Genomic DNA, 54,263 nt, shown 5'->3' on the forward strand with positions numbered 1-54,263 from the left:
CCCCCCCCCCCCCCCCCCCCCGACCGGGTTCGCCCTTCCAGTCCGCCAGGGACTGCACCGCGAACCTGCCCTTCCCCGGGTCACTCCGGACCGGCACTGCCGGCCCACTCGCTCCCGGCCGCTGTGCGGTCAGGACGCGTGTCGCTCGCGTCCGCGAGCGACCGGGGAGGGGTGGTGGTCACATCCGCGAGCGCGCTCTGTCGCGCTCGCCGCTGCTGTCCCTGGCGGACTGAAAGGGCGAGGCGGGTCGCGGGCGCTGTGGCGGCACTACCGAGCGAAGCGAGGTATCCGTCACAGCGCCCGCGAGCAGCCGAGGGCTTTCGGGCTGTGGAAAGACAGAGCGGTTTCATCTACTGCTAGCGAGCAGCCGAGGGCTTTCGGGCTGTGGAAAGACAGGGCAGTCTCATCTACTGCTAGCGAGCAGGTATCGTTCGAGACGGAGCGGTCCACAGACGGGCAGTCCGCTCCGCCCAGTCCTAGACACTCAAGCGCGTCCCACCACACGGTTCGAGCATGGAGGTCCACAACGTCACGGCCGACGCAGAGACGTTCACGTGTAACGCCTACCTCGCGACCGGCGAGCGGCCCACGCTGGTCGACGCGGGCGGGTGGGAGGGCGTCGTCGACGCCGTCCGCGAACACACCGACACCGTCGACGCCGTCGTCCTGACCCACCAGCACGGCGACCACGTCCAGCAACTCGATGCAGTGCTCGACGCGTTCGACGCCGAGCTGTACGCGTACGCCGAGCATCCGCGCCGCGACCACGCGCTCGCGGACGGCGACGAGGTGCTCGTGGGCGACGAGACCTGCGAGGTCGTCTACACGCCGGGCCACGCCGACGACCACGTCTCGCTGGTCTCCGAGCGGTCGCTCTTCTCGGGCGACGTGGTCGTCCACGACGACGGGGCCTTCGAGGGCGGCTCCTTCGGCCGCACCGACCGGCCGGGCCAGTCCCGCGAGCGCGAAATCCAGAGCATCCGCGAGTTGCTCGACCGGCTGCCCGAGGGCGTCGAGGGGATGTACTCGGGCCACGGCGGCGTCTTCCACGGCGACGTTCGCAGTATCGTCGAGCGGGCGCTGGAGCGGGCCGAGCGCCGCGAGCCGAAGTATCCGAACGAATAGTCCCGGTATCGCCGGTCCCGACCGGGCGGCCGGCGAGCGTCGTCACTGTGGGACCGGGAGCCGAAAACGCGACGGGGTCGCAGAATCAGGCGCTGCGGGTCTCTTTGGCCTTCGGGCGGAGGTTACCGTAGCCGCATTTCCGGCACTGCTGGGCGCGCTGTGGGTTGCGGGCGTTACATCGCATGCAGATCTGCTTGTTCAGAATCCGGTCTGACGCTTTCTCGAAGCTGGCCATGGGTGCCGGTTGCCTGTGCGGGCGTTTAAAGTTTGAGTTTCCGACCCGTACCGTCTCCGACCGCTGTCACGGTCGCCCGGCACACCGGCGCTTGGCCGCGCTTTTTTAGGCTGGCGCCCCTCTGTCGGGTATGTACGACCGCGTCGCCGACCTGCCACTGACCGTCGAAGACACCGCTTTCGAAATGCGCGAGCGGGCGACGTCGTCCGGGTTCGACCGGGCGACGACCACGATTTCCCTCTCGGGCGGCGGCGAAACCGGCCGCGGCGAGGACGTGACCTACACGAACGCGGCCCACCACGCCGTCGTCGACCACGCGGTCGACCTCGCGGGCGAGTACACGTTCGATTCCTTCTCGGCCGCCCTCGACGACGCAGACCTCTGGCCCGAGCCGCCCGACGAGGAGCGCTTTCGCCACTACCGGCGCTGGGGCTTCGAGAGCGCGGCGCTGGACCTCGCGCTGAAGCAGGCCGACACCAGTCTGGGCGCGGCGCTCGACCGCGCGTACGACCCCGTCGACTTCGTCGTCTCGACGCGGCTATCGAGCCCCGACAGCGACCAGCCCCCGACGACCGACCGGCTCGACTCCCTGCTGGCGGTGCACGACGACCTCGCGTTCAAGCTCGACCCGACGCCGGACTGGGGCGAGGACCTGCTGTCGTCGCTGTCCGACTACGACGTGCGCGTCCTCGACCTCAAGGGCCTCTACGAGGACGAGAGTCTCAGCCACGACCCCGACGCCGACTTCTACCGTCGGGTCGCCGACGCACTGCCCGAGGCGCTGCTGGAGGACCCGAAGCTGACCGAAGCGACACGGCCCGTCTTCGACGGGCGGGAGGACCGGGTCACGTGGGACGTGCCTATCACCGGCGTCGAGAGTATCGAGGCGCTGCCGTTCGAGCCGGCCGTCCTCAACATGAAACCGTCCCGGTGTAGCACCGTCGAGTCGGTGCTCTCGACTATCGACTACTGCGAGCGCGAGGGTATCGAGCTCTACGGCGGCGGCCAGTTCGAGCTCGGCGTCGGCCGCGACCACGTTCAGGCGCTGGCCTCGCTGTGGTATGCCGATGCGCCCAACGACGTGGCGCCGGGCGGGTACAACGACCCCGAGGCCGCCACGGGGCTGCCGAGCAGCCCGCTCGCGGCCCCCGCCGACCCGCGCGGTATCGGTGTCGGCTTCGGCCCGACCTGAGAGATGAAGGCGAATTTACAATACCGCCGTCGTGCTACTGTCTCGCATGTACTGTCCAGCCTGTGGCACGAGGATAGAAGACGAACTCGAAGCCCACGCCCGGCACGCGTGTCCGTACTGTGACGCGGGGCTGCTCGAACCGACGGCGCGATAGCGTCACTCCTCGACGAGATAGTCGTCCTGTACGTCGACCACGGCCGTCGAGTCCTCGCAGTCCGCGTACCGTTCGAGGGGTTCCTCGTTGAGTTCGAGGAACGTGTGGCCCCACGAGAACTTCGAGAGGATCTCTTCGGCGTGTGCGCGCTCGCCGAGGATACAGAGCGCGCCGGCGAAGGCCTCGACGGTGTTCAGCTGGAAGGGGGTACCGTAGTTGACCGGGTTGCCCGCGACGAGGAAGGGGAGCGACCGGTGGACGCCCTCGAGGTCGAACGCCTCCCGTTTTGCGGTCTCCCACGAGCAGTCGAGCGCGACCAGCCGGTCGTGTCGGGCGCCGTCGCCCGCCGTCGGGGCGTCGGCCGGTGAGAGCGCCTGCTCGGCGAAGGGGTTGAGGACGATGCCCGGCGGGGTCGAGCGGGTCGCTCGGTGGAGCTCGGTCAGGTCGAACCGGGCGAGCTTCCGGGCGCTACACTTCTTCGGGTCGTCGTCGCCCTCGTAGCGAACGTGCAGTTCCACAGCGGCCCTACCGCGGCGGCGGGCAAAAGGCGCTCGGTACACCGTCACGGACCGCCCAGCGGCGGTGAAACCGCCCTCTCGACTCGATTTCGCACCCACTCTTAAGTACTGACAGTTCGATTACCGGCTGTGCTTTCAGAGGGGGCGACCGCACCGGGGTTCGAGCTGCCGGCGCTAGTCGACGGTGAGAAGCGCCGCGTCGCGCTGGCGGAGTATCTGGGCGACGACGTGGTCATCCTCGCGTTCTACCCCGCGGATTTCAACCCGGCCTGTGACGAGGAGTCGTGTGACCTGGACGAACTGGACCTCTTTACGATGCAGAAGGACGTGACCATCCTCGGCATCAGCCCGGACTCGGTGTACAGCCACCGCGCCTTCGCCGAGCGCTACGACCTCAAAGTGCCGTTGCTGGCCGATACGGACGGTGAGGTCGCCGAGCGGTACGATATCGACTTCGTCGACGACATCGGCCAGCAGCTGCTGGAGCGCGCCGTCGCCGTCGTCGACCACGACGGCACCGTCCAGTACAGCTGGAGCACCGACGACATGACCGAGCTGCCACGCGTCGAGGAGCTCAAGGACGCGCTGGCGGAGACCGGCGGCGACGACACCGCCTTCGCCCGCTATCGGGTCGGCCACGCCCACTACACCGAGGGCCGCCGGGCGTTCACGTCGGCGATGGACCGCTTCCGGGAGACGGAGTGGATGATGGCCCAGCACGACTTCCAGCAGGCCCGCGAGGAGTTCGAGGAGGCCGCAGACCAGTTCGACACCGCGGTCCGGTTCGTCGACGACGAGTCGCTGGCTCCCGTCTACGAGGACTCGAACGAGAAGGCCACGGCGCTGTGGCAGGCCGCCGACTGGCTCGTCCGGTCGGCCAGCGCCTACTCCAGTGGCAGCGGGACCGAGGGCCAGCAGCTCCGGGACGACGCCGAGATGCCGCTGGCGACGGTACGGGAGTATATCGAGCCCCCGGACCCGGACGACGAGTGGCCCCCGGACGTGACGGATCTGGAGAAAGACGACGCCGACGACCACAGCGTTCTCCCGACCGAGACCGAGGTCGAGGACGCCGCGCTGGCGGTCGATATCGACGAGGAGATGGCTGACACCGACGAGGCGGTGGACAGCGAGACGGCAGACGGGGACCTGTCCGGAGGCGAGGTCGAGCTGGACGGTCTCGACGGTGAGGCGGTCGACGACGATATCGACGACGATGCGGCCGTTGACGACGATATCGACGACGAGGAACTGGCCGAGATTCAGGCCGAACTGGCCGCCAACCACCCCGAATCCGAACCGACGGTCGAGGAGGTGACCGAGGAGCCGACCGCGATTGTCGACGCGCCGCCGATGGGCGAGGACCCCGACGGGACCGCGGACGAACCGGCCGATGCGACACCACAGGTGCGTGGAGACCAGTCCGACGGCGAGCCGGACGAGGAGTCCGGCCGCGATGACGACACGGGGCTGGACATGCCGGGTGACCCGGCGGAGACGGACGCGGAGGACGGGGTAATGGAGACGGATGTGGAGGACGGGGCGACGGAGACGGACGCAGAGGACGGGGCGACGGTGACAGATTCGGAGGAAGGGGAGGAATCGACTGCGCCGAGCGCGTTCGAGCTGGCGGAGCCCGACCCCGACCCGCTCGGTCCCGAGGTCACTGCCGGCGGCGACGGGGCTGGACCGCGTGACGACGGCCGCCCCGGAGACGACGACGAGCCTGCCGCTGGGGCAGCCGAAGGCTCGACCGCGGAGGGTGAGGACGACGGGACGCTCGAACTGCACGACTCTCGGGGGGAATCGACGGCGGATGAGTGAGCCGCCGACGGCGCCGGCCGACCGGGCCAGGGCCTACTACCGGGCGCTGGACGAGGGCGACTACGAACTGCTCTCGACGCTGCTCGCCGGGGGCTTTCGCCACGACCGACCCGACCGCACAATCGAGGGGCGCGAGCGGTTCGTCCGGTTCATGCGCGAGGAGCGACCCCAGACCGACACGACACATCCCGTCGACGCGGTGTACCGGGACGACGACGGGGTCGCAGTGCGCGGTCGCCTGCTGGACGCCGACGGCGAGCGCATCGTCGGCTTCGTCGACGTCTTCGAGTTCGCCGCTGAGCGCATCGAACGCGTCGAGACGTACACCCGGTGAGCGGGGACAAAACATATATCGGCCCGTCCGCGACAGTAGGCACTGGCTATCACGTGTATCGACACCATACCACGACCGGCCGGCGGATTCGACCAGCGGTTAGGTGCCGTGTAGTTATGTCCAACAGACCGGAGACGTGTCCATGGTGAACGGGTCCGCGTCGCGACAGGAAGCCACGAGCGAGGCACTGACCGGTCGGTTCGAGCCGCGAACGGGAGCGAAGGCACTCGTGACCGGTGACCGCGCGGTACTGCTGGTCAGGGAGCGCCACGGCGACGGCTCGCCGTTCTGGACGCTCCCGGGGGGCGGTGTCCGCGCCCACGAGACCCCGACCGAGGGACTGCGTCGGGAACTGGTCGAGGAGCTCGACTGTCGGGCACAGATAGAAGGTCGGGTGTCGACGTTCTGGTACGCTCACGACAGCTTCGACGAGACGGTGTCGGTGTACACGGTGTTCGACTGCTCGCTGCTCTCGGCACCGGCTCCGAACCCCGAAGAGGGGGTCTTCGAGTCGCACTGGGCCGACCCCGAGGAACTCCCGCCGGCGACGCTTCCGCAGGTCAGGTATCTCTGTGAACGCGCCGTCGGGGGCGCGATGGCCGACGACTGATCACTCGCGCTTGCCCGACCCGACAGCGCTCTCGCCGATTGGGGCCGACCCCTCGATGCGTTCCTGTCCGCCCATATACGGCCGTAGCGCCTCCGGAACGGTCACGGTCCCGTCGTCGTTCTGGTAGTACTCCAGGATAGCGACTATGACTCTGGGCACCGCCAGTCCGGAGCCGTTGAGCGTGTGGAGGTAGTCGGCGGACTCGTGGCGTTCCGGCCGGTAGCGCAGCCCGGCCCGTCGGGCCTGAAAGTCCTCGAAGTTCGACACCGAGGAGACTTCCAGCCAGCGGCCGCCCACGTCGGGGCCGTCGTCCATGTCGTCACCGGGCGCCCACACCTCGATGTCGTACTTCTTGGCCTGGGTGAAGCCCATGTCGCCGGTACACATATCGAGGACGCGGTAGGGCAGTTCCAGTTCGTCCAGCACGGCGGCCGCTTCGTCGAGCAGCGAGTCGAGTCGGTCGTAGCTGTCCTCGGGCCGGACGAAGTTGACGAGTTCGACCTTGTGGAACTGGTGGACCCGGACGTATCCGCGGGTCTCGGTGCCGTGTTCGCCGGCCTCTCGGCGGAAGTTCGGCGAGAACGCCTGGTGTTTCACCGGGAGGTCGTCGTCCAGCAGAATCTCGTCGCGGTACATGTTGGTGACCGGCACCTCCGCCGTCGGCAGCAGCCAGAGGTCGTCCTCGTCGATGTCGTCGTCCTGGCGCCGGCCCACCCGGTAGGCGTCCTCGTCGAACTTGGGGAGTTGCCCCGTCCCCTCCATCGACGCCGAGTTGACGGGGATGGGTGGCAGCACGTCCGAGTACCCCTGTTCGCGGTGGAGGTCGAGCATGAACTGGACCAGCGCGTGTTCCAGTCGCGCGCCCTCGCCCTTGACGAACTGGAAGCCGCCGCCGGACACTTTCGCGCCCCGCTCGAAGTCCAGAATGTCGAGCTCCTCGCCGAGGTCGTAGTGGGGAACGACCTCGTCGGGCAGCTCCCGCAGGTCGGAAAAGCCCGAGCGCGACCGCTCGACGTTGTCGCTCTCGTCCTCGCCCGTCGGCACCGAGTCGTGGGGGACGTTCGGCAGTTCCAGCAGCGCGTCTTCGAGCCGGGCCTCCAGTTCGTCCGCGCGGTCCTCTATCTCCTGGAGTTCGTCCTTGAGCTCGCTGGAGCGGTCGATAGCCTCCTGTGCGGCCTCCTCCTCGCCCTCCTGTTTGAGCTTGCCGATCTTCGAGGACACCTCGTTGCGCTCCTGTCTGAGCCCGTCGCCTTTCGCCTTCAGCTCGCGCCACTCCTCGTCGATAGCCAGGACCTCGTCGAGGTCGACGCCGGTGACGCCCTTGCGCTCGATGGCGTCACGGACCGTCTCGGGGTTCTCCCGGACGAACTGTCTCGATAACATGGTCGACGGTTCTCGACGGGCGAAATTAGGCGTGTCGGTCCTCGCAGCAAACGGCGACTGGAGCGGTCGTGTGTCGGGGCCGGGGACGACGGCCAGAACGCCCCGAGCGGGACGAGGGCGGCCGCCGAGTTCGGGGACTCGGCCTCGAAAGCGGAGCTCCGTCCGGGTCAGGACGGAGAGCACGCACGCAGCGCTCCCACAGACCGCACTCCACGTCCGTCTCACCGCCAGTCTACGCTCGCCCACGACCGTTGCTACGGGTTCCAGTCACAGAGATATAAACGCCCCTACGCTCGTCGACACCCCGAGCACAACGGTTTTCCACGCAGGCAATCACCTTTCGGTATGGCAATTGGCGACGTGTACGACGCCGAGGACTGTGCGGATGTCCACTACGTCGACACGGGGATGTACGACGTCGCGGAGTACGGCTCGGTGTACATCGTCGACGCCGAACGACCGGCGCTCGTCGACACCGGCATCGGCGCCCGCTACGAGACCATCCTCGATGCGATGGCCGAGGTCGGCGTCGCACCCGGGGACCTGGAAGTCATCGCCCTCACGCACGTCCACCTCGACCACGCGGGGGGCGCGGGCTATCTCGTCGAGGAGTGTCCGTCGGCGACCGTCTACGTCCACGAAATCGGCGCGCCCCACCTGGCGGACCCGACGCGGCTCTGGGAGGGGACGAAAGAGGCCGTCGGCGACCAGGTGCAGTACTACGCCGAGCCCGAGCCGGTGCCCGAGGAGCGAATCGTCGAACTCACAGACGGTGACGTGATCGACCTCGGCGACCACAGCCTCGAAGCCCGCCACGCGCCGGGTCACGCGCCCCACCAGGTCGTCTTCCACGACCCCGCTATCGACGGCGTGTTCACGGCCGACGCCGCGGGCCTGTTTACCCCCTCGGCCGACGAGGTCAGCGTGACGAGCCCGCCGGTGAACTTCGACCTCGACCAGGCGCTCGCGGACGTCGAGACGATTCGGGAGATAGACCCGGAGACGCTGCTGTACGCGCATTTCGGGACGGAGCCGACCGGCGACCGGCTCGACGAGTACGCCGAGAAGCTGGACGCGTGGGTCACCGCCGTCCGCGAGAAGCGCGCCGAACTCGGAGACGACGCGGCCGTCGTCTCCCACTTCGTCGAGACTGTCGAGACGCCCGACGTCTGGGGCGAGCACAAGGCCCGCGAGGAGGTCGCGCTGAACGTCCGGGGCGTGCTCGTGATGCTGGACCGCGCGGCGTGAGCACACTCGCGCGCTGACCGACGTATGACGGGTTTTATACACGGGAGCACCGTTGGCAGCAGTGTAGATGGCCGCTACCCAGCTACTGTTGCTCGTCGCGGGTATCATCGCTATTGGCGTCGTCGCGCAGTTGCTCTCGAGTCGACTCCAAGTCCCCAGTATCATCTTCTACATCGCTGCCGGGCTCGCGCTGGGTGAGCCCGGGCTGGAGCTTCTGACCGCCGAGACGTTCGGGAGCGGCCTCCAGACGATCGTCGGTATCGCCGTCGCCATCATCGTCTTCGAGGGAGCGTTCCACCTCAAGATAGAACGAATCAAGGAGGCGCCACAGGCCGCGGTTCGCCTGGTGACTATCGGCGCACTCATCGCGCTGGCGGGGACCGCCGCCGCCGTCAAGTACGCCTTCGGCGTCCCGTGGAACCTCGCACTGACCATCGGTGCGTTGCTGGTCGCGACCGGCCCGACCGTCGTCACGCCGATTCTGGACGTCGTGCCGGTCAGGGACCGGGTCGCGGCCGCACTGGAGACCGAGGGGATCGTCAACGACGTCACCGCGGCGATTCTCGCGATCGTCTTCTTCAAGACGGTCAACCCCGAAGCCGTCGCGGAAGGGTTCCTGAACGCGTTTTTCAGACGGCTCGGGACCGGACTGCTCGTGGGGGTAATCGTCGCCGCCACTCTCTACTATCTCATCCGCTACATCGACCTCTCGCCCGACAGCGCGCCCCGAAACGCCAGATTGCTGGTGCTGGCCGGCGCCCTGGTGGCCTACGCCGTCGCGAACTGGCAGGCCACCGAAGCCGGCGTCGCCGCCGTCGCGGTTGCCGGGTTCCTCCTTGGGAACGCGGATATCCCCTACGAGGCCGACATCGAGGACTTCAAGGGCGATATCACGTTACTCGTGCTGTCGTTCGTCTTCATCGCGCTGGCAGCGTTGCTAGAGATAGACGTGCTCCTCGGTCTGGGGCTCCCGGGACTGGCCGTCGTGGTCGCCGTCGCGCTGGTCCTCCGACCGATTCTGGTGTTCGTCTCGACGATGGGCAACCGGTTCACCCGGGAGGAGCGCGTGTTCATGAGCTTCGTCGGTCCGCGGGGTATCATCCCGGCCTCGGTCGCGACGCTGTTCGCGGTCGAACTCCGAATCGCCGCCGAGGAGCTGAACAACCCCGTGCTGGCGGAGCAGGCGAGCATCCTGCTCGGCGTGGTCTTTCTCACTATCTTGCTGACGGCGGTCTTCGAGGGCGGTCTCGCCCGACACATCGCGGAAAAACTGGACGTGATACCAATGCGAGTCATCATCGTCGGCGGCGGACAGGTGGGCCGAGCGCTCGCCACGCGCCTCGAAGACCGGGGCGAGAACGTCGTCATCATCGAGCAGGACGAACAGATCGTCGAACAGACCCGAAACGCCGGGTTCAGTGTAAAGAACGGCAACGGAACGGACACGGACGTGCTCCGGTCGGCCGGGGCCGAGAACGCAAAGACCGTCGTGGCCGCGACCGGCGACGACGACGCGAACCTGCTGGTCGCCCAGCTGGCGAGCTCGAAGTTCGACATCGAGCGAATCATCGCTCGCGCGAACAACCCCGACAACGTCGAGGCGTTCGAGGACCTGGGCGTCCGGACCATCTCCTCGGCGATGGCGACGGCGTGGGCCATCGACAACCAGATAGAACGCCCCGCCATCGCCCACTGGATGACCGACGTGGGCCGGACCGGCGACGTTCAGGAGGTCAAGGTCACGAATCCCGACATCCTCGGCAAGCCCGTCAGCGAGGTCGGCCCGATGCTCCCAGAGGCCTGTCTCATCGCGCTGGTCAGCGGCGGCAGCCACAAGGACGCCGAGGTCCCCACCGCCGACTACGTCCTTCAGGAGGGCGATATGATCACGCTGCTGGGCCGCAAAGAGTCGGTGCGCGACGGAATGGCGCTCGTCAACACGTAGCGGACCTTCGGTTTCCGATATCGTCGCTGCCACTGACGGAGTCACCGGGAGACGACGTGCCACAGGATTATCAGGTTGGGAATCCTACATTTGGTGATGCCAGACGACAAACGAGGACGGGAGAAACAGGCTCGGGACGCCGACCGACGGCAGCGGGCGCGTGCTATCGCGGCGGAGCTAGAGCGGATGGAGGAGACGGAGCCGCCGGTGGCGACGGACGCGCTCGACGACCTCGAAACGGAACTCGACGAGGTGACCTTTCCGGCGACCGGCGCCGAGGTGGTCGAGGCGGTCGGAGAGCGAACGATACCGTCCGACGAGGGGCTCGTCCGTATCGGTGAGCTCGTCCCGGAGACGGCGACAGAGACCTTCGCCGTCCCCGCCGACGTGACCGCGCGGGTACAGCGGCCGACGATTGCCGCGATGATGAAGCGGATCGTCGAGGCGAACGCGGCAGTCTCGAACGACAGACTCGGCGACTCGCGGCGCAAAGCCTACGAGAAGACGCTCAGGGCGCTCAAGTCTATCGACGCCGACGACGAAGACGAGGGTGTCGAGGTCATCACCGACTGGATAGTCGAGCAGACCCACGAGGACGAGCAGCCCCCGGGTTCGCGGTCGGTCCGTCGGCGAGCGGCCGAGTTCTGCCGGGAGAACGGCTACGAGATACGGAACGACGAGTGGCTGGGCATCTGAACTGCGGGGCTCGCCTCGTCATCCGCGGTGGAACTCGATGGCCGCGCCGCTGCCACCTTTTTCGGCCTCGGGTGCGCTCTCCCCGTTCGCGCACCACTCGTTGAAAAACGTGGGCGAAAAAGGCCGAGCGCTCGCTGACTCACGGGCGCGATGCGCCCGTTCGTCTCCGCGGTCGCAAGCGACCGCGCACCGCTCGCGCTCGGACGCAACCACCACTCACCCGCGGTGGAACTCGATGGCCGCGCCCTGTCCGAAGCCGACACACTCCGTCGCGAGTCCCAGCTCGGCGTCGCGTTTTTGCATCTCGTGGAGGAGCGTCACCGGGAGGCGAGCGCCCGAGGCACCCAGCGGGTGACCGATAGCGATGGCGCCGCCGTTGACGTTGAACTGGTCGGGGTCAAAGCCCAGTTCCTCACGACAGTACAGCGTCTGCGCGGCGAAGGCCTCGTTGAGCTCCACGAGGTCGTAGTCGCCGGGCGTCCGGCCGGTCCGGTCGGTCAGTTGGCGAACCGCCGGGACGGGACCGATGCCCATCACCGTCGGGTCGACGCCGACCACTTCGTGGGCGCCGATTTCGGCGAGCACGTCGAGCCCGTTCTCGTCGGCGAACTCGCGGCTGGTGACCAGCAGTCCGGCCGCGCCGTCCGAGACCTGCGAGGCGTTGCCCGGCGTCACCGTCCCGTCCGATTTGAACACCGTGGGGAGTTCCGCGAGCGTCTCTAGCGAGGTGTCCCGGCGGATCCCCTCGTCCTCGGAAACGGTCCCTTCCGCCGTCTCGATGGGCACGAGCTCGTCGTCGAAGCGGCCCGAGTCCGTCGCGTCGGCGGCCCGTTCGTGGCTCCACAGTGCGTACTCGTCCTGGGCCTCGCGGCCGACGTCGTGTTCCTCGGCGACTTTCTCTGCGGTCATCCCCATCTGCAACTCGCCGATGTTGTACTGTTCGGCGAGGCGCGGGTGGACGTTGTGGGTGTTCTCGCCCATCGGAACGCGGGACATCGATTCGACGCCGCCCGCGACGAGCACGTCGCGCTGGCCGGCGGCGATCGCGTCGGCGGCCCGCATCAGCGCCTCGGCGGAGGACGCACACCAGCGGTTGATAGTCGAGGCCGGGACGCTCTCGCCCAGCTCCGACAGGAGCGCGATGACGCGGGCCACGTTGTTCCCCTGCTCGCCGCGCTGCTGGGCACACCCCCACAGCAGGTCGTCGACGGCGTCGGGGTCGATACCCGTGCGGCCGAGCAGTTCGTTCACCAGCGGAATCGAGAGGTCCTCGCTGCGGACGCCCGAGAGCGCGCCGTCCTCCTTGCCCTGTGGCGTCCGGACGGCGGCGACGATAACCGGTGTTTTCATGGCCGCGTCAACGGTCGCTTTCGTGTTAAACCCTCACAAACTCCGGGCCACGGACGAGCGGTTGTCGGGCACGCCTCAGGCGGACTCGAAGCCCGGCGGGAGGCCGGTGTGTTTGTAGCCGGTCCACTCGTCGGCCTCGAAGCGATAGACGGTCACCTCCTCCGTCTCCATCGCGGCCTCGATGACGTCCGGCCGCCACGCGGCTTCGAGCACCGGCGCGACGTCGCCCCACTCCTCGCCCGGGATGGCCTCGACGGTGCCGGTCACCAGTACACTCTCCCAGTTGAACGGGCTCTGAGCGGAAAAGCTCAGAAAGCGGGCCCGCTCGGTCCGCTCGATGAGGCCGCGCTTGCGGCTGTCGGGGCCGCCGACGAACGTGAAATACAGCGTCGACTCGTCGTCGAACCCGTAGGACATCGGAAGCAGATACGGCACGTCGCCGGTCGGGAGGCCCAACACCCCCATCTTCTGGTTCGACAGGAACGCCCGGATGGACTCGTCGTCCATCTCGGTCAGTGGGAGCTCTTCAACTGTCATACGAACGTAACTTCGACCGAGCGGCGAATAAGTCGTTCGGCGATTCCCACGTCACGGGACGCCGGTCCCCTGACGGCGCTACTCGGACTGCTCGGCGCCGGGCCCGTGGCGCTTGACCCGTTCGATGCTCTCGACGGCGGCGCTTCGCTTCGGGAACCCCTGGCCGCCGTCGGCGATAATCCGCCCGTTGCGGTGGCGGAGCCGCCAGCGCCACTTTCCGGCCGTGTCCTCGTACACCTCGAAGGCGGCGCTCCCGATAGCCAGCAGGTCCGCTTCGGCGGTGTAGTTCTGGACCCGTTCGACCGCGCGCACGGCCTTGTTGCGCTCCGTGTACCCCTCGCCGCTGTCGGCGACGATACCCTCGTCGTTTCGCAGCCGCCAGCGGAACTCCCCGCCCGCGTCTTCGTACACCTCGAAGCCGTCGCCGACGGTCGCGTCGGGGGCGACCGAGCGGACCTCGTCGGCGGCACGGCGGGCCGCTGCCCGCGTGTCGTACCCCTCGCCGCTGTCGCCCAGAATCTCGCCGTTCTTGTGCAGCAGGCGCCAGCGGTACCGGCCGGCCTTGTCGGCGTACACCTCGAAGGCGACCGGGTCGACCCGCAGGTAGGCCGCGCCGGGGACGTGGGCGCGCACGCTTTCGAGCGCCCGCCGGACGTTGGACTTCGAGGCGTACCCCTCGCCGCTGTCGGCCAGCACGTTCCCGTTGTCGTGGCGCAGCCGCCAGCGGAACTCCCCGGCCTTGTCCTCGAACAGCTCGAAGGTGCCCTGGCTATCGGGGGCCGGCACCTCGGGGACGTCCTCGACCGTGTCGTCCTCGGTGGCGTCTTCCAGCAGGACGACGGCCCCGCCGGCGGCGTTGCTCTGGACGCTCCGGAGCCCCTGCATCGCCTTCTGTCGGGACGAGTACCCCTGTGCGCTGTCGGCGACGACGTTGCCGTTACGGTGGCGGAGCCGCCAGCGCCACTTCCCGCCCTTGTCGGCGTACAGCTCGAAGGTGGCCTTGCTCTCCATCGCGACGGCGATGGTCGCCTGTGCGGCGGCGAGTTCGCCTTCGGTGGCGTCGAGCAGCGCCGAGAGGTCTTCGCGGGCGGACTCGCTGGTCACCAGCTCCTCGGCCAGCTCCGACCGCTCGGCGCCGGCCTGCTCGGCCGTCGAGTCGGCCCGCTCGGCCCTCGTGGTCGCCTCGTCGGCCGTCTTCCGTGCCTGCTCGTATGCCTCCTGTCGCCCGGTCAGCAGCGGCGCGACGACGGCGCCCACCGCGGCCAGCGTCAGTCCGACCACGTACACCGTGACGGCGGGGTTCCCCTCGGGACCGTTCCAGCCCGAGGGATAGATAAGCGTGAACCACAGCGTCCCGGCCAGACAGACCAGAGCACCGCCGTAGGAGACCAGCAGCGCCGTGCGTCCCAGTGGGAGCCGCATCGTCGGCCCGACAAAGAGCGCGACGACCGCGACGGCGCCGAAGACGTAGCCGAACTCCCGCAGTGTCGACCGCGGTGCGGCGGCGTAGAACAGCACGAGACCCACTGCGCCGAGAACGATGCCGGCGACGAACAGCCAGTAGCCGTACACCTCGTCGTCGGTCGTCGGCGTCCCGATACGACCGCGATACACCTTAGATAACGCTCCATCTGATGTCATAGTTCCTTTTTCACACACCAAGGATATATACTTTAGTAGCTGTCATGTCTGCACGTAGCACGGCAGCTATCGGCGCGTCGGAGTCGAACAGCTTCGAGTCACTTATGCCCGTCCCGAGGTAACCTGCGTGGGAATGAGTAATCCGGAACTGGACGTCGTCGAGTTCTTGCTGACGACAACTCTCTACAGCGAGCGACGAGATCTCGACCCCGACGACCTGCCACCCGCCTATCGAACGGTGTTCTGGAGCGACGGGGACATCGAGCGCCCGCTGTCGGCGACCACGACGACGGCGCGCGAGGCGACCGGCGTCGAGCGACCGTGGAACGCCGTCTCCGGGCTGATGTTCACCGACCGCGACGACTTCTCGGGGGCCATCTCCTTTACCGACCAGGAGCTCGCCGAGGAGTGGTTCCTCGAACGGGCCGACGCCCGAACCATCGAGGCGAACCCGGTGCTGGCGGCCGAATACGGCGACGACTACGACGTGGACTACGACGCCGCCCGCGAGGGGAACCGGCCGGCGCGGGCCGACCGCGCGTTCATCGACGCGATGCTGGAGGAGGCCTTCGACAGCGAGGACGAGGACGACGAGGAGATGCTGGACCTCGTGGACGTCCGCGCCCCGGCCGAGGTCGAGACGACGCTGAACGACCTCGTGCTCACCGCCGACCAGGAGGGCGAGATCCAGAAAATCGTCAAGGCCATCGAACACCGCGACTACCTGGCCCGCATCGGCCTGCGCGAGATCGGCAAACTCCTCTTTGTCGGCCCGCCGGGCACCGGGAAGACGAGTGTCGCGCGGGCGCTGGCCCACGACCTCGACCTCCCCTTCGTCGAGGTGAAGCTGTCGATGATCACGAGCCAGTATCTCGGCGAGACGGCGAAAAACGTCGAGAAGGTGTTCGAGGTCGCGAAACGGCTCTCGCCCTGTATCCTCTTTATGGACGAGTTCGACTTCGTCGCCAAGACCCGCTCGTCGGACGAACACGCCGCTATCAAGCGCGCCGTCAACACGTTGTTGAAGAGCATCGACGAGATATCCCTGATTCAGGACGAGGTCCTGCTCATCGGCGCGACGAACCACCCCGACCAGCTCGACGCCGCGGCCTGGCGCCGCTTCGACGAGATCGTCAACTTCCCCAAGCCGGACCGCGGCATGCGCGCGGACATCCTCCGCATCGTCACCCGGCAGATGGATATCTCCGACTTCGACCCGGACACGCTGGCGGAGCTCACCGAGGGGCTGACCGGGAGCGACCTCCGGATGGTGCTGCGCGAGGCGGTGCTCGAAGCGCTGACCGAGGAGCGCACCACGCTCACCCAGGACGACCTCGAAGACGCCATCAAGGACTTCGAGGAGCGGGACAACCTGAAGAACATGGACATGATCGACGGCGACCACGACGCGCTGGTGGCCGGTGGGGACTTCACCGACGACGACAGTGCCGAGGCGGCCTCCGACGGCGGGCACGACCACGCCCACGACCACGACGACTGACACGGACTGGTGTCGGTTCTCTCCGCGGGGGCGACAGCCCGGCACTCACGACACCAACCCGTCTGAGAGCCGGCCCTACGTGCTTCTGACGAGCACTACGTCGTACGAGCCGTCGGTCGCGATGCGGCTGCCGACGCTCGACGCGGTCGTGACGAGGCGGCCGGCGTCGTCCGAGCCGACAAAGACCATGTCGGCGTCGTTGCGCTTGGCGAACTTCCGGACGGGCTTGGCGATGCGGTTGCCGGTGACGCTGCGGCTGCACAGCTCGTACTCGAAGGCGGCCTCGGGGGCGATATCGTGGACCTGCTCGCGGAGCGTCGAGACGATGGTCTTCATATCGAACGGCTCGCCGGCGGGCAGCCAGCCCCGTTCCCGGGCGTAGGCGGCGTTGTTCGACGGGACGACGCTCACGACGAGCACGTCCTCTGCCAGTGCCTCGGCGAACTCGCGGGCGCGTTCGAGGGCCGCGACGGTGCGGTCGGCCCCGTCGAACGGAACGACGAAGGTCATATCGGTCACCACAGCGAGGACCGAAATATAGCTCCCGGAAGGGCGCGTGTCGGGTGTGCGCTCGGCTCAGTCTGTGGTTATATCCTCGGCCGTCGTCGTTGTGGTATGACAGACGACGTGTTCACGGATACCGACGAGTCGAGCGACGAGTGGGTCGACGTGCGGATGACCGACCCCGAGGCCGGCGAGTGGGATATCGACGTGGTCGTGGCCGGCGGCCAGGTGGAGTTCGTCGACCTCCGTATCAAACCCGGGCTGCTCGCGGGCTTCATCGACTGTCTCGTCGACGACGTGGGCGAGACGCGGGCCCGAGAGGTTCTCGCGGCCGCGGCTCGCAAGCAGGGCGTGGACCCCGAGGCGCTCGTCACGGAGGAGTAGCGGGCACGGCCGACGGGGAACCCCGCTGCCGCCGGGAAAACGCGGGACTTAGGGGCCTCCCCGTGGGAGTGTCCGCCGATGGAGGTCACGCTGCTGGGGACCGGCGACACGACCGGGACGCCGACAGTCGACTGCGACTGTGACACCTGTGAGCGCGCTCGCAGTCCGGACGAACGGCTGCGCGAGCGGCTGGCCGAGCGCGGCGTGGACGCCACCGACGGCGTCTCGCGCTCGCGCTTCTCGGTGTACGTCGAGAGCGCCGCCGGCGAGTCGCTGCTCGTCGACGTCAGTCCGGATTTCCGCCACCAGTTTCTGCGAGAGGGCGTCGCCCTGCCCGACGCCGCCATCGTCACGCACGTCCACTTCGACCACCTCGACGGGCTGGGCAACGCCTATCGCCTGTTCGACGACCTGCCGGTGTACGCCGCCGACGAGACGGACCCCGTCACCGGCGAGAGCGTCGCCGAGGGGGTCCGGAGCCGCTACGATTACCTCGACACCGTCTCGGTCCACCACCGCACGCCGTACGAACCCTTCTCGGTGGCGGGCCTGGAGGTGACGCTGGTCCCCGTCTCGCACCCACCGTTACTCTGTTACGGGCTCCGTATCGAGGAGCCCGAGAGCGGCGCCGTCCTGTCGATTTCGGGCGACACCTGCTACGAGATTCCCGACCGCTCGCGCGAGCTGCTGTCCGGCGCCGACCTGGCACTCGTGGAGGGTATCGTCCACGAGGAGGCCTGCGAGTTCCACCCGAAGGGCGGGGCTCACCACGACGAGTCGGGCGTCCCCCGGACCTTCGGGACCAAGCACATGACCCTCCCCGGCGCGCGGGACTTCGCCGCCGACATCGAAGCCGACGACTACCGCATCGTCCACACCGCGCATTTCGTCCCGGCCGACCGGGCCTTCGACGACGACATCGCCGTCGACAGTGAGCGGTTCTCACTGTAGGGAGAAAGCACTTATCGGGACCACCTGCACGTTTCTCCGATGGTCGACCTCAGCCGCGGTCAGCTGTCCGGACTCGCGATGATTCTCGTCGGGACCGCGCTCATCGCCGCCAGTTTCGTCGTCGTCCCATATCCCGGTGTGGCAGAATGCGAACACGAAGTCTCGCAGGTCGACGAGACGGTAATCGACGACGCTACCCCGGTGACACCGTTCACGGCGCTCTCCCCCGAGGCCCAGGCCGCGTTCCACGCGGCCGTGGACACCGACGGCCGCCACACGGCGTACGGCCAGTCGAACCGGCCGCCGGAGTGGAGCTACAGCGACAATGTCCGCTACTATGTTGTGCGCTACCAGGGCGGCGTGTATCAGGTTCTCACCTGGGCTGATTCCTTCCAGTTCTTCGACTACGGCTTCGTGGCCCTCGGGCTCGTTCCCGGAGTGGCACTGGTGGGCACAGGCGCGCTGCGGATTCGGGGCCGCCGACTTCCCGTCCCTCGACGGCCGGCCGTCGCCGGCGGCGCGATGGCGCTACTGGCCGGTGGCGGTATCTTCCTCGCGTTCGGTCTCGGCATCGACTCGCTCGTCGTGACTGGTGGTGCGCTGTTGCTGTGTCTCGGGGCGCTGGTGGTCCATCTCGGTCGGTCGCTCCTCGACGGGTCGTGAGATGAAACCGCGTTCGCGGCGGTGAAACGGGCCGGAGCTATATGTACGATGCTCACAGTACACCACGTATGGAACCGCGCGGAATCGCCGAGGCCGGCGGTGCGGCGCTCGTCAGCGGCGTGCTGGCCATCGCGGGACTGTGGCTGGCCGTCGGCTACATCGACTGGGTACTCGTTATCGGGCTCGCCGCCGGCGTCGCCATCGCCGCCGCGGCCAACTACCGCGCCCGCACCGGCCACGCCGACGCCGTCGCCACGGAGGCGCCCGAGGTGACCGCCGACAACTTCGAGGAGTACACGCCGATAAAGGCCGGGGACGGCGGCACCGAGGGGCTCGACGACGAGAGCGAGACGGAGTAGCCGCTCACCGAAACCGGTCCAGCCCCGACTGCCGGCGGCGGTAACCGTCCGGGTCGGGCTGCCACGGGGACCGCTCGGCCCGCAGCCCCTCGATATCCACCGACGGCGCCTCGGCGGCCTCGTAGCCGCCACAGTCGCTCCCGCACTCCTCGCTCGCCCGGACCGGACGCCCCTTCCACGCGCAGTGTGGAATCCCGTCGTCGTCGGGCGAACAGCGCCCACAGGCCGGATAGTCGAACGTCCGCCACCCCTTGGCGTAGGCCCGCTCGGCCAGCCGCGTCCGGGCGCTGGCGACCTCCGCGGCCGTCACGGGCCGGACGTCGGTCCGGGCGGGCGTTCGCTCGACGAGTTCGACACCCGGCCCGTCGGCGGGCAGCTGCGTCGGTTCTCTGACTACCTCGCGCTCGCCGCTGTCGGGGTCGAACCGCCAGACGCCGACTTCCTCGGGGATGCGGTTGAGGTGGGCGCGGGTGACGTAATCCGCCGTCGCCAGCACCACGCGGTCGACCAGCGCCAGCGACACGTCGGTCCGTAACTGGGTTTCGAGGTCGCCCGGTCTGTCCAGGTCGGGCTTGTTCTCGACGGCGGTGATGCGGTCGACCCAGTCAGGGTAGCGGGCGGTCTGGCGGACGTAGCTCCGGCCGCCGCGTCGCTCACGCTCGAAGAAGCCCCGCTCGACCGCGAGTTCGACGGCTCGCTCCGCCCGGTCGGGGTGACAGTCGAAGGCGTCCTTCCAGTACCGGGCCCGGCCCGGCCCCACGTCGGCCTCGATGGCCGCCGTCGGGATGCGGGCGGGCGTGATGGCGGCCCGGTCCCCGACGGCTCCCTCGACCACGACGGTGTCGAGGATGCGCCGCCCGTGGACGTGGCCCCCGAGCTGTCGGCTCACCAGCCGGTCCTCGCCTTCGAGGGCCGCACACAACGCCAGCTCGAACCCGAACTCACGCACGGTGGGAGAGAGGAGCGCAACGGACAAAAGCCGTGTGCTCGCCGACCCGGCAGGCCGCCGCGAGCCGGGCGCTGCCGCGTTTTCGCGGCGTCGCTGGACCACGTCGAGAGCGGCCGGGAGCGACACGCGCCGATAAAGGGGCCAGCGGTGAGCAGCATCGGCAACTGGCGGCGCTGGTCCGTATGCAGCTACGGAACTGCGCCACCGAAAGGTCCGGCCGGCGGGGCGAAACAGTAGGTTTATCAGTCGCACGTGGCGAATCTCCACCAAGATTACTCTCGAGATGACATCGAACAACCAACCGGAGGTGAACATCGGACTCGTCGGTCACGTCGACCACGGCAAGACCACCCTGGTACAGGCGCTGTCCGGCGAATGGACCGACCAGCACTCCGAGGAGATGAAGCGCGGAATCTCTATTCGGCTCGGCTACGCCGACGCCACCTTCCGTCGCTGTCCCGAGGAGGAAGAGCCCGAGGCGTTCACTGTCGACGAGCACTGTGAGGACCACGACGTCGACACCGACCACCTCCGGACGGTGTCGTTCGTCGACGCGCCCGGTCACGAGACACTGATGGCGACGATGCTGTCGGGCGCGGCCATCATGGACGGCGCGGTGCTCGTGGTTTCGGCGACCGAGCCGGTCCCACAGGCCCAGACCGAAGAACACCTCAGCGCGCTGGACATCATCGGTATCGACAACATCGTCATCGCCCAGAACAAGGTCGACCTCGTCGACGAGGAGCGGGCGATGGCGAACTACGAACAGATACAGGAGTTTGTCGAGGGGACCGTCGCCGAAGACGCGCCGGTCGTCCCCATCAGCGCGGGCCAGGAGGCCAACATCGACCTGCTCATCGACGCCATCGAGCGGGAGATTCCCACTCCCGAGCGCGACCCCGACGCGGACGCCCGCATGATGGTCGCTCGCTCGTTCGACATCAACCGCCCCGGGACGACGTACGAGGACCTGCTGGGCGGCGTTCTGGGCGGCTCGCTCGTCGCGGGCAAGCTGGAGGTCGACGACGAGATCGAACTGCGCCCCGGCCGCGAGGTCGAAGAGGGCGGCAAGACGGAGTGGCGACCGGTCACCACCGACGTGCGCTCGCTCCAGTCGGGCGGCGACTTCGTGGACGAAGTGACGCCGGGCGGGCTGCTCGGCGTCGGGACGGGGCTGGACCCCGCTATCACCACAGGCGACGCGCTGGCCGGGCAGGTCGCCGGCCCGCCCGGCAGTCTGCCGCCGACCCACGAGCAGTTCACGATGGACGTCGACCTGCTGGAGCGCATCGTCGGCGACGACGGCGGCGAGGTCGAGGACATCTCGACCGGCGAGCCGCTGATGCTCACCATCGGTACCGCGACGACCGTCGGCTCCGTGACCAGCGCCCGGTCGGGCGAGTGTGAGGTCGCACTCAAACGGCCGGTCTGTGCCCAAGAGGGCGCGAAAATCGCGATAAACCGACGTGTGGGGGCCCGCTGGCGGCTCATCGGTGTCGGCACACTGCGTGGATGATAGTGCTCGACACGAACGCACTCATGATGCCGGTCGAATGCGAGGTCCGCCTCTTCGAGGAACTCGATAGGCTCCTCCCCGACGCGGCCGGCTATCTCGCCCCCGAAGCGGTCCGTGCGGAGCTGGACAAACTGGCGGACGGAGCCGGCACAGAGGCCACTGCGGCCGCGGTCGGTCGGGACCTGCTCGACCGGTGCTCGCTCGCCGAGACCGAGGCCGACTACGCGGACGACGCCGTCCTCGAACTGGCCGCGCGCGAAGACGTGACACACGCCGTGACGAACGATAAACCCCTCAAACACCGCCTGCTCGACGCAGGGATTCCAGTAATTAGTTTAAGGGGCCGGAACAAACTGGGTATCACTCAACCATAACATGTACAAACGGGTACGCCTACGCGATACAGTCGAAGTGCCGCCGCGCCATCTGGCCGACGTGAGTCCGTCGATGGTCAAGACGCTCCTGCAGGAGAAACTGGAGGGCCGGATGGACGAGGACGTCGGCAGCGTCGTCTCCGTCATCGAGGTCCACGACATCGGTGACGGCGCCGTCCTCCCGAACAAGCCCGGCGTCTACTACGAGGCCGAGTTCGACGCCCTGACGTTCGACCCCCAGATGCAGGAGGTCGTCGACGGCGAGGTCGTCGAAGTCGTCAACTTCGGGGCCTTCATCGGCATCGGGCCGGTCGACGGGCTGCTCCACGTCTCCCAGATATCGGACGAGTATCTGGCATACGACGAGGAGAACCAGCAGCTCGCGTCCAGAGAATCGAACCGCACGCTCGGGGTCGGCGACGCCGTCCGAGCCCGCATCGTCACCAAGAGCATCGACGAGCGCAACCCCCGCGACTCGAAGATCGGCCTCACGGCGAAGCAGGTCGGCCTGGGCAAGCACGGCTGGCTCAAGGAGGAGCGTAAGAAACGCGAGGGGACGGCGGAAGTCGGTGATAGCTGATGGCTGACCGACTCGTCTGTCGCGACTGTCACCGCGTGCAGGGCGCCGAAATCGAGAGCCAGTGTGAGGCCTGTGGCGGGACCTCGCTGACCGAGGACTGGGCGGGCTACGTCGTCATCGCCCACCCCGAGGAGTCGAACATCGCCGCCGAGATGGAAGTGACCGAACCGGGCCAGTACGCGCTGAAAGTCCGCTAACGTTGCTCGAACTTCCTGCCCCGTTACGGGGCGAACTCAAGGAGCCGATGGGGCCTATCTACACCGACCCAGCGGCGCTGCTTTCCGACGCCGGCGACCCGCTGGTCGCCGTCGGCGATATGGTGACCTACCACCTGCTCGAAGCGGGACGGGTGCCCCACCTCGCGCTGGTCGACGAGAAGACCAAGCGGTCGGCGGTCGACAGCGACGTGGCCGAGGCCATCACCGGCTTCGACCGGACCGTCGAGGTCGCCAATCCGGCAGGGACGCTCACCCGCGAACTGCTCGATACGATGCGTGCGGGCCTCGACAGCGACGACACGACGCTCGTCGACGTCGAGGGCGAGGAGGACCTGGCGGCGCTGCCGGCGGTTCTCATGGTCCCGGAGACGGGATACGTCGTCTACGGCCAGCCCGACGAGGGGATGGTGCTCGTCACGCCCGAGGCGGCCGTTCGGGAGCGTGTTCGGTCGATACTGACGCGGATGGACGGGGATTCGGACGCGGTTTTCGACCTGCTTGACGGCTCTCACTGACGTGACGACGTACTAGCTAGACAGTCCCGTCAGGATAGCTCGTGTCCGCGGAGAGATAGAGCGGAGGTCCTTCGTCGGTCGGCCCAGGCCCGGTAAGCGACGTGAACTACTGCGGTCGGGGAACGGAGAGGTTCTGCATCTCGACGCCGCACCTGTCACAGCTCACTGTCGAGCGGTCGCTACAGAGCCGTTTTCCACACTCCGGGCACTCGAAGAGCCGTTCGTCGTCGTCACATGGCGCGGGGTCTGACCACCGTGGCATACTGTCACAGTATGTCTATCCGGGAAGCTTAAACGTTGTTACCACTCCCCAACAGTGGACGTTCGTCCACTACAACTGGACGAACGGTCACTTCAGCACGTGAACGTGCCTGACAAGGGACCGGTGGACGCGGCGCTCGAACAGCTGGGCGACGGTCCAGCCGGCCTCGCGGGCGAGGTGGCGCCAGTCGCGGTCGGCTACCAGCACGCACCGGGGCGCGATGCGGCGGGACTCGGCGAGCGCACCGGAAACGAGGGGGTCGAGCTCGCCCTCGATGCGCGACTGACGGCCGTAGGGGGCGTCGAACACGACGGCGTCGGCGACCCCGTCGGCGAGCGGGAGACGCGCCGCGTCCGCGCGGAAGAGGTCCCAGTCGCCCGGTTCGGGATACACGGCGGGGTCGGGGTGGCCGTCGCCGTCGAGCACGTGGCCGAGGTTCCGGCGCGTGCCACGGACCATCTTTTCCTGTGCGTCGCCGCCGACGGCGCGGGCGCCGACGAGCCCGGCCTCCAGCAGGAGGCCGCCGGTGCCACACATCGGGTCGACGACGGTCGCGTCGGGTCGCGCGCCGGCGATGTTGACCAGCGCGCGGGCCTCCAGCGGGGCCATGCTGCCGGGCTGGAAGAAGGGGCGCTCGGTCGGCTGGCGGCCGCCGAAATCGCGCCGGCTCTCGACGGCGGCCCAGCCCAGCGCACAGCAGGGCTCGCCCGCGTCGTCGCCGGTCTCGTCGTCGCCAGCGGGGTCCGAGAAGTACGCGTAGAGCGTGTGGTCGGGGTCGTCGAGGTCGACGGCGAACCCGCGGTCAGTGAGGACGCCGCCGAGTTCGCGTTCGGCCCGCTGGCTGTCGACGCGGGTGCTCGCGCGCACGTCGACGGCCCGGACCGCGACGGTTCCCTCGCGCGCGAGCGTCGCGGCGTCGAGGACCGCGGCCGCGCTCGCGATATCCGGCTCGCCGGTCCCGACGAGCTCGCAGGCTCTGTGGGTGTATGCGAGGTGGCGGACGCGGTCGGTGACGCCGCGAGCGGTCGCGAGCCCGGGCGCGAGCGGCGAGACGCCGCTGGCCGCGCTCGCGGCTTCCCGCCGCGCGAAGGGGTCGTCCTGTCCGCCGAGTTCGAGGACGTACACGCTCAAGGACTGTTCCCGCGGCGGTATCAGCGTGCCGGTCGGCCCTAATAGCCGGACGACTCGGGGACTCGACGGGCGGTCGGCCGAGCGAACGCGGACCACAGCGGGAGCGACGGGCCGTATTTAAAATGATTTATAGTCGGGTTTCAGAGGTGTTCGGACGGTTGACTGTCAGTCCATGCCATGAACCTTTATAAAGGTTAAATACGTGTTTTAAGTCGAGATATGGTTGACCCCAAGGAGACCATCAACATCGAAAACGTCGTCGCCTCGACCGGTATCGGCCAGGAGCTCGACCTCCAGAGCGTGGCGATGGACCTCGAGGGTGCCGACTACGATCCAGAGCAGTTCCCGGGACTGGTCTACCGCACGCAGGACCCAAAGTCCGCGGCGCTGATCTTCCGTTCGGGTAAAATCGTCTGTACCGGCGCGAAATCGACCGACGATGTCCACCAGAGCCTGCGCATCGTCTTCGATAAGCTCCGCGATCTGAACATTCAGGTGGACGACGACCCCGAAATCGTCGTCCAGAACATCGTCACGTCGGCGGACCTGGGTCGGAACCTCAACCTCAACGCCATCGCGATCGGCCTGGGGCTGGAGAACATCGAGTACGAGCCCGAGCAGTTCCCCGGGCTGGTCTATCGACTCGACGAGCCCGACGTCGTCGCGCTCCTCTTCGGTTCCGGGAAGCTCGTCATCACCGGCGGGAAAAAGCCCGACGACGCCAAGGAGGCCGTCGACAAGATCGTCTCCCGGCTCGAAGAGCTCGGGCTGCTGGACTGAGACGCGGGCGATCAGGCGTAGCAAAACGCACAAACGCCGGGGCGACCAAGAGACGGGTATGCTTCAGGCCGGCACGCCGAGTCTGACGGGCGGCGGCGTCCTCGCGGTCGTCGTCACGCTCTTGCTCACGTGGCTGTTCTACGCGGTCACGCTCCATCTAGCGGCGACCTTCTTCATCGGGGAGACGCCGACGCAGCTGGCGGCGAAGGCCGCCCTCGTCCCCGCGATCGTCTCGATGTTGCTCCAGCAGTGGGGCGTGTCTTCGGGACTCGTCTCGCCCAGCATCGGCGTGCTCGTCGTCGTCGTGGCCACGCTCATCGCCGACGGTATCGGCATCAGCCTCTCCTATCGCCTCTCGACGGGGTCGACCGCGCCGCTCGTCGCGCTGCATCTGGCTTTCGCCGCCGTGCTTGGCTTCGCGCTGAACAACATTTTCGGCCTCATCTAGATGGACGGAAACGACCGCGCTATCGTCACCTTCACCGGGCTGGCCCACGCGCTCGTCCACACCTACGAGCTCTCTATTCCCATTCTCGTCGTCGTCTGGCTCACCGAGTTCCCCGTCTCGACGGCGCTGCTGGGGACTGTCGTCGCCGTCGGCTACGCCCTCTTCGGTGCGGGCGCGCTACCGGGCGGCGTGCTGACGGACCGCTACGGCTCGAACCGGCTCGTCACCGCCTGTCTGGTCGGCATGGGCGCCTCCTTTCTCCTGTTGAGCGTCGCCCCGAACGTCCCGGCTATCGCCGTCGCGCTGGGCCTGTGGGGGCTCTCGGCTAGCGTCTACCACCCCGCGGGGCTCGCGCTCATCTCGACTGGTGTCGAGGAACGCGGCAGCGGGTTCGCCTACCACGGGATGGCCGGCAACGCCGGCATCGCGCTGGGCCCGCTCGTCACCGCCCTGCTCTTGCTGGTGGCCGACTGGCGCGTCGTGGTCGCCCTACTCGTCTCTCCCGCCGTCGCCGCCGTGGCCTACGCCCGCACCGCCGAGTTCGACGAGACGGCGGCGGTGAGTCCGGAAGACGGTGCGCCCAGTGCCGACGGCGGGGACGCGGCCGACGGCCCGCCGAACTCCCTCGGCGCCTTTCTGGCCGACAGCCGCGCGCTCTTTACCACCGGCTTCACGCTCGCGATGCTCGTCGTGATGGCCAACGGCCTCTTCTATCGCGGGACGCTCACCTTCCTCCCGGACGTACTCGGGGGCTTTCTCCCGCCGGTCGGCGACGTGTTCGGCCTGTTCGCCGGGAGCGCGCTCGCCGCCGAGTTCGACCTCGCGTTCTACCTCTATGCGGGCCTCCTGACGGTCGGTATCGGCGGTCAGTACGTCGGCGGGAAGCTCACCGACCGCATCGAGACGCCGACCGGGCTGGCGGCGGTCTTTACCGGCCTCGCGGTGGTCGCCGTCCTCTTCGTCCCCGCCGCACAGGCCGGTGTGGCGCCGCTGCTGGCGGTCAGCGCGCTGCTTGGCTTTCTCCTCTTTACGCTCCAGCCGCTCTACCAGGCCACCATCGCCGAGTACAGCCCGCCCGGCGACCGCGGGCTCTCGTATGGCTACACGTACCTCTGCTCGTTCGGTATCGGCGCGGCCGGCGCGGCTATCTCGGGGTATCTGCTGTCGGCCGTCGGCGTTCGGGGGACCTTCGTCGGTCTGGCCGCGTTCCCGCTGGTCGGGCTCGCGTTCGCGCTGGCGTTGTGGCGGCTGGACGGGTGAGTCACGCCTCCGTCGCCAGCTGCTCCCGTTCCCACTCGAAGTACTCCCGCAAGCCGTCTTCGAGCGGCCGGTGGTCGATGCCGAGCTCCCGTTTCGCCTTCGAGTTGTCGACCGCGACGTCCTTGCCGCTCAGGAACGCGAGCGTCTCCGCCCGGAGTCCCTCGGGCGGCGTCGCGACGCGCTCGACGACCCCCATCGCGCCGGCCATGAGGCCGAACACCGAGGACGGGGCCGTCCGGGGTGCCGGGACGCCGGTGATGTCCTCGGCCAGGGCGAACATGTCCGCCATCGTCCGCGTCTCGCCCGCGACGATGTACTCCTCGCCCGGCTCGCCTCGCTCCATCGCCCGGACGTGTGATCTGGCGGTGTCGGCGGCGTGCTCGAACGGGAACGCCCAGTCGCGGGGGACCATCGGTAGGTCTTCCTGCAGGTAGTCCCGCAGGACGCCGCGGTTCGTCCCGTAGGGCTTGTCCCACCGCCCGAAGGCGTTGCCGGGCAGGACGACGACGAGCGGGAGCCCGTCGTCCATCATCGGCCGCGCGACCTCGTAGTGGGCCTCCCACTTCGTGCGGAGGTAGACGGGCGAGGACGGTTTCGTCGGGTCGTCGGACTCGTCGACCGGCTCATCGCCCGTGTCGTCGTAGAAACCCGCCGTACTGGTGTAGACGCCTTTCGGGACGGCCAGTTCGTCCATCAGTTCCAGCACGTTCCGCGTCCCCTCGACGTTGACGCGCTGTGCCGTGGCCTCGTTTTCCGGCCCCGGGCCGACGTAGGCCCACGCCGCGATGTGGAAGACGCCGTCGACGCCTGTCATCGGTTCACGCAGGCTCTCTTTGTCCGTGATATCGCCCTCGACGACCGTGACCTCGCTCGGCAGATGGCTCGCGTTCGACGCCGAGCGCGTCACCCCGACGACGTCGTGGCCGGCGTCGACGAGCTGGTGGACGACGTGTGAGCCGACTAGTCCCGTCGCGCCGGTGACGAGATACTCCATGCGAGATGGCTTGCCTACTCAGGGTAAATATCTTGCGCGGCTGTGCGAGAGAACCGGGGAGGCGGGCTAGTTACGCGACCGGAGATACGAGGAGACGCCCACAGCCGTCGTCAGGATGACGACTGCGAGCGAGAGGAACCCCAGGAACACGTCGAGCGCCATCACCGCGATACTCGCCACCACGAGGCTCAGGACGAACCAGCCGCCGGTCAGCAGGAGGAATATATCGATACGCCGGAGGATTTCGCCGTCGACCACACCTGTCGGTGCGATGCCAGCTATATAGTTCCATCCACTTCCCTTGGCGGAGGCGTCCTCGAATCGGTCGTCGTCACGCGTCTGGAGTTCTTCGACGGCAGCCTTTGCGTCGTCGGCTTCTGACGCGGAGCGAAGGCCTGCGACGCCCTCCGGCTGTGGTCCTCGTGTCATGCGACGGAGCGTCCCCTCCATCGTCTCGTCTCCTCGCTCGTGCGCGGCGAGTCGCTCGTGGGGCTCCTCCGAGACACGAATCGTCTTGACTATGCCGTCTATCTGGGTGCGAGAGCGTTACGCCGGTGCCTGACCCGTTCCGAGCGAACCGCTCCGGTAGCTCACTCGACGAGGCGCTCGATTTCGGTCACGAGCACGTCGCTCGCCCCGACCTGCTTGAGGTCGTTGATGGTCTCGAAGACGTGGCTGTCGTCGACGACGGCGTGGACGGCGACGTCGTCGCTCCCGGCGATGTCCATCACTGTCGGGCCGCCCATCCCCGGAAGCACGTCCTTCACGTCGGCAACTGCGTTCTCGGGGACGTTCATCATCAGATACCGCTTGCCCTCCGCCGACAGCACCGAGTGCAGCGCCATCTCGACCTGCTGGACTTTCTCGTCGTCGGCCACGTCCTCGCGGGCGAACAGCCGAACCGAGGAGGCGAGCACCTCGTCGATGATACCCAGCCGGTTCATCCGTAGCGTCGTCCCCGTCGAGGTGATGTCGATGATGCCGTCGGCGATGTCGACGTGGGGCGTCAGCTCCGTCGCGCCCGAGACCTCGGCGATGTCCACGGTGACGTCGAGGTCGGCGAAGTACGCCTTCGCTATGTTGGGGAACTCCGTGGCGACAGTGCCGCCGTCGAGGTCGTAGACGGTCTCGATGTCGCCCTCTTCCGGCGCGGCGAGCACAAGCCGGCAGCTCCCGAACTCGAGGTCCAGCAGCTCCGCCAGGTTCGTGACCTCGGACTCGCGGACCTGGTCCAGCCCGGTGATGCCGATGTCGGCCGCGCCGTCCGAGACGTACTCCGGGATGTCGGCCGCGCGGGCGTACAGCACCGTCACCTCTGGGTCGACGGTGTCGGCGTACAGCTGGCGGTCGGCTCCGTCGACGATGTGGAGGCCGGCCCGTTCGAGCAAGTCCTCGGCCGGTTCGTGCAAACGACCCTTGTTGGGGACGGCGATTCGCATATCCGGACCCTCGCGGCGGCGGGCCTACTGTCTTTCCCTCTAGTAACCGTTGCTGGCTCTGTCGGCGACGACGAGACGACCCTGCTAGGAGTGACTGTCCCCGATTCTGACGGGACACCGTTCTGGGCGTCCGACGAAACACGGGCTACGGTCCTACTCCCGCCGTGGCAACGACAGAAACAGCCCACCCGCGAGCAGCGTCAGCGCGGCCATCACGTAGAAGGAGAGGTCGAACAGGCCGCGGTCGGCGAACGCCCCGACGACTGTCGACCCCATCGCGCCGACGGAGAAGAAGCCGGTCCGCAAGAGGCCCCAGCCGGTCCCCTCGACGGGGTCGGGGAGCAGGTCGACGATGTAGGCGTTCGTCAGCGGGCCGGAGCTCATCCGGACGCCGATGGCGGTCGCGCCGAGGCCGAGGAGGAGCCGTCCTTCGAGCACTGGCACGAGCGCGAGCGGAACGGCGCTGACGACCGTGACCCCGACCAGCACCTTCGGCGAGCCGTAACGGTCGGCCAATCGGCCGGTCACGGCCTGTGAGAGCGCGCCGCCGACGAAGAGTCCCGAGAGGAGGGCTCCGGCGGTCCCCTGGGAGAAGTCCCGCGTCGCGACGAGATACGTCGTCAGGAACGCCGTCACGGCCTGGAAGACGACCAGCATGACCATCGCGCCGACGACGGCGACGGCGAGCCGTCGGTCGCTCAGCCCATCGACGACCGCCCGGAGGTCGGCCCGCAGCGAGCGGTCCGCCGTGGCCGTCTCCCGGTCGGAGATGCTCAACCAGAGCGCGACGGCGACGAGCGCGAAGCAGGGGACCGCCGCCGCGAGGCCGACGCGCCAGCCGTAGCGGGTGGTCACCAGCGCGGCGACGAGGGGCAGCACTGCCGAGCCGACGGAGCCGGCGGCCATCACCGCGCCGAAGGCGACCCCCTCGCTGTCGTCGAAGGTCCGCGAGAGCAGGGTGCCACGCGGCGGTCCGTAGAGTCCGGTTCCGAGGCCGAACCCGGCGGTGGCCAGCACGAACAGGGTGTAGGTCGGCGAGGCGAGGTAACCGAGCAGACCCACGCCGGAGAGCAGCGCCGACCCGACGAGCAGCGCCCGCTCGCCGACGCGGTCGATGTAGACGCCGGCGGGGAACTGCATCGCGGCGTAGGTGAGCCAGAGGACGGTGACCGCGATGCCGGCCCGAGTGTTGGAGATGCCGAACTCCGCGCGGATGGTGGGGAGGACGGCGGGCACGACGAAACGCATCCCCAGCACGAGGAACCAGCCGGCCGCGACGGCCGCGAGCAGGCGGTAGGGGTTGCCAGCCCGCGAGTCGCTGACGACGCCCCGGACCCGGTCGCTGACACCCATTAGATACCGGACGGAGGCGCTCGACCGGAAAGACGCTGACGGATGGGGTACGCCGTTGCGGGCCAGCCGTCCGTGCACTGGGCGTTCGACTACACACCGCGGACCGGCCCGGAAGCACAGCGTTTTGTTTCGCGGCCTACTAGCTGAAACTGTTGGTGAGTCCAGTCTCTTTCACACTGGCGACTTTCGTTCTGGTGAGTCTGGTAGTCGCATCGACGCTCTACGCGCGGCGAGTCCGGCGCTACGACAGCGAGCGTGCAGCGGCGATGCTGGACAGTGCTGGGGGGACGGTGTTGGGGGCCTTCGCTACGGTCGCCGCCCTCGTTCTCGTCGGCAGCAACGCCGGCCTCCTCAACGAAGGCCTCGCAGTCGCCCTTCCGGCCGGCGGCTGGCGTTTTGTCGGGACCGTCAGCGTCGCCGCCCTTTTCGCCGGGCTGCTCGCTGGGGGGACACTCCTCTGTTACGCACCGCTCGCGTTCGCCATCGTCACAGCCACCGAGACGGACCGCACCGCCCCCGAACTGCTCGGCAGGCTCGCTCGCTCGCTCCTCGTCTACGCCCTCGTGTTGACGCCGCTGCTGACAGTCCGCTGGTGGCCGCAGTTCGGACTCGCCGGGCTCCTCGCGACACTGGCGACGCTGCGGGCACTGTGGCACCTGCTTTCCCCACAGATCGTCCGGTTCACCCACTGGACGCGACCGCTGCGGGAAGAGGAGCGCGAGCGCCTCGAAGCGGCGTCCGCTGCCGTCGAGTTCGAACCCCACGCGGTCTCCGTTCTGGACAGTGAGCGGTCCCCCTTGCTCGGGATGAGTTACTTCGGAATCCCGGGTCGTCGCACGGTGCTCGTCGCCGAGCAGTTCCTCTCGAACGCGGACGATTCACAGCTTCGCGTCGCGCTCTCCCATCTGGACGCCATCTGTCGGACGGGGTTTACCGAGCGCCGGACCGCTATCCTCTCCGGCGGTCTGCTTGGCTGTGCGTTCTTGCTCTCGCCGCTCTCGCCGCTCTCCGCTCTCCGGACGCTCCTCGCTCTGGCGGCCCTGGCCGCGGGTGTCGTCGCCGGGCTCTGGCGACTCAGCGCGAAACTCTATCGCGCCGATCGCGTTACGGCGGACCGGGTCGGCGCGCGGGAGCTGCTCGCGCTGTTCGAGTGGTGGCTCGACGAGTGTGGCCAGCCGGAGTCCACGCACGGGCGACTCGCCACAGTCCTGCACTCCCAGCCTCCACAGAACCGGCGTCTCGATCGGCTCCGCGAGCGGGCCGACGGCGACGACCCGAACCCGGCAGATTGAGGCACCGGGAGCCAGAATCCCGTCCCATGACCGAACTCCTCGTTGCCGGCGGTCAGGTACTGCGGCCCGATACGACAGTCGAACGCGCCGACGTGCTCGTCGACCAGGACAGCGGCGACATCCTCGCTGTCGACGACCCCGGCGAACTGACCGGCGACGACACGCTCGATGCCAGCGACGGGCTCGTCATCCCCGGACTCGTCAACGCACACACGCACGTCGCGATGACGCTCCTCAGAGGGTACGCCGACGACAAGCCCCTCGACGCGTGGCTCCAGGAGGACATCTGGCCGGTCGAGGCCGAACTGACGCCCGAGGACGTCCGCGTCGGCGCCGAGCTCGGACTGGTGGAGATGATTCGGTCGGGGACGACGGCGCTCTCGGATATGTACTTCCACGTCGACGAGATAGCGGCGGCCGTCGAGGAGAGCGGCCTGCGGGCCGTGCTGGGCCACACCGCCGTCACCGTCGCGAAGGACGAGGCTGGTGCGCGGGCGGACATGCAGGCAAGCCTCGACACGGCCCTCGACCTCGACGGCGCGGCCGACGGGCGCATCAAGACAACCTTCCAGCCCCACAGCCTGACGACCGTCGGTGAGGAGTACCTGCGGGAATTCGTCCCCGAGGCCGTCGAGGCGGGTCTGCCCATCCATCTGCACGCCAACGAGACGACCGACGAGGTCGAACCACTCGTCGACGAGCACGGCGCTCGGCCGCTCGAATACGCCGACGACGTGGGGTTGCTCGGCGAGGACACCTTCCTCGCACACTGTGTCCACGTCGACGAGACCGAAATCGACCTGCTGGCCGAGACCGGCACCGGCGCGGTCCACTGCCCGGCCTCGAACATGAAACTCGCCAGCGGCATGGCGCCGGTCCAGCGACTGCTCGACGCCGGTGTCACCGTGGCGCTGGGCACCGACGGCGCGGCCTCGAACAACGACCTCGACATGTTCGACGAGATGCGTGACGCCGCGATGGTCGGGAAACTCGCCGCTGACGACGCCAGCGCCGTCCCCGCGGGGGCGGTCGTCGAGATGGCCACGGCGAACGGGGCCGACCTGCTTGGCTTCGAGTCGGGACGCATCGAGGCGGGTGCGAACGCCGACCTCGCCGTGCTGGACCTCGACGCGGCACACCTCACGCCCGCCCACGACCTCGTCTCGCATCTGGCCTACGCGGCCCGGGGCAGCGACGTGTGCCACACGGTCTGTGACGGCGACGTGCTCATGCGGGACCGCGATCTGACGGTGTTCGACGAGCGGGCGGTCCGCGACCGGGCGAGCGACCGCGCCCGGGCGCTTATCGACCGCGCGGCCGAATGAGTATTAAACTCTCATACACCGTTATAAACGCTCTAACTTTCCCTGCGGTCGTCGTGTCGGAATCCACGACCACCTGAACGAACTGAACGGGAGGGGGGGTTTAATCAGGTCTCTTTCCAGGGTGGATATGTGATGCACACCAAACTGTTCGCAGTTATGGCCACTGTGGGTCTGGTCCTGTTCGCGTTCGGACCGGGGGCCGCCACCGCCGCTGCCTCGGCGGCCAACACCGCAGGCAACGATTCGCTCGACGTGTCGGTCAGCCAGGCCGGCAACTCGGGACCGACGGTGACGGTGACCGGCAACGGCACTGCCGTCGAGAACGCCTCAGTGTCCGTCGAAGCGCTCGAAAACGGCTCCTACGAGGGCACGGACGAGACCTACTCGACCGACGCGAACGGCACGGTCTCGCTCCCCGCACCCGAGGAGACAGTCACGGTGAAAGTGACCGCGACCGCCGGCGACGCGACCGGGTCGACCACGGTGGAGCTGACCGCCGGGAACGAGACCGCCAGCTTCGGTGACCGCGTCTCGGCGTTCGTCGAGTCGCTGCTCTCCGGTGACGCCGACAACGTCGGACAGCAGGTCGCCGAGTTCGTCACCGAGAACAACCCCGGGAACGCGCCCGACCACGCCGGCCCGCCCGCTGACGACGACAAGCGTGGTCCGCCTGAGGACGCCGGTCCGCCCGAGGACCGCGGTAACGACGCGGACGACGACGAGTCCGACGAGGACAAGCGGCGCGGTCCGCCCGAGAACGCCGGCCCGCCCGAAGACTGTGGTAACGACGACGACGAGACCGAGGCCGAAGACGAGAGTGAAGCGGACGAGGAGGACGACTCTGAAAGCGACGCCGAAGCAGACGAGGAAGACGAATCCGAAGACGATTCCGAAGCTGACGAGGACGACGAATCCGAAGACGATTCCGAAGCAGACGACGAGGACGAATCCGAAGACGATTCCGAAGCTGACGAGGACGACGACTCTGAAGACGACAGCGACGACACCCGCGGCCCACCCGCGAACGCCAACGCCGGCGGTAACTGAGCGGCTTCGGTAGCGTTTTACGAACTCTGTCCCTCTTCTCGGGCATGACAGCGCCCATCTCTGAGCGACTCGAAGACGTAGCACAGGCCCGTGAGTCGGGCCGGCGGAAGATGGACTGGGCAGCCCAGCACATGCCCATCTGTGACTCGCTCCGCGAGGAGTTCGAGGCCGACCAGCCCTTCGAGGGCGAGCGAATCGGCATGGCGATGCACGTCGAGGCCAAGACCGCGATTCTCGCCGAAATCCTGGCCGCCGGCGGCGCGGAGGTCGCCATCACCGGCTGTAACCCGCTCTCGACGCACGACGACGTGAGCGCAGCCCTCGACGCCGTGGAGGGGGTCACCTCCTACGCCGAGCGCGGCGTCGACGACGAGGCGTACTACGCCGCCATCGAGGCCGTCATCGGCCACGAGCCCACTATCACGGTCGACGACGGCATGGACCTCGTGGCCGCAATCCACGAGGAGTACCCCGAGCTCATCGACAGTATCGTCGGCGGCGCGGAGGAGACCACGACGGGCGTCCACCGCCTGCGCGCGATGGACGAGGACGGCCAGCTCGACTACCCCGTCTTCGCCGTCAACGACACGCCGATGAAGCGCCTCTTCGACAACGTCCACGGCACCGGCGAGTCCTCGCTGGCCTCCATCGCGATGACGACGAACCTCTCGTGGGCCGGCAAGACGGTCGTCGTCGCCGGCTACGGCCACTGCGGGAAGGGCGTCGCGAAGAAAGCCAGCGGCCAGAACGCCGACGTGGTCGTCACGGAGGTCGAACCCCGCCGCGCGCTGGAGGCCCACATGGAGGGGTACGACGTGCTCCCGATGGCCGACGCAGCGAAAGAGGGCGACGTGTTCATCACGACGACCGGCAACCGCGACGTCATCGTCGAGGAGCACTTCGAGGCGATGCAGGATGGCGTCCTGCTCGCCAACGCCGGCCACTTCGACGTGGAAGTCGACCTCGACGCGCTCTCGGACCTCGCGGTCGACCGCTACGAGGCCCGCGACGGCGTGGAGGCCTACGAGATGGCAGACGGTCGTCGGCTGAACGTGCTGGCAGAGGGTCGACTGGTGAATCTGGCGACCCCCATCGCACTGGGCCACCCGGTCGAGGTGATGGACCAGAGCTTCGGCGTCCAGGCCGTCTGTGTTCGCGAGATGGTCGAGAACGGCGAGGCGTACGGTCCCGGTGTCCACGACGTGCCCGACAGGCTGGACAAGGAAGTCGCGGAGATCAAACTGGAGGCCGAAGGTGTCGAGTTCGACGCCCTGACCGAGACGCAGGCCGAGTATATGGATTCCTGGCAGCACGGGACCTAGCGAGGCCGCGAGCGTGCGAGCGGCCTCGTAGCGGAACGGGGAGCGAAGCGAGCCGTGGAGGACCTAGCGAGGCCGCGAGCGTGCGAGCCGGTCGTGGATCCCTCCCAGCAACGCTGTGAAACTGTTTTCCGAACCCTACGAAGCCGGAAAGCCCGTCCTGTGGCCCGGTAATCAGACGTTAGCCCGTCCGATAACCCGGCAGTCGCGAACCTATCTGTGGGTAAGACAGTCTTGCCGAGAGTAAGATTAGCCAACTTCGGGACGGCAATTTTATTCGGCCCCGCGCGCAACGGCGTCCCATGCAGCCGCTCCACGCGCGATACCCGTTCCTTGCCGCCGCTCGCGAGGCCGTCGAGACCGCGGCGGTCGACCTGGGCGAGGTGGTCGCGACCGACGACGCAGTGACTGACCGGGCCGTGGAGCGGGTCGAACACGCTATCACGGACGGCACCGTCGGCGAGCCACACCGTCGAACGCGGGTGGAACTGCTCTCGTACCCGGTCGCCAGAGTGCTCGTCTCGCTGGTCGACCAGCACGTCTGTACCCGCAAGTACGCACAGGCCGAAGCAGAGACGGCCCAGGAGCGGTTCCGACAGGAGTTCGCGGCGACGACGGAGTTCAAGTCGACGAGCACGGAACGGGTGAGTCTCGACCAGCTACTCGCCGAGTTCGACCTCGCGAGCGCCGTCAGCGACGCCGACGACGGCTACTGGGTCGAGGTCGGCACCTATCTGGACCTGGCGGCGGACCAGCGGGGCGACCACTGGCGGCTGGTCAACCGGCCGCTGGCCGACGGGCGGGTCCGTATCGCCTCGGAGGAGCTCTACGTCCTGCTGAAACAGGCCATCCGCCACCGCGTCACGGATGGGCTGCCGTTTCAGGTGCCCGAGACCATCGCGACGGAACTCGACGGGGAGGTCGAGCAACTTCGGGAGGTGCTCTCGGAGCTGGACCTCACCAGAGAGATAGACACGGTCGTTCCCGAGCTGTTCCCGCCCTGTATGCAGGCGCTGTTGGACCAGGTCCAGAAGGGCGAACACCTCGAACACCACTCCCGGTTCGCCATCGCGGCGTTCCTGACGAGTATCGGCATGACGACCGACGAAATCGTCGATCTGTTCAACGTCAACCCCGGTTTCGGCGAGGAGGCGACCCGGTATCAGGTCGACCACATCCGCGGCGACACCAGCCCCACCGAATACTCCACGCCGGCCTGTTCGACGATGCAGTCCTACGGCGACTGCGTCAACAAGGACGACCTCTGTGAACGCATCTCACATCCGATGGCGTACTACGAGAAGAAGATAGACGACGCCGAGGACGACGAACTCGAGGACTGGCGCGACGAGAACGCCGAGAGCGACGACGAAGCGGCCGAGGCCTAGAACTGCTGGCGTTCGAGCCAGAGCCCGGCGCCGAGCATCACGATGACGAAGAGCCCGATAGCGCCGACCAGCGCGGTTCCGCCCTGCGGGGTGAGACCCCCGTCGGCCGAGTAGCTCGTGGCGACGTAGACGGTAGCGGCGACGAACGTAACGAGGCTGATGGCCGAGATGACGACCTGGACGATGGCCTCCCGCTCGATTTCCATGTGCCGCGATTTCCGCGGGGCGGGCAAAAGGGTGTCGAAGCGCTCTACGTGTGGTTTCTGTTTCAGTGACGAGTAGTTTTGCGAGCCGGAACGCCCCGGTCGCCGGCTGACGCGACGCGTCAGATTGCCCGGGAGAGCTGTGCGCTAACCCGGTCTCGGTCCCGCGGCTCGCTTCGCGCCTCGTCACTCACGGCGTTCCCGAAGCCGGCCGGTCCCGTCCCGGTCGATACCGCGCCACCGACCCGCCCCGACCGCCGAGAGATTTAGGGTCGCTCGGTCCCTATGTTTCGACTGGACACACCGAAGAAAACAGCCGTGTCCGACCACTATGACACTGATATACCCATCTGACGACAGCGAGCCGACTGCACTCGCACCCGACCCCAGCAGACTCGAACCGCGCGCCGCGCGTGCCTGGACCGAGCGGATGGTGGTCGACCGGCGCGAGGACCACAGCTACGCCGTCACTACCGAGAGCGGCCACACATACCGCGTCGACCTTCGCGACCACAGCTGTAGCTGTCCGGACCACCGGATACGCGGCGAGCAGTGCAAACACCTCCGACGGGTCGCAATCGAGATAACCGCCCGCAGAGTCGCGCCGCCGGGCCGCGAGCGGGCGCGCTGTGACGTCTGTGGGAGCGTCACGTTCGTCCGCGCGGACGACGCCCCGCCCCACCGCTGTCGGCACTGTGGGCTCGTCGCCGGCGACGTGGTCGTCGACCGCGAGACGGGCAAGCGCCTCGTCGTCGCCCGCGTTCTCGACGAGCGGGCCGACGAGCACGTCATCCAGGCCACCGGGGAGACCGTCGCCGAGTACGAGCGAAACGACGGCTACCCGGTCGACGACGCGGTCGTCGAAGCGACGTATCTGAGCGCTGTCCGCCGGTCGAGGCCGCCGCGGCGCTACGCCTTCCCGCGGTCGCGACTGGACCGGACCGACGAGCAGCTGGTCGAGTGAGCCGCCGTCGGTGCGTCGAAGCCCCCATGATAGCCTCGACACACGACGTGTCGGTCTGACACACCTCCGCGACGGCGGCGTGCTATCTGCCGCCGGTATCGTTCATAAACTCCCGCACCTGTTGTTTCGCTGCGGACACCACTACAGCATCTCGGCCGCCTCCTCCTTCGATAGATCGCCCCGCTCGAACGCCGAGAGGATGTCAAGCACCGCCTGGTCCGGACCGCTGCTCTCGGCAACTTCGTCCAGCGTGACCTTCTTCGTGTTCCCGACGAACTCGTCGAAGTCGGTTCCCTCGGCCAGCGCCGTCTCCTTCTTGACGCGGTAGTTGCCGCCGTCGGTCGTGTAGAGGTCGCCCGGGTGGAAGAAGTACCACTCCTCGCGGTCGAACCGGACGCCGACGCGCGGTTTCGCGCCGAAGTTCCGCGCGAAAAAGAGCAGCGCCTCTATCTCCTCGCCGTCCAGATATATCGGGTTGCCGGCGCTGGATTTGGCCTCGATGGCGTAGAACGTCTCGCCGTCGCCGGTCAGCACGTCGGGGAGTTCGCGTTCGGTCGCGCTGCCGCTTGCGGGCGCTCGCATCACGGCGAAGCCGGCGTCGTCGAGGGCGTTGACCAGCTCCCGCTCGCGGCGGTCCCCCTTCGCGTTCGAGTTTGGCATTGTGGAGTGGTCGTCCCACGCCGGTAAAACCGTTCATGTACGGTGTTTATTCAGTTTATCCGGCTCGGTGACGCTGAACGGCCACGAGGCATATACGGTCACAGTCGTACGAACGCGGTATGGATAGACGGACTTTCCTCAGTATGACCACGGTCACCGGGACGGCGCTCGTCGCCGGCTGTGGCGGCTCGACTGACGACGGCGGCCCGACCGCCGAAGACGGAACAGCCGGTGGGAACACCGACACCACAGACAGTTCGTCCACGGGCCGCTTCCGCCTCCTCGTCAGCGACCGACCGGCGGATATCGACGACTTCGACGCGCTGGACGTGACGTTCGACAGGGCCCGCGTCCACAGGGAGCAGTCGGAGACCGAAGAGACGGAGGTCGAGGAAACGGGGGATGTCACGGAGGCCGAGGAAACCGGGACTGTCGAAGACACGGAGCGCGAAAGCGAGGGCCGTGAGACCGAGAGTGGCTTCACCGTCTTCGACCTGGACGAACCGACCGTCGACCTGACGCAGGTCGTCGGCGAGAAAGCGATCGGCGTCCTCGACGGGACACTGGAGACCGGGCAGTACAGCAAGATCGAGCTGTACGTCTCGGACGTCGAAGGTATCGTCGACGGCGCGTCGGTGCCAGTGACGGTCCCGAGCGGGAAGCTCCAGATCACGCACTCGTTCGAGATTACGGCCGATGGGACCGTCGAATTCGTCTTCGATATCAACGTCGTCAAGAGGGGACTGGGCGGCTACAACCTCCTGCCAGTCATCAGCGAGAGCGGTGTCGCCGGCGAGGACGTGGCCGTCGAGGAAGTCGAGGCTGACGACGAACCGCCGGCGGAGCCGACGCCCGAGAGCGGAACTGCCACGGCCGGGACAGACGCGTAAGCGCGTGGTTCGGGACCGACGACGGGGACTCGGGGTTACTCTTCGGCCCGGGATTCCAGCTCTCGGATTATCTGCTCGGTCTCGCCGCCGTCGCTGCGAATCGCCCTCGTGTAGCGCTCGTACTCCTCGCGGGAGACCGTTACCGTTCGGTTCTCCCCCTGACGGGTCAGCTCCAGTCGAACCGTCCCCTGCGGGTTGTTCCGGGTGCGGAAACTCGCCATCGCCGTGAAGACGAACCAGAACGCGAGCGTGGTCCCGAGGAAGTACGCCATCGACGTCTCGAAGGCGAGCGTCTCCGCGCCGGTCGTCCACCGGTCGGGGTAGGCCACCTGAAAGAGGGCGACGCCGACCAGACAGAACGCCGCGCCGACGGCGACGCCGACGTTCTCGCGCCGCGACGAGGGGAGGACGACGACGACGCCCAGAAACATCGCCGGGATTCCCAGCCCACCCAGCGTACCGGCGAGTTTCTCGGCGGCCCGGAGGTCAGTCGCACCGAGCACGTCAGCGAGCGGAGTCGTCACGACTAGCAGGCCGACGACGACTGCGAGCGCGCCCAGGATACCGAGCGCGGCCCCGGCGTAGACGCGGCGCGGGTCCCGCCCCTCCCAGCGGCGCCCGCCGTACGCGTCTCCGAGCTGCTCCATACCCGACCGTACAGTCCCATCCCACAAAACGGTACGTCAGACGAGCGTCGGACCCCGGAGCGCCCGCGGCGCGGCCACACAGAGCGTCCCGAGGTGGTCGCTGTCGACCCGTTCGAGCGTCGCCTCGGGGAGCCGCCGAACCAGCGCTTCGCCGGTCGCCGGTGTGACGTTGGTGTCGCGCTGGCCCTGAAAGACGGTGACCGGCACAGAGACGGAATCGAGGTCGAACGGCCACGGCTCGGCGAGCAGCCCCAGTTCCCTGACGACGCCGTCCGGGCCGCCGGCCGTCGCCGCGAGGATGTCGGTCTCGACCAGCCGCGCGATTTCGTCGGTCGAGAGCGCGTCGGTCTCCGGGGGCTCGTCGGCGAGGAGGTCCAGCGCGGCCGACGGGTCCCGGCGACGGAGCACCCACCGCTGGAGTCGCACGAACGGTGAGAGCAGCCACGGGGCGTATCGGGCCAGCGTCCCCATCGCTCGCTGTGCCCGTCCCGCCCCGCCGACACCCGGCGGTCCCGTTCCGCTGACGAGCGTCACTGACTCGACGGCGTCCAGCCGGTGACAGGAAAGCGCGAACGGCGCGCCCCCGGAGAAGCCGAGGACGCCCGCCGACTCGACGTCGAGGTGTTCCAGCAACGCGGCCACGTCGGCCGGCCAGTCGTCGATACCGACCGGGGCGTCGTCGGAGGCCCCGATGCCCGGCCGGTCCGGAGAGACGAGTCGGACGCCGCGTCTCGCGGCCGGGGCGTCGAGCAGGCGGCCGAGCAGCCGCGACCCCGGCGTCCCGTGACAGAAGACGACGGGCCGACCCGTCGGGTCGCTGTAGGTGGCGTAGGCGAGGCGGCGCCCGGCGCGGTCGAGATACTGCGGGTCGGCGTCGATGGTCGAAACGGAGACCATACGTCGGTGTATCGGCCGCCCGGAAAAAACGCTGTCGCGTCTATTCGCTCTGGATGCGCGGCGCGAGCATGTAGGTGACTCGGCCCTGCCCCTCGGCGAAGTCGAAGTGCATCTTGACGGGGAACTCCTCGCCGAGTTCCATCTCGACCTCGGCGTCTTTCGGGATGGCCTTGTTCATGTTCTTCAGGTAGTCGAGCGAGAACAGGGAGTGGGCGTCGCCGGCCGTGAGGTCGATGAGGTCGTCGCGGGTGAGTTCCAGGTGGACGTCGTCCGTGTCGCCCTCGGCGTCGACGTAGAACAGCTCGTCGCTGGCCCTGACACCCAGCGCGATGTGGTCGCTGACCATGTCAGCGGCCGTCACGGCGCGGTTGATATCTTTCCCCTCGATGACGACGTGCGAGGAGAGGTCGAGGTCCGGCAGGTCGGGTTCCTGGCGGATGGAGTCGGGGTCGATGAGGGCGAGGGTGTACTCCAGCCCGTCGATGGCGATGTGGAGCTTGCGCGTCTCCTCGTCGAGCTCGAGATGGACGAGCTGGCCCGAATCGGCCATCCCGGCGATGTCCTCTAGCCGCGAGAGGTTGACGCCGATGAGGCCGCCGTCGGTCTCGTAGGACTCGAAGGCCGCCGCGTCGAGTCGCAGGTCGACCATGCCGACGTTGGCCGGGTCGACCGCCCGAATCTCCAGCCCGTCGTCTTCGAGGTGGATCTTGCACTCGTCCACCAGCACGCTCACTGAATCGAGAGCCGATTTGAGCGTGTCCGCACTCACGATGGCGTTGAACATCTTGAACCGGGCTACGCCCCCATGCATTAAAAAGTCCCTCATTGACCCGCGTGCGCGCGGGTGACCGGCATCGTAGTGGTGTGTGTCTGACACTGATTCGGCCGCTTGTCACCCGAACCGGGCGATAGGCTCGGACTCCGACCGGGTGTACGCGACGACCCGCGCCGACCGGCTCGGCGTCGGCTCGAACGCGAAGGCCTCGCCGTCGGGGACGCTCCGCCGCGACGTAGGCGCGGATGCCCGAACGGGCGCCCACGTCCCGGACGGTGTTGTCGGGGTGGCGATGACGACTCCCGGCCGTGGGAGCCACTATCCCTTTCCGCTCGACGGCCGAACAACCAATAGGATGTCCAGAAAAACTGACAATTGTGGGCGGGCAGAACGGTGCCGGACGCGCCGCGCAGTGTTACGGTCGGCCGCCGCGGGCGCAGGGGCGGTCGGAACCGTCGGTGTCGTGGCGGGCCAAGAGGGCACCGACGGTGGCGGCCCGCAGGGCGGGCAGCGACGCGCCGTCATCCCGGAACAGCAACAGTACGACCAGACGGTGACCGGCTTTTTCATCCACATCGGCCCCGGCGTCGACCCGACCGAGGCCAGCGTCGCCGACAACTGTGAGTTCGTCGACTGGACCAACGACGAGACGCTGGCCTACGACGCCCGGCTCATCGACCGCAAGGCCGACCCGGAGGAGACGCGGATTACGCTGTATCTCAACGACCGGGTCGCGGTCGAACCGGGGATGCTGTTCATCATCAACGACCGAGAGCAGTGCCAGAGCGGCTATCTGGGCATCTACCTCGAACCGGTGGGCATCGACCTGGCCCAGCTCCGGAGCCGGGATTTCACCCCGAGTCCGGCCGGCGGTGGCGGCGGAGGCGGGGTCGGTGCCGCCGGGCCGGGGCTGGGCATCGCGAGCGGGCTGGCCGGGCTGCTGGGCGCTGGGTGGCTCTTCGGTCGGCGCCGGGAGTGACCGGCCGACTGGCCCGGCGCGCGGCCGCCACGGCACGATGCGGTCGGGCGGTACCCCGATACATACGGTTAAATACAGTTACAGCCTTTTTACTGCATGACTAGTAAACGTATACCGTCCGAAAACGCAGCGACACTCACCCGGCGAAAGCTCCTCTGGGCGACCGGTGTCGCCGGCGCGGCCGGACTGGCTGGCTGTGGGGGCGCGACGGACCGGACCATCACCGCGAGCGACGCGCAGATGGGCGAGACGATGGCCGGCCTCGGCTTCGAACAGTCCGACAGCAAGACGTTCACGGACACGGCCAGCCGCGAAGTCGCCGGCGTCGAAGGGTCGGTGACCGCCGAGAGCAAGCTCACGGTGTTCGCCAACGAGGAGTCGACGCCCGACCCCACGGAGGAGGAGCGCTGGACCGAGAGCGACTCGACGCTGGCTCGGTGGTCGGACAACGCGCCGGTGCGGGCGGTTCGGGGTTCGGACGTCATCGACGGCGAGGGCATCACGCCCGCCGAGGGCGACCAGTTCGACCTGCTGCCGGCGGAATCGATGACGCTCCTGGTCCCCGATACTGACGGCGACCCGGACCGCGTCATCTCGACGACCCCGATGGCCGACATCGACTTCGGCGACAGGGAGACTGACGGCGAGGTCACGTTCGATCCGCCGGTCCCGTACGCCGAGGGCGACTCGTTCGCGCCGACTGGGCTCGCGTTCGTCTCGGAGGGAGACCAATGAGCCACGGTGTTGGCCCGCTGTTCCTGACTACTCCTGACAATAGCCCCGTCTTCGAGCCACTCGACATGGTATCCACCGAGAGCACCAGCAGCGAGGAACTCGGTCTGGGCGAGGGCAACACCGGAGACGACGGCGACGTCTCTATCGGTTCGACGAGAATCGAGACCGAGCAGATTCAGAGCACGCCCGACCTCAGTCGAATATACTGGAACTACCTCGACACCGACTGGGCCGAGAACACCCAGACGACGGTCGCGGTGTTCACCACGCCGTCGGCGTCGGTGGGCGGCCGGTCGCTGAACCCCCTCTCGGAGGTCGACGAAGAGGAGTTCGTCACCGCCGACGGCGCCGAGTATCTCGAAGAGTCGGGCATCCGCGAGGCCGCCGGGCTCGGCCCGAACCTCTCGTGGGCGGTGGCGCCGGCCGAAGTCGCCTCGCGGTCGGTGACGTTCCTCGGGAACCAGACGACGATGCAGAGCTACGTCGGCTACGTGACGACCAGCGACGCCGAGATTCCACGGACCCTGCTCATCAACCTCGCGACGACCGAGACCGGTGACGATATCGCCTTCGGCGTCACCGTCCAGCACCGCGCCATGTACAGCGTGAGCGAGAGCGACGCCACTTCACCGAGCACGGGGTTACTGTCGGAGATGTCAGTGCCGGACCTCGTCGGGACCCAGGCGAGCAACGGTCTCGACGTCAGCGCGGGTGAGGAGATGACTCTCGTTCTGGAAGCCGGTGTCGCTGCCAGTGCCGACCTCGCAGCGCGGGCACTCGGCGACCTCTCGCTGACCTGAACCGACGGCGAGACGGTCTTTTTCGGGCGATATCGATGTGACGTGGGGACGCGAGTCCGTCCAGAGTCACGACTCGCTCACCGCCACAGGCCGCGAGTCGGCATCCATTTTAGCGTCCGCGGCGTTCGACAGTGTATGAGCGATTCTACGCGCGACCCACGAGAGGTGCGCTGAGATGTCCGGTAAAGACGAGTACTACAACAAGGCCAAACAGCAGGGCTACCGCGCCCGCTCGGCGTACAAGCTCCAGCAACTGGACGAGACGGCTGGCCTCCTTGGCGAGGGTCGAACTGTCGTCGACCTCGGCGCGGCCCCCGGCGGTTGGCTGCAGGTCGCCGCCGAGCGCGTGGGCGAGCGCGGGACCGTCGTCGGCGTCGACCGCCAGCGCATCGAGCATCTGGAGGACCCGGAGCCGACCGTCGAGTACGTCCGCGGGGACATGACCGAGGAGCGTACCAAGGAGAAAGTCCGCGACGCTGTCGGCGGCACCACCGATGCGCGGGGCGGCCCGGTCGACGTGGTCGTCTCGGACATGGCGCCGAACATGAGCGGCGACTACGACCTCGACCACGCCCGCTCGGTCCACCTGGTCCGGCAGGCTTTCGAGGTCGCGACCGACCTGCTCGACTCGGGCGGGGACTTCGCCGCGAAGGTGTTCGACGGGCAGGACCTGCAGGACCTGAAAGCCGACATCGAACCCGAGTTCGAGTACGTCCGCGAGGTCCGCCCGGACGCCTCGCGGGACTCCTCTTCGGAGCTGTATCTCGTCGCGAAACACCGACTCACCGCACCGGTCCGGGAAGGCGACGTGGTCGAGGTGACCATCGACGATATGGGCGAGGAGGGCGACGGTATCGCGAAGGTCGAGGGCTTCACCGTCTTCGTCAGCGGCGTTGAGGAGGGCGAAACGCTCGACGTGCGCGTCGACGACGTGAAACCCCGCTTCGCGTTCGCGCAGCCGGCGAGGGACTGAGCGAAAGCGAAGCCCTCGTAGCGAACCGGCGAGCGAAGCGAGCCGGAGAGCAGCGGTCGAGAGCCGTGCTGAGAAGCCCCTACTCTGTGGTTCCCTGCAGGCTCGCGGTCCACCGCTCGCCATCGAGGCGCGTAGCGCCGCGCTTTCGCCGTTCCGCTTCGAGGCGTCTCCCCAACCTCGCTTACCAGGGCGTCGGCTTGGCGGCCTGTTCCCGGCCACGAGCGAACGCGACGACGGCGTAGACGAAGGGGGTGTCCACCAGCGCGATAGCGAGTTTCAGCAGGTACTGACCGACGGCGAGCGACAGCGCCGCCGGGAGCGAGAGCCCCTGCAGGAGCACGAACCCCACGCCGATGAAGATGGCCGTATCGACCAGCTGGCTGGTCGCCGTCGAGCCGACGTTGCGCAGCCAGAGGTGGTCGCCGCCCGTCGCCTCGCCCAGCGCGTGGAAGAGGAACACGTCGAGGTTCTGGCTGACGAGGTAGGCGGCGAGGCTGGCGACCACGATGGCGGTGCTCGCGCCCAGCACCGAGCGGAAGGCGGCCGGGTCGATCTCCTGTCCCGGCAGCCCCGGCGCGAGGATAGTGCTCCACACGAGCGCCAGCAGGACGAAGTTCATCGCGAAACCGACGTTGACGACCGCCGTCGCGGCCCGTCGCCCGTACAGTTCCGCGTAGCAGTCCGACGCGAAGAACGTGAGCGCGTACGCCAACGCCGCGCCGGGCAGAATCAGCGTCTCGCCGGCCACCGGGAGCGAGACTGGCAGCGAAAACGCGAGCAGCTTCGAGGCGGTGACCTGTGCGACCACCAGCGCCGTGATAAAGAGCGCGACGAGCCCCACCCGCAGCGGGTCCTCACTGCTCGTCATCGAGCCGTCCCTGCCGCTCGTCGATGTCGTCGAGCACGTCGAGCGTCTTGCGGATGGAGGCCCGGATGGCCTCGCTGCGGTTGACGAACTTCCCGTCCTCGCCGACGTGGTCGTCGAGGTCGTCGAGGAGTTCGGCGGGCACTTCGACGCTTATCTTGGGCATATCCGGAGCATATCGTCTGCGGGCTTAAATCGGTCGTCTCGGTCCTAATCCGCCGGCTCGCCCCGGCTCTTGGGTGTCCGGCGCCCGCCCAGCGTGTACACCCACAGAATGGCGAGCCCGAACAGGTACGCCAGCGAGACGGGGATGCCGACGAGGAACATCGTGAAGATGCCCTTCGGGGAGAGAATCGCCGATAGGGCGACGATGGCGATGACGACCTCGCGCCAGCGCTCGAACATCACCGAGAAGGGGACGATGCCGCCGCGGTGGAACAGGAACATCGTGATCGGTATCTCCGCGAGCAGTCCGATACCGACGGTGAGGAAGAACACGAGCCAGCCGAAGCTACTGATGCGGTAGGAGATGACCATGTTGGCCTGCAACTGGTCGCGGGCGATGGCCGAGATGGTCACCGGCGCGACGTAGAGGAAGCCGACGAGGCTGCCGACGATGAGCGCGCCAAAGAGCGACCCGCCCCAGACCAGCAGTATCTTCCGGTCCCCGCCGACGAGCCCGCGGTCTTTCATCGCCGGCCACGCGAAGTAGGCCACGAGCGGCACCACCGAGACGGCCCCGATGATGGTCGAGAACTTCACGATGAAGACGAGGTGTTCGACCGGATGCAGGGTCACGATGTTCACGCCGGCCCGCATCCCCTCGGGGAGGCGGCCGACGAACACCTCCCGGATCGCCCCGATACCGCCCTGGTAGAGAAAGAGGAAGACGCCGGCGAGAACGGCACCGAAGATGCCCATTATCCAGAACGCCTTCGACAGGAGGGAGTCGAGGATGAAGCGGATGTCGTAGTAGTAGCCGCCGATGTCGTCCTCGGTGGTCTCCTCCTCGGTGAAGGCGTCTGCCATCCCGGCGGTAGTCGAGGCGAGGATGCCGCCGTCGTCCGCCTCGGTCGCGGCCGTCTCACCGCCGTCGTCGGTCGCGGTCTCGGGGCCGCCGTCCTCGTGGACCGCGTCCCAGCGGTCGAGGATGGCCTGGGCCTTCTCCTGGTCGTCGTTCGAGAGCGCGCGGTCGGCGTGGCCCAGCGCCTCCTCCTCGGTCATCACCTCGAAGGCTTCCTCGGGCGCGACGCCGATCGCCGAGGCGCTCAGCTCGTCGATGTCGATGGCCGTCGGGTCGCCGTGCTGTCGGCCGGCCGGCACCGCGCTCTCTTCGAGCGCCTGCAACACGTAGTAGTACAGCGCGAGCAGCGCCGCGAGCGAGCCGACGGCGACGCCGAACAGCGCTGCGGTTTCGCCCGTCGAGAGCCCGAAGAGCGCGGGGCGGGCGAGGTTCCCCTTGATACTCCCGGAGTAGGGGGCGACGTAGGCCTCGGCCGCCTGGATGTAGCGAAACGCGGCGGAGGTCAGCAGGAAGTACGCCGCGCCGCCGGCCGCGACGGCGGCGCCGAGGACGACGTTCCACCGCTCGCGGGCGACCCGGCGGGTGCTGACGAGCTCGCCCGAGCGCTTGATAGTCACCGCGAGCTTCGAGAGCGCGAGGCTGATGGCGTAGAGCCCACACAGCGGCAGGGCCCACATGATCTGGGTGAACGGGTCCGGCGGCGAGAACAGCGCGCCGAAGACGAAGATGGCGACGACGGCCCAGCGCCACTTCTCCCGGAAGGTCTCGTAGGGGACGATACCGGTGTAGGAGAGTATCGTCATCATCAGGGGTAGCTGTGCCGCGAGGCCGAAGGAGACCGTCAGCAGGAAGACGAACTGGAACCACTTGACGATGGAGTACTGCGGCGAGAACCCCGCGGCGCTGGCGTTGCCGGCGAGGAAGTTGAACATGATGGGGAAAAACAGCTCGTAGGCGTAGCCGGCGCCGACGGCGAACAGCCCCAGACTGATTACGACGAACAGCGCGCCCTTCCAGGCGGGGATGTGCTGGGCGGGCCACCAGCCCCGCCGGCGCAGCCCGTCCCGGCCGAAGTAGACGAGCAGGGGCAGCGACAGCAGAATCCCGATGACGGCCCCGATTTTCACCTGCAGGAGGATGACGTCGAAGGGCGTGATGGCGACGATGCTCGTCGCCTGCTGGGTCGTCAGGTCCATCTGCGAGTACAGCAGGTCCGTGCGCAGCCGGTCCCAGACCCCGTACTGCAGCGCCAGAATGGTCCCTATCATCCCGGCGACGAAGACGATGAACACCTTCTGGAGATTCGACTGTGCGGCGCCCAGCATCGCACCGAGCGTCTCACGGCCGCTCTGGACCGTCCGAACGGTGTCCTCGTCGATGGCACTCGACATCTCCCCTGAGGGTAGCCGACTTATCGTTATCAATTTGTTCATCACCCGCGCCCGCGACCCCCTCGCTCGAAAAGAAAGTTTACAACGACCTCCCGCTAAACCCGTCCCAGATGGTGGACGGTACCGACGGCGACGACCGCTCCGGCGACTGGGACGTACCACGGCGCCAGAGCGACGTCTACCCGAGTCTGGAGCCGCCCGGCACGCCGACGCCGGCGAGCAGTGCCGGGTCGGCCGCCACCACCCACCAACCGACACCCGACGACGCGGTCACCGGCGCGCCCGACGACGAGGAGATGCCCCTGGCCGACCACGTCGAGGAGATGGCCACGCGGCTGTTCATCGTCCTGGCCATGATGGCCGGGGTCGCCGTCCTCGCGCTCCCGGTCTCGGACAGTCTCATCAACTTCCTCTGGTACTCGTTCCTCGACGGCCCCGCGGAGGCGTGTGGCCAGATCGCCATCGGCGCCGGCGAGAGCGGTCAGGCCGTCGGGCCGTCGGGCGCCGACTGCCCCCACGTCTACAGCCCGCTGGCGCTCGTCATCGCCCGGCTGAAAGTCGCGTCGCTGGTGGGCCTCGTCGTCGGGCTGCCCGTCTTCGTCTACGAGACGTACCTGTTCATGCGGCCGGGGCTGTACCCCCGCGAGCGTCGCTACTATCTCGCCGCCGTGCCCACGAGTCTGGTGCTCGCGGCCGTCGGCGTCGCCTTCGCGTACTTCATCGTGCTGCGGGCGATGTTCGACTACTTCATCACCTACTCCGACCGCGCCGCGGAGCTCGCGTTCGGGCTCGGCGACACGTTCAACCTCATCATCCTGATGCTGGGCTTTTTCGCCCTCATCTTCCAGATTCCGCTGTTCGTGATGCTCGCCATCATGATGGGTATCACGACCCGCCGGTGGCTGGTCGAACGGCGGCTCTACTTCTGGGGCGCCTTCGCGGCCATCGCCTTCGTCTTTAGCCCCGACCCGACCGGGATGGCGCCGCTGATGGTCGCGGTGACGATGATCGGCCTGTTCGAGGGGACCCTGCTCCTGCTGAAGTGGACGGGGACCAGTTCGCCCGTCCCGGCGAGCGAGGACCTCGCGAACCGGCGGCCCTACGCCTACCTCCTCTTCGGGCTGGTCGGCTACGTCCTCAGCCCCCTCCCGGTGCCGACGGGCTACTACGGCGAGTTGCCGGCGGCGCTCACCGGCCCCCTCGCCGAAATCGGGTTCGCGCCGTCGATACTCGTCGGCGGGGGTATCATCGCGCTGTTCGAGCTGACGGCCTACGGTAACAAGAACTACTACGGCAGCCGGAAGCTATGGAACGCCCTCCGCCGGGCGCGCCTGCCCGTCTGGACGGTCGCCATCGTCGTCGGCTACCTCTCGACGCCGGACCCGACGCTGTTCCGACTGGTCGACCAGTTCGGCCTGCCGGCGACCGCCGCCGCCGGGGTCGCCGTGGCGCTGCTCATCGTCTTCGAGGCGGGGCTGTTCGTCGCCCGGCGACGCGGGGCCAGCGGAGAATGACGACGCTGCTGCTGGCCCGTCACGGCGAGACCCACTGGAACCGCGAGGGACGGGTCCAGGGGTGGGCGCCGACGGAACTGACCGACCGCGGTCACGAACAGGCCCGTGCGCTGGGCGCGTGGCTCACCGACGAGTACGACGTGGACCGCGTCCTCGCCTCGGACCTCCGGCGGACCCGCGAGACGACCGCCCGCATCCGCGAGGCCGGCGACGGACTCCCCGAGCCGGCGTTCGACCGAGCGTGGCGCGAACGCGGCTTCGGCGTCTACCAGGGGTTTCTGGCCACGGAGTTGTTCGAGCGCCACCCCGACCACGACCCGAGCGCCAGCGTCTCCGCGCTGGACGCCGCGCCCGAAGACGCGGAGGGTCCCGACGCGTTCTGCGCCCGTGTCGAGGCGGCGTGGGCCGATTTGCGGGCGGCGGCCGACCCCGACGAGACCGTGTTGCTCGTGACCCACGGCGGCGTCGTCAAGTGGGCGCTGTCGGCCGTCACCGAGCGCTCCCGGGCGGCGGCGATGACGGCGCACTCGCCGCCGAACTGCTCGGTGACCGAGATACGGCTGGACGGGGACGGCGGGGAACTGGTGGCCGAAGGCGTCACGGCGTGGCGCCGTCGCACCGACTGAAACGGTTCACACACCGACTGCGTCGCCGTCGCTATCGGTCACAGCACCGCTTCGACGAGCCGAGCCTCCGCTTTCTGTAGGTGTTCGGCCGCCGTACTGTGTGCACACGACAGCTCCGCGGCCACGTCGGCGACCGTCGCCTCGCGGGGGACGGCGTAATAGCCCAGCCGCTTCGCGGCGTCGACGGCCTCCCGCTGGCGCTCGGTCAGCGCCGCGGCGGCGCTCTGCCGGTCCGTGTCGTACTCGCCGACGCGTTCGATATCGACGTCGATTCCCGTCGGGATGCCGGCGAGCGCCGTGCGGAGTTCGTCGGGCTCGCCGACGACGTCGAAGGTGACGCCGCCCGCGTCGTCGTAGGTCAGCGGCGGGAGGACGACCAGTCCGTCCCGCGTGAACGTCGTGTAGAGGGCGCGCTCGACGTCGGTCGTCTCGCCCTGACTGTAGCAGTAGAACCGCTCGTCGTCTATCGGCGTGACGCCGAACGACTCGACGGCGTCGGTGGCGGCCAGCGCCTCCGCGAACCGGTCGGCGTCCCCCTCGACGAGGAAGAACAGCGCCGGCAGGTCGAGGTCCGCGAGGTTCCAGTGCAGCGTCTGCACCCGCTCGACGAACTCCCGTTCGGTCATCAGCGTGTGCACGGGGTGGATGTCGCGCTCGGTCGGCCTGACGGTCACCCGCAGGTACTTCATGCGGCGGCGTTCGGGAGCACCTGATATAAATGGCCGAATATCTCCCGCAGAAGCCGCCTAATCCCGCCGGCCGTACTCCCGCTCGTGTTCCCGCTGACCACCCTGTTGCCGGAGGCGGTCGCGCGAGCGCTGTTCGGCGGCCCGCCCACGCGCGCCGAGTTCGCCGTCGCAGCGCTCCTCGCGGCCGCGCTCGTCTCGTTCGTCCCGCTCACGTCGGCGGCCGTCGTCATCTGGGCCAAGCGGAAGGTGACGGCGGCCTTCACCGACCGTATCGCGCCGAACCGGACGGGGCCGTACGGCACCCTCATCATCGTCGCCGACATCTTTCGGCTGCTCAGCAAGGAACTCGTCGTCCCCGAGGGGGTCGACCGCCCGGCGTACGACCTCGGCCCGCTGCTCGTGGCGTTCTCCGCGATTCTCGGCTTCGCCGTCATCCCGATGGGGTCGCTGTTCGGCGTCACCCTGCAACTCGCCGACCCCGAGGTCGGGCTGGCGTACGTCTTCGCCGTCGCCTCGATAGCCACGCTCGGCCTCCTGCTGTGTGGCTACGCCTCGAACAACAAGTACTCGTTTCTCGGCGGGCTCCGCGCGGTCGCCCAGAACATCGCCTACGAGATTCCGCTCGTGCTCACCGGGGCGTCGGTGGTCCTCTTTACCGGCTCGCTCCGGATGAGCGATATTGTCGCCACACAGCAACAGCCCCTGGTCGCCGTCGCCGGCGTGACGGTTCCGTCGTGGTACGCTCTCGTCAACCCGTTCGCGTTCGTCCTGTTCATGGTCGCGAACCTCGCCGAAGTGGGCCGCAACCCCTTCGACATCCCCGAAGCGCCGACCGAAATCGTCGCGGGCTACCAGACCGAGTACTCCTCGGTGTACTTCGTGCTCATCTACATGGGCGAGTTCATCCACATCTTTCTGGGCGGCGCCATCGTCGCGACCCTCTTCCTGGGCGGCGCCGCCGGGCCGGGCCCGGAGAGTCTGGGGCTCCTCTGGTTTCTCGCCAAAATCTGGGGCGTCTTCCTGTTCACGCAGTGGGCGCGGTCGGCGGTGCCGCGGGTCAGAATCGACCAGCTCATCGAGATCGGCTGGAAGGGGATGCTCGTGCTGTCGCTGGTCAATCTGGTCCTCACCGCCGTCGTCGTCGGCGTCGTCAGCTAAGCTCGACGACGGCCGCCGTCACTCCGCGCTCGGGTAGTCCTGGCCGAACACGTCGGCCACCACGTCCTCGCCCGACTCCTCGTCCTCGGGGCTCACACTGCCGGTCCGATAGCCGTGCAGGTCGAGCGTCACGTGGTCGAAGCCGCAGTCGCCGACGTGGTCCCGGGCGGCCCGGACGAAGTCGGGGTCGAGCGCGGCGTCGAGTTCCGCCTCGCCCACTTCGATGCGCGCCAGCCCGTCGTGGTCCCGGACCCGGAACTGCTCGAACCCCCACGTGCGGAGGAGGCGCTCGGCCTTCTCCACGCGGGAGAGGCGTTCCTCGGTCACGTCCAGCCCGGTCGGGATGCGCGAGGAGAGGCAGGCCATCGAGGGCTTGTCGGCCACGGAGAGGTCGTACTCGCGGGCGATCTCCCGGACCTGCGCCTTCTCGATGCCGTGTTCCAGCAGCGGGGAGTAGGCGTTCAGTTCCTCGACGGCGCGCAGGCCGGGCCGGTGGCCCTCGCCCGCGTCGGAGGCGTTGGTGCCGTCACAGACCACGTCGATACCGAGCTCCCGGGCCCGGTCGTACATCGCGCCCAGCCGCATCGAGCGGCAGTGATAGCACCGCTGCTCGTCGTTGGCCACGAACTCGTCGCTGTCGAGTTCGGAGAACTCCACCAGTTCGTGGCGGATGCCGATCTCCTCGGCGACGCGGACGGCGTCGTCGAGTTCTTCGGCCGGTAGCGTCTCCGACTTGGCGGTACAGGCGACGGCGTCGTCGCCGAGCGCGTCGTGGGCCAGCGCCGCCACCACACTGGAGTCGACGCCCCCGGAGAAGGCGACGAGGACGCCGTCTCTCTCGGCCAGGTCGTCCCGAACGGCGGCGACGGTCTCGGCGACAGCGGACATGGGCGGGCATACTGGGCGGACGGGCAAAACGCCTTCGCGTCGGAGCTGACGCTCCGCTGACCCGTGTCTTGCCTCTGTCATACTCGGGATTTAAGCACACGTAGCGTGAAATAAAGCGCAGATGCGGGGTCACTGTTTCGCGGTCGCGAGCGGGAAAGGCGGCGTCGGGAAGACGACGACGGTCGTGAACACGGCGTGTGAGCTAACGGCGCGTGGGTACGACGTGGTCGTGGTCGACGTC

60 protein-coding genes (1 of these 60 only partly in view) are annotated in these 54,263 nt (G+C 68.0%); 36 read left to right on the forward strand and 24 right to left on the reverse strand.

What is annotated here, in order from left to right; all coding sequences use genetic code 11:
• Nucleotides 1-513: 513 nt before the first annotated feature.
• Nucleotides 514-1,125 carry an MBL fold metallo-hydrolase gene (locus NDI56_RS13435; protein ID WP_310920051.1) on the forward strand — a complete coding sequence of 204 codons (612 nt, stop codon included), beginning with the start codon at nt 514-516 and terminating at the stop codon, nt 1,123-1,125.
• A gap of 85 nt (nt 1,126-1,210) precedes the next feature.
• On the opposite strand, the gene NDI56_RS13440 is transcribed toward NDI56_RS13435, so the two are convergent.
• Nucleotides 1,211-1,360 (reverse strand): 50S ribosomal protein L40e, encoded by a 150-nt coding sequence (locus NDI56_RS13440; protein ID WP_220588446.1) that lies wholly within the window; start codon nt 1,358-1,360, stop codon nt 1,211-1,213.
• A 130-nt stretch (nt 1,361-1,490) separates the two neighbouring features.
• On the opposite strand from NDI56_RS13440, the gene NDI56_RS13445 reads away from it, so the two are divergent.
• The gene (locus NDI56_RS13445) at nt 1,491-2,552 is read left to right on the forward strand and encodes an enolase-like domain-containing protein (protein ID WP_310920052.1); all 1,062 of its coding nucleotides are present in this window, start codon (nt 1,491-1,493) and stop codon (nt 2,550-2,552) included.
• 156 nt (nt 2,553-2,708) lie between these two features.
• Here the strand turns inward: NDI56_RS13445 and NDI56_RS13450 are convergent, their stop codons facing one another.
• Nucleotides 2,709-3,224 (reverse strand): DUF367 family protein, encoded by a 516-nt coding sequence (locus tag NDI56_RS13450; RefSeq protein WP_310920053.1) that lies wholly within the window; start codon nt 3,222-3,224, stop codon nt 2,709-2,711.
• A gap of 129 nt (nt 3,225-3,353) precedes the next feature.
• Here NDI56_RS13450 and NDI56_RS13455 point away from each other — a divergent pair, with 129 nt between their 5' ends.
• From NDI56_RS13455 to NDI56_RS13465, 3 genes are all read left to right on the forward strand, one after another.
• A complete protein-coding gene (locus NDI56_RS13455; protein ID WP_310920054.1) occupies nt 3,354-5,048 on the forward strand; it encodes a redoxin domain-containing protein in 1,695 nt (564 codons plus the stop codon).
• Nucleotides 5,041-5,382 (forward strand): nuclear transport factor 2 family protein, encoded by a 342-nt coding sequence (locus NDI56_RS13460; protein WP_310920055.1) that lies wholly within the window; start codon nt 5,041-5,043, stop codon nt 5,380-5,382. The genes NDI56_RS13455 and NDI56_RS13460 overlap by 8 nt, the downstream gene beginning before the upstream one ends.
• 142 nt (nt 5,383-5,524) lie before the next feature.
• Nucleotides 5,525-5,992, forward strand: coding sequence for an NUDIX hydrolase (locus NDI56_RS13465; protein ID WP_310920056.1), 468 nt, complete (start codon nt 5,525-5,527; stop codon nt 5,990-5,992).
• Here the strand turns inward: NDI56_RS13465 and serS are convergent, their stop codons facing one another.
• Entirely contained in the window at nt 5,993-7,375 is a 1,383-nt protein-coding gene (gene serS, locus NDI56_RS13470) for a serine--tRNA ligase (RefSeq protein ID WP_310920057.1), read from the reverse strand.
• A 345-nt stretch (nt 7,376-7,720) separates the two neighbouring features.
• On the opposite strand from serS, the gene NDI56_RS13475 reads away from it, so the two are divergent.
• The 3 genes from NDI56_RS13475 (at nt 7,721) to NDI56_RS13485 (ending at nt 11,264) form a co-directional block, all read left to right on the forward strand.
• The gene (locus NDI56_RS13475; protein ID WP_310920058.1) at nt 7,721-8,623 is read left to right on the forward strand and encodes an MBL fold metallo-hydrolase; all 903 of its coding nucleotides are present in this window, start codon (nt 7,721-7,723) and stop codon (nt 8,621-8,623) included.
• A 67-nt stretch (nt 8,624-8,690) separates the two neighbouring features.
• Nucleotides 8,691-10,568: a cation:proton antiporter domain-containing protein gene (locus NDI56_RS13480; protein WP_310920059.1), complete on the forward strand. Its 1,878-nt coding sequence runs from the start codon at nt 8,691-8,693 to the stop codon at nt 10,566-10,568.
• Between the two features lie 96 nt (nt 10,569-10,664).
• Nucleotides 10,665-11,264: a DUF5789 family protein gene (locus NDI56_RS13485; protein WP_310920060.1), complete on the forward strand. Its 600-nt coding sequence runs from the start codon at nt 10,665-10,667 to the stop codon at nt 11,262-11,264.
• A gap of 216 nt (nt 11,265-11,480) precedes the next feature.
• Here NDI56_RS13485 and NDI56_RS13490 read toward each other — a convergent pair whose 3' ends face one another.
• From NDI56_RS13490 to NDI56_RS13500, 3 genes are all read right to left on the reverse strand, one after another.
• Entirely contained in the window at nt 11,481-12,614 is a 1,134-nt protein-coding gene (locus NDI56_RS13490) for a thiolase family protein (protein ID WP_310920061.1), read from the reverse strand.
• Nucleotides 12,615-12,689: 75 nt separating this feature from the next.
• On the reverse strand, nt 12,690-13,151 hold the full coding sequence (locus tag NDI56_RS13495; protein ID WP_310920062.1) for a pyridoxamine 5'-phosphate oxidase family protein: 462 nt from the start codon (nt 13,149-13,151) through the stop codon (nt 12,690-12,692).
• 78 nt (nt 13,152-13,229) lie between these two features.
• The gene (locus NDI56_RS13500) at nt 13,230-14,792 is read right to left on the reverse strand and encodes a DUF1508 domain-containing protein (RefSeq protein WP_310920063.1); all 1,563 of its coding nucleotides are present in this window, start codon (nt 14,790-14,792) and stop codon (nt 13,230-13,232) included.
• A 133-nt stretch (nt 14,793-14,925) separates the two neighbouring features.
• On the opposite strand from NDI56_RS13500, the gene NDI56_RS13505 reads away from it, so the two are divergent.
• Nucleotides 14,926-16,293 (forward strand): ATP-binding protein, encoded by a 1,368-nt coding sequence (locus NDI56_RS13505; protein WP_310920064.1) that lies wholly within the window; start codon nt 14,926-14,928, stop codon nt 16,291-16,293.
• Nucleotides 16,294-16,368: 75 nt separating this feature from the next.
• Here NDI56_RS13505 and NDI56_RS13510 read toward each other — a convergent pair whose 3' ends face one another.
• On the reverse strand, nt 16,369-16,803 hold the full coding sequence (locus NDI56_RS13510) for a universal stress protein (protein WP_310920065.1): 435 nt from the start codon (nt 16,801-16,803) through the stop codon (nt 16,369-16,371).
• Between the two features lie 105 nt (nt 16,804-16,908).
• Here NDI56_RS13510 and NDI56_RS13515 point away from each other — a divergent pair, with 105 nt between their 5' ends.
• From NDI56_RS13515 to NDI56_RS13530, 4 genes are all read left to right on the forward strand, one after another.
• A complete protein-coding gene (locus tag NDI56_RS13515; protein WP_310920066.1) occupies nt 16,909-17,181 on the forward strand; it encodes a hypothetical protein in 273 nt (90 codons plus the stop codon).
• A gap of 78 nt (nt 17,182-17,259) precedes the next feature.
• On the forward strand, nt 17,260-18,132 hold the full coding sequence (locus NDI56_RS13520; RefSeq protein ID WP_310920067.1) for an MBL fold metallo-hydrolase: 873 nt from the start codon (nt 17,260-17,262) through the stop codon (nt 18,130-18,132).
• A gap of 39 nt (nt 18,133-18,171) precedes the next feature.
• The gene (locus tag NDI56_RS13525; protein ID WP_310920068.1) at nt 18,172-18,795 is read left to right on the forward strand and encodes a DUF7979 domain-containing protein; all 624 of its coding nucleotides are present in this window, start codon (nt 18,172-18,174) and stop codon (nt 18,793-18,795) included.
• 68 nt (nt 18,796-18,863) lie between these two features.
• A complete protein-coding gene (locus NDI56_RS13530; RefSeq protein WP_310920069.1) occupies nt 18,864-19,154 on the forward strand; it encodes a hypothetical protein in 291 nt (96 codons plus the stop codon).
• 4 nt (nt 19,155-19,158) lie between these two features.
• On the opposite strand, the gene NDI56_RS13535 is transcribed toward NDI56_RS13530, so the two are convergent.
• The gene (locus NDI56_RS13535; RefSeq protein WP_310920070.1) at nt 19,159-20,103 is read right to left on the reverse strand and encodes a DUF5787 family protein; all 945 of its coding nucleotides are present in this window, start codon (nt 20,101-20,103) and stop codon (nt 19,159-19,161) included.
• A 283-nt stretch (nt 20,104-20,386) separates the two neighbouring features.
• Between NDI56_RS13535 and NDI56_RS13540 the strand changes: the two genes are divergently transcribed.
• The 5 genes from NDI56_RS13540 to NDI56_RS13560 are packed head-to-tail and all read left to right on the forward strand — an operon-like array spanning nt 20,387 to nt 23,306.
• On the forward strand, nt 20,387-21,619 hold the full coding sequence (locus NDI56_RS13540) for a translation initiation factor IF-2 subunit gamma (RefSeq protein ID WP_310920071.1): 1,233 nt from the start codon (nt 20,387-20,389) through the stop codon (nt 21,617-21,619).
• On the forward strand, nt 21,616-21,993 hold the full coding sequence (locus NDI56_RS13545; RefSeq protein WP_310920072.1) for a DUF188 domain-containing protein: 378 nt from the start codon (nt 21,616-21,618) through the stop codon (nt 21,991-21,993). The genes NDI56_RS13540 and NDI56_RS13545 overlap by 4 nt, the downstream gene beginning before the upstream one ends.
• 1 nt (nt 21,994) lies before the next feature.
• Nucleotides 21,995-22,573, forward strand: coding sequence for a DNA-directed RNA polymerase (locus tag NDI56_RS13550; RefSeq protein ID WP_310920073.1), 579 nt, complete (start codon nt 21,995-21,997; stop codon nt 22,571-22,573).
• The gene (gene spt4, locus NDI56_RS13555; protein WP_310920074.1) at nt 22,573-22,770 is read left to right on the forward strand and encodes a transcription elongation factor subunit Spt4; all 198 of its coding nucleotides are present in this window, start codon (nt 22,573-22,575) and stop codon (nt 22,768-22,770) included. Before NDI56_RS13550 ends, spt4 begins: the two co-directional genes overlap by 1 nt.
• A gap of 47 nt (nt 22,771-22,817) precedes the next feature.
• A complete protein-coding gene (locus NDI56_RS13560) occupies nt 22,818-23,306 on the forward strand; it encodes a GTP-dependent dephospho-CoA kinase family protein (RefSeq protein WP_310920075.1) in 489 nt (162 codons plus the stop codon).
• Nucleotides 23,307-23,412: 106 nt separating this feature from the next.
• Here NDI56_RS13560 and NDI56_RS13565 read toward each other — a convergent pair whose 3' ends face one another.
• Complete coding sequence (locus tag NDI56_RS13565) at nt 23,413-23,568, reverse strand: rubrerythrin-like domain-containing protein (RefSeq protein WP_310920076.1); 156 nt, start codon at nt 23,566-23,568, stop codon at nt 23,413-23,415.
• 87 nt (nt 23,569-23,655) lie between these two features.
• On the reverse strand, nt 23,656-24,693 hold the full coding sequence (locus NDI56_RS13570) for a THUMP domain-containing protein (protein ID WP_310920077.1): 1,038 nt from the start codon (nt 24,691-24,693) through the stop codon (nt 23,656-23,658).
• 225 nt (nt 24,694-24,918) lie between these two features.
• On the opposite strand from NDI56_RS13570, the gene NDI56_RS13575 reads away from it, so the two are divergent.
• From NDI56_RS13575 to NDI56_RS13585, 3 genes are read left to right on the forward strand one after another with little or no spacing between them, the layout of a single operon-like run.
• Entirely contained in the window at nt 24,919-25,479 is a 561-nt protein-coding gene (locus NDI56_RS13575; protein ID WP_310920078.1) for a TATA-box-binding protein, read from the forward strand.
• A 58-nt stretch (nt 25,480-25,537) separates the two neighbouring features.
• On the forward strand, nt 25,538-25,927 hold the full coding sequence (locus tag NDI56_RS13580; RefSeq protein WP_310920079.1) for a DUF7473 family protein: 390 nt from the start codon (nt 25,538-25,540) through the stop codon (nt 25,925-25,927).
• Nucleotides 25,928-27,187 carry an MFS transporter gene (locus NDI56_RS13585; RefSeq protein WP_310920080.1) on the forward strand — a complete coding sequence of 420 codons (1,260 nt, stop codon included), beginning with the start codon at nt 25,928-25,930 and terminating at the stop codon, nt 27,185-27,187.
• A gap of 1 nt (nt 27,188) precedes the next feature.
• On the opposite strand, the gene NDI56_RS13590 is transcribed toward NDI56_RS13585, so the two are convergent.
• The 4 genes from NDI56_RS13590 to NDI56_RS13605 form a co-directional block, all read right to left on the reverse strand.
• On the reverse strand, nt 27,189-28,181 hold the full coding sequence (locus NDI56_RS13590) for an NAD-dependent epimerase/dehydratase family protein (RefSeq protein WP_310920081.1): 993 nt from the start codon (nt 28,179-28,181) through the stop codon (nt 27,189-27,191).
• A 66-nt stretch (nt 28,182-28,247) separates the two neighbouring features.
• Entirely contained in the window at nt 28,248-28,610 is a 363-nt protein-coding gene (locus tag NDI56_RS13595) for a hypothetical protein (protein WP_310920082.1), read from the reverse strand.
• 161 nt (nt 28,611-28,771) lie between these two features.
• Nucleotides 28,772-29,620: an ATP phosphoribosyltransferase gene (gene hisG / locus NDI56_RS13600; RefSeq protein WP_310920083.1), complete on the reverse strand. Its 849-nt coding sequence runs from the start codon at nt 29,618-29,620 to the stop codon at nt 28,772-28,774.
• A 153-nt stretch (nt 29,621-29,773) separates the two neighbouring features.
• Entirely contained in the window at nt 29,774-30,973 is a 1,200-nt protein-coding gene (locus tag NDI56_RS13605) for an MFS transporter (RefSeq protein WP_310920084.1), read from the reverse strand.
• A 194-nt stretch (nt 30,974-31,167) separates the two neighbouring features.
• Between NDI56_RS13605 and NDI56_RS13610 the strand changes: the two genes are divergently transcribed.
• From NDI56_RS13610 to priL, 5 genes are all read left to right on the forward strand, one after another.
• Nucleotides 31,168-32,265 (forward strand): hypothetical protein, encoded by a 1,098-nt coding sequence (locus NDI56_RS13610; RefSeq protein WP_310920085.1) that lies wholly within the window; start codon nt 31,168-31,170, stop codon nt 32,263-32,265.
• Between the two features lie 26 nt (nt 32,266-32,291).
• Nucleotides 32,292-33,590, forward strand: a complete 1,299-nt coding sequence (locus tag NDI56_RS13615; RefSeq protein WP_310920086.1) for an amidohydrolase — start codon at nt 32,292-32,294, stop codon at nt 33,588-33,590.
• A gap of 132 nt (nt 33,591-33,722) precedes the next feature.
• Nucleotides 33,723-34,637, forward strand: coding sequence for a hypothetical protein (locus NDI56_RS13620; RefSeq protein WP_310920087.1), 915 nt, complete (start codon nt 33,723-33,725; stop codon nt 34,635-34,637).
• Between the two features lie 44 nt (nt 34,638-34,681).
• Entirely contained in the window at nt 34,682-35,959 is a 1,278-nt protein-coding gene (locus tag NDI56_RS13625; RefSeq protein ID WP_310920088.1) for an adenosylhomocysteinase, read from the forward strand.
• Between the two features lie 299 nt (nt 35,960-36,258).
• Nucleotides 36,259-37,344, forward strand: a complete 1,086-nt coding sequence (gene priL, locus NDI56_RS13630; RefSeq protein WP_310920089.1) for a DNA primase regulatory subunit PriL — start codon at nt 36,259-36,261, stop codon at nt 37,342-37,344.
• Here priL and NDI56_RS13635 read toward each other — a convergent pair.
• A complete protein-coding gene (locus NDI56_RS13635; protein WP_310920090.1) occupies nt 37,341-37,550 on the reverse strand; it encodes a DUF7472 family protein in 210 nt (69 codons plus the stop codon). The two genes, priL and NDI56_RS13635, sit on opposite strands and share 4 nt — an antisense overlap.
• A gap of 328 nt (nt 37,551-37,878) precedes the next feature.
• Between NDI56_RS13635 and NDI56_RS13640 the strand changes: the two genes are divergently transcribed.
• Complete coding sequence (locus NDI56_RS13640; RefSeq protein WP_310920091.1) at nt 37,879-38,511, forward strand: SWIM zinc finger family protein; 633 nt, start codon at nt 37,879-37,881, stop codon at nt 38,509-38,511.
• A 141-nt stretch (nt 38,512-38,652) separates the two neighbouring features.
• On the opposite strand, the gene hjc is transcribed toward NDI56_RS13640, so the two are convergent.
• Complete coding sequence (gene hjc, locus NDI56_RS13645; protein ID WP_310920092.1) at nt 38,653-39,171, reverse strand: Holliday junction resolvase Hjc; 519 nt, start codon at nt 39,169-39,171, stop codon at nt 38,653-38,655.
• A 119-nt stretch (nt 39,172-39,290) separates the two neighbouring features.
• On the opposite strand from hjc, the gene NDI56_RS13650 reads away from it, so the two are divergent.
• The gene (locus tag NDI56_RS13650; RefSeq protein ID WP_310920093.1) at nt 39,291-40,061 is read left to right on the forward strand and encodes a DUF4382 domain-containing protein; all 771 of its coding nucleotides are present in this window, start codon (nt 39,291-39,293) and stop codon (nt 40,059-40,061) included.
• A 35-nt stretch (nt 40,062-40,096) separates the two neighbouring features.
• On the opposite strand, the gene NDI56_RS13655 is transcribed toward NDI56_RS13650, so the two are convergent.
• The 3 genes from NDI56_RS13655 to NDI56_RS13665 are packed head-to-tail and all read right to left on the reverse strand — an operon-like array spanning nt 40,097 to nt 42,389.
• On the reverse strand, nt 40,097-40,708 hold the full coding sequence (locus NDI56_RS13655; protein WP_310920094.1) for a cell division protein CdpA domain-containing protein: 612 nt from the start codon (nt 40,706-40,708) through the stop codon (nt 40,097-40,099).
• Between the two features lie 36 nt (nt 40,709-40,744).
• A complete protein-coding gene (locus NDI56_RS13660; protein ID WP_310920095.1) occupies nt 40,745-41,605 on the reverse strand; it encodes an alpha/beta fold hydrolase in 861 nt (286 codons plus the stop codon).
• Between the two features lie 40 nt (nt 41,606-41,645).
• Complete coding sequence (locus NDI56_RS13665) at nt 41,646-42,389, reverse strand: DNA polymerase sliding clamp (protein ID WP_310920096.1); 744 nt, start codon at nt 42,387-42,389, stop codon at nt 41,646-41,648.
• Between the two features lie 403 nt (nt 42,390-42,792).
• Between NDI56_RS13665 and NDI56_RS13670 the strand changes: the two genes are divergently transcribed.
• The 4 genes from NDI56_RS13670 (at nt 42,793) to NDI56_RS13685 (ending at nt 45,867) form a co-directional block, all read left to right on the forward strand.
• Complete coding sequence (locus NDI56_RS13670) at nt 42,793-43,359, forward strand: hypothetical protein (protein ID WP_310920097.1); 567 nt, start codon at nt 42,793-42,795, stop codon at nt 43,357-43,359.
• Between the two features lie 96 nt (nt 43,360-43,455).
• On the forward strand, nt 43,456-44,094 hold the full coding sequence (locus NDI56_RS13675; RefSeq protein WP_310920098.1) for a hypothetical protein: 639 nt from the start codon (nt 43,456-43,458) through the stop codon (nt 44,092-44,094).
• Nucleotides 44,091-44,894 carry a DUF6517 family protein gene (locus tag NDI56_RS13680; protein ID WP_310920099.1) on the forward strand — a complete coding sequence of 268 codons (804 nt, stop codon included), beginning with the start codon at nt 44,091-44,093 and terminating at the stop codon, nt 44,892-44,894. The genes NDI56_RS13675 and NDI56_RS13680 overlap by 4 nt, the downstream gene beginning before the upstream one ends.
• Nucleotides 44,895-45,069: 175 nt before the next feature.
• Nucleotides 45,070-45,867: a 23S rRNA (uridine(2552)-2'-O)-methyltransferase gene (locus NDI56_RS13685; protein WP_310920100.1), complete on the forward strand. Its 798-nt coding sequence runs from the start codon at nt 45,070-45,072 to the stop codon at nt 45,865-45,867.
• A 181-nt stretch (nt 45,868-46,048) separates the two neighbouring features.
• Here NDI56_RS13685 and NDI56_RS13690 read toward each other — a convergent pair whose 3' ends face one another.
• From NDI56_RS13690 to NDI56_RS13700, 3 genes are read right to left on the reverse strand one after another with little or no spacing between them, the layout of a single operon-like run.
• Nucleotides 46,049-46,735: a queuosine precursor transporter gene (locus NDI56_RS13690; protein ID WP_310920101.1), complete on the reverse strand. Its 687-nt coding sequence runs from the start codon at nt 46,733-46,735 to the stop codon at nt 46,049-46,051.
• The gene (locus tag NDI56_RS13695) at nt 46,722-46,898 is read right to left on the reverse strand and encodes a ribbon-helix-helix domain-containing protein (protein ID WP_310920102.1); all 177 of its coding nucleotides are present in this window, start codon (nt 46,896-46,898) and stop codon (nt 46,722-46,724) included. Before NDI56_RS13695 ends, NDI56_RS13690 begins: the two co-directional genes overlap by 14 nt.
• 44 nt (nt 46,899-46,942) lie before the next feature.
• Complete coding sequence (locus NDI56_RS13700) at nt 46,943-49,147, reverse strand: twin-arginine translocase subunit TatC (protein ID WP_310920103.1); 2,205 nt, start codon at nt 49,145-49,147, stop codon at nt 46,943-46,945.
• Between the two features lie 110 nt (nt 49,148-49,257).
• On the opposite strand from NDI56_RS13700, the gene tatC reads away from it, so the two are divergent.
• Together tatC and NDI56_RS13710 are read left to right on the forward strand one after the other, a co-directional pair.
• The gene (tatC, locus tag NDI56_RS13705) at nt 49,258-50,661 is read left to right on the forward strand and encodes a twin-arginine translocase subunit TatC (protein WP_310920104.1); all 1,404 of its coding nucleotides are present in this window, start codon (nt 49,258-49,260) and stop codon (nt 50,659-50,661) included.
• Nucleotides 50,658-51,287, forward strand: coding sequence for a histidine phosphatase family protein (locus NDI56_RS13710; protein WP_310920105.1), 630 nt, complete (start codon nt 50,658-50,660; stop codon nt 51,285-51,287). Before tatC ends, NDI56_RS13710 begins: the two co-directional genes overlap by 4 nt.
• 38 nt (nt 51,288-51,325) lie before the next feature.
• Here NDI56_RS13710 and NDI56_RS13715 read toward each other — a convergent pair whose 3' ends face one another.
• Nucleotides 51,326-51,976: a helix-turn-helix domain-containing protein gene (locus NDI56_RS13715; protein WP_310920106.1), complete on the reverse strand. Its 651-nt coding sequence runs from the start codon at nt 51,974-51,976 to the stop codon at nt 51,326-51,328.
• Nucleotides 51,977-52,060: 84 nt separating this feature from the next.
• On the opposite strand from NDI56_RS13715, the gene NDI56_RS13720 reads away from it, so the two are divergent.
• Nucleotides 52,061-53,134 carry a complex I subunit 1/NuoH family protein gene (locus NDI56_RS13720; RefSeq protein ID WP_417936018.1) on the forward strand — a complete coding sequence of 358 codons (1,074 nt, stop codon included), beginning with the start codon at nt 52,061-52,063 and terminating at the stop codon, nt 53,132-53,134.
• A gap of 18 nt (nt 53,135-53,152) precedes the next feature.
• Here NDI56_RS13720 and larE read toward each other — a convergent pair whose 3' ends face one another.
• Nucleotides 53,153-54,022: an ATP-dependent sacrificial sulfur transferase LarE gene (larE, locus tag NDI56_RS13725; RefSeq protein WP_310920107.1), complete on the reverse strand. Its 870-nt coding sequence runs from the start codon at nt 54,020-54,022 to the stop codon at nt 53,153-53,155.
• Nucleotides 54,023-54,143: 121 nt separating this feature from the next.
• Between larE and NDI56_RS13730 the strand changes: the two genes are divergently transcribed.
• Nucleotides 54,144-54,263, forward strand: partial view of a P-loop NTPase gene (locus NDI56_RS13730; protein ID WP_310920108.1) — the 5' portion only. The gene runs 612 nt beyond the window's last position; the window shows 120 of its 732 coding nt (coding positions 1-120); the start codon lies at nt 54,144-54,146; its stop codon lies beyond the right edge, outside the window.

Source organism: Halomicroarcula saliterrae, assembly GCF_031624395.1.
GTDB classification, from domain to species: domain Archaea; phylum Halobacteriota; class Halobacteria; order Halobacteriales; family Haloarculaceae; genus Haloarcula; species Haloarcula saliterrae.

Coding starts and splice junctions, on each gene's coding strand:
- NDI56_RS13575 (WP_310920078.1), top strand. CDS start 24,919: ATGGTTGACCCCAAGGAGACCATCAACATCGAAAACGTCGTCGCCTCG.
- NDI56_RS13505 (WP_310920064.1), top strand. CDS start 14,926: ATGAGTAATCCGGAACTGGACGTCGTCGAGTTCTTGCTGACGACAACT.
- NDI56_RS13615 (WP_310920086.1), top strand. CDS start 32,292: ATGACCGAACTCCTCGTTGCCGGCGGTCAGGTACTGCGGCCCGATACG.
- NDI56_RS13440 (WP_220588446.1), bottom strand. CDS start 1,360: ATGGCCAGCTTCGAGAAAGCGTCAGACCGGATTCTGAACAAGCAGATC.
- NDI56_RS13515 (WP_310920066.1), top strand. CDS start 16,909: ATGACAGACGACGTGTTCACGGATACCGACGAGTCGAGCGACGAGTGG.
- NDI56_RS13520 (WP_310920067.1), top strand. CDS start 17,260: ATGGAGGTCACGCTGCTGGGGACCGGCGACACGACCGGGACGCCGACA.
- NDI56_RS13715 (WP_310920106.1), bottom strand. CDS start 51,976: ATGAAGTACCTGCGGGTGACCGTCAGGCCGACCGAGCGCGACATCCAC.
- NDI56_RS13490 (WP_310920061.1), bottom strand. CDS start 12,614: ATGAAAACACCGGTTATCGTCGCCGCCGTCCGGACGCCACAGGGCAAG.
- NDI56_RS13500 (WP_310920063.1), bottom strand. CDS start 14,792: ATGACATCAGATGGAGCGTTATCTAAGGTGTATCGCGGTCGTATCGGG.
- NDI56_RS13660 (WP_310920095.1), bottom strand. CDS start 41,605: ATGGTCTCCGTTTCGACCATCGACGCCGACCCGCAGTATCTCGACCGC.
- NDI56_RS13685 (WP_310920100.1), top strand. CDS start 45,070: ATGTCCGGTAAAGACGAGTACTACAACAAGGCCAAACAGCAGGGCTAC.
- NDI56_RS13435 (WP_310920051.1), top strand. CDS start 514: ATGGAGGTCCACAACGTCACGGCCGACGCAGAGACGTTCACGTGTAAC.
- larE (WP_310920107.1), bottom strand. CDS start 54,022: ATGTCCGCTGTCGCCGAGACCGTCGCCGCCGTTCGGGACGACCTGGCC.
- NDI56_RS13590 (WP_310920081.1), bottom strand. CDS start 28,181: ATGGAGTATCTCGTCACCGGCGCGACGGGACTAGTCGGCTCACACGTC.
- NDI56_RS13560 (WP_310920075.1), top strand. CDS start 22,818: ATGGGGCCTATCTACACCGACCCAGCGGCGCTGCTTTCCGACGCCGGC.
- NDI56_RS13545 (WP_310920072.1), top strand. CDS start 21,616: ATGATAGTGCTCGACACGAACGCACTCATGATGCCGGTCGAATGCGAG.
- NDI56_RS13640 (WP_310920091.1), top strand. CDS start 37,879: ATGACACTGATATACCCATCTGACGACAGCGAGCCGACTGCACTCGCA.
- hjc (WP_310920092.1), bottom strand. CDS start 39,171: ATGCCAAACTCGAACGCGAAGGGGGACCGCCGCGAGCGGGAGCTGGTC.
- NDI56_RS13655 (WP_310920094.1), bottom strand. CDS start 40,708: ATGGAGCAGCTCGGAGACGCGTACGGCGGGCGCCGCTGGGAGGGGCGG.
- NDI56_RS13480 (WP_310920059.1), top strand. CDS start 8,691: ATGGCCGCTACCCAGCTACTGTTGCTCGTCGCGGGTATCATCGCTATT.
- NDI56_RS13525 (WP_310920068.1), top strand. CDS start 18,172: ATGGTCGACCTCAGCCGCGGTCAGCTGTCCGGACTCGCGATGATTCTC.
- NDI56_RS13690 (WP_310920101.1), bottom strand. CDS start 46,735: ATGACGAGCAGTGAGGACCCGCTGCGGGTGGGGCTCGTCGCGCTCTTT.
- NDI56_RS13445 (WP_310920052.1), top strand. CDS start 1,491: ATGTACGACCGCGTCGCCGACCTGCCACTGACCGTCGAAGACACCGCT.
- tatC (WP_310920104.1), top strand. CDS start 49,258: ATGGTGGACGGTACCGACGGCGACGACCGCTCCGGCGACTGGGACGTA.
- NDI56_RS13550 (WP_310920073.1), top strand. CDS start 21,995: ATGTACAAACGGGTACGCCTACGCGATACAGTCGAAGTGCCGCCGCGC.
- NDI56_RS13540 (WP_310920071.1), top strand. CDS start 20,387: ATGACATCGAACAACCAACCGGAGGTGAACATCGGACTCGTCGGTCAC.
- NDI56_RS13460 (WP_310920055.1), top strand. CDS start 5,041: ATGAGTGAGCCGCCGACGGCGCCGGCCGACCGGGCCAGGGCCTACTAC.
- NDI56_RS13585 (WP_310920080.1), top strand. CDS start 25,928: ATGGACGGAAACGACCGCGCTATCGTCACCTTCACCGGGCTGGCCCAC.
- NDI56_RS13595 (WP_310920082.1), bottom strand. CDS start 28,610: ATGACACGAGGACCACAGCCGGAGGGCGTCGCAGGCCTTCGCTCCGCG.
- NDI56_RS13465 (WP_310920056.1), top strand. CDS start 5,525: ATGGTGAACGGGTCCGCGTCGCGACAGGAAGCCACGAGCGAGGCACTG.
- NDI56_RS13530 (WP_310920069.1), top strand. CDS start 18,864: ATGGAACCGCGCGGAATCGCCGAGGCCGGCGGTGCGGCGCTCGTCAGC.
- NDI56_RS13700 (WP_310920103.1), bottom strand. CDS start 49,147: ATGTCGAGTGCCATCGACGAGGACACCGTTCGGACGGTCCAGAGCGGC.
- NDI56_RS13495 (WP_310920062.1), bottom strand. CDS start 13,151: ATGACAGTTGAAGAGCTCCCACTGACCGAGATGGACGACGAGTCCATC.
- NDI56_RS13695 (WP_310920102.1), bottom strand. CDS start 46,898: ATGCCCAAGATAAGCGTCGAAGTGCCCGCCGAACTCCTCGACGACCTC.
- NDI56_RS13565 (WP_310920076.1), bottom strand. CDS start 23,568: ATGCCACGGTGGTCAGACCCCGCGCCATGTGACGACGACGAACGGCTC.
- NDI56_RS13625 (WP_310920088.1), top strand. CDS start 34,682: ATGACAGCGCCCATCTCTGAGCGACTCGAAGACGTAGCACAGGCCCGT.
- priL (WP_310920089.1), top strand. CDS start 36,259: ATGCAGCCGCTCCACGCGCGATACCCGTTCCTTGCCGCCGCTCGCGAG.
- NDI56_RS13510 (WP_310920065.1), bottom strand. CDS start 16,803: ATGACCTTCGTCGTTCCGTTCGACGGGGCCGACCGCACCGTCGCGGCC.
- NDI56_RS13605 (WP_310920084.1), bottom strand. CDS start 30,973: ATGGGTGTCAGCGACCGGGTCCGGGGCGTCGTCAGCGACTCGCGGGCT.
- NDI56_RS13620 (WP_310920087.1), top strand. CDS start 33,723: ATGCACACCAAACTGTTCGCAGTTATGGCCACTGTGGGTCTGGTCCTG.
- NDI56_RS13650 (WP_310920093.1), top strand. CDS start 39,291: ATGGATAGACGGACTTTCCTCAGTATGACCACGGTCACCGGGACGGCG.
- spt4 (WP_310920074.1), top strand. CDS start 22,573: ATGGCTGACCGACTCGTCTGTCGCGACTGTCACCGCGTGCAGGGCGCC.
- NDI56_RS13635 (WP_310920090.1), bottom strand. CDS start 37,550: ATGGAAATCGAGCGGGAGGCCATCGTCCAGGTCGTCATCTCGGCCATC.
- serS (WP_310920057.1), bottom strand. CDS start 7,375: ATGTTATCGAGACAGTTCGTCCGGGAGAACCCCGAGACGGTCCGTGAC.
- NDI56_RS13580 (WP_310920079.1), top strand. CDS start 25,538: ATGCTTCAGGCCGGCACGCCGAGTCTGACGGGCGGCGGCGTCCTCGCG.
- NDI56_RS13665 (WP_310920096.1), bottom strand. CDS start 42,389: ATGTTCAACGCCATCGTGAGTGCGGACACGCTCAAATCGGCTCTCGAT.
- NDI56_RS13485 (WP_310920060.1), top strand. CDS start 10,665: ATGCCAGACGACAAACGAGGACGGGAGAAACAGGCTCGGGACGCCGAC.
- NDI56_RS13675 (WP_310920098.1), top strand. CDS start 43,456: ATGACTAGTAAACGTATACCGTCCGAAAACGCAGCGACACTCACCCGG.
- NDI56_RS13475 (WP_310920058.1), top strand. CDS start 7,721: ATGGCAATTGGCGACGTGTACGACGCCGAGGACTGTGCGGATGTCCAC.
- NDI56_RS13710 (WP_310920105.1), top strand. CDS start 50,658: ATGACGACGCTGCTGCTGGCCCGTCACGGCGAGACCCACTGGAACCGC.
- NDI56_RS13680 (WP_310920099.1), top strand. CDS start 44,091: ATGAGCCACGGTGTTGGCCCGCTGTTCCTGACTACTCCTGACAATAGC.
- hisG (WP_310920083.1), bottom strand. CDS start 29,620: ATGCGAATCGCCGTCCCCAACAAGGGTCGTTTGCACGAACCGGCCGAG.